Here is a 57671-nt window from a genome sequence, read left to right as displayed (position 1 = left end):
TGAAAAATACTATTCTCGATATTTACCGATTTTATACAAAAGCGTGATGGAACAAACGCAGAGAATTATTGACGATTCTACTGCAACGGATGACATGTATAAAATTATGAAAATGAGAATGAGACCAAAGATTTTATTAGCAACGGATTATGATGATGCAATCAATATTTATGACACCTATAAAGACTATATTTTAAGTGTTATTTCTGATGTAAAATTTAAAAAAAACAACAGAACTAATAAAAAAGCCGGATTTATATTGATAAAGCATATAAAAAAAATAACTCCTCGAATTCCTACTGCAATTCAGTCGTCAGATATAGCAAATAAAATTACGGCAGAAACTGAATGTCAATCAAGATTTATTGATAAGAACTCTAACAGCTTAATTCATGATATTAAAGATTTTATTAAGTATAACTTAGGCTTCGGTGATTTTATTTTCAGAGCAAATGACGGTGAAATTGTTGACAGAGCAAAAGACATGGATGAGTTTTACAGAAAACTCCATACAATAAGTGATGAAAGTTTAGGTTATCATGCAGGAAAAAATCATTTCTCTTTATGGTTGCGAGCAAGAGGCGAAATTACTTTGGCAGAAAAAATTGCTCCTTATAAAATTTCTGATTTTGACGGAATACAAGGAATAAGAAAAGTATTAATACAATCTTTTTACGATAATAAGGTTGAACAGAATAGAGGGCAAATAATAAGTGTAAATGATTACACTGTTTTGCATGAAAGCAACATAGGCAAATTAGCAACAGGAGCTCTCGGAGGAAAGGGCAGGGGAGTTGCATTTATGAATAGCTTGATTTATAAGTTTAACATAAATAAGTTTGTTCCCGGTATTAAATTAAAAATGCCGAAAACATTTATTATAGGAACGGATGAATATGATAACTTCTTGTCACAGAATGATTTATTTAATAAAGCAAGAAATGAAACTAACTTCTCAGATTTGTCGGATTTATTTGTTGACCAAGAAATTAGTTCAGATTTAAAAGATAAATTACTAAAGGTATTATCAATAATCAAAAAACCGATTGCCGTAAGATCTTCCGGATTATTTGAGGATTCATTAATGCAACCTTTTGCAGGAATTTTTTCAACATATATTTTGCCGAATAATCATAATGATATTAATCATCGATTAAAACAAGTTTGTACTGCGGTAAAGTTAGTTTTTGCATCAGTTTTTTCCGAAACTTCTAAAAATTATATAAATGCCGTAAATTACAAAATCGAAGAAGAGAAAATGGCTATTGTTCTGCAAGAACTTGTAGGAAATAAATATGAAAATGTATATTATCCTCATATCAGCGGTACGGCTCAATCATATAATTATTATCCTTTCGGGAAAATAAAACCCCATGACGGAGCTGCAGTTGCAGCCGTAGGTTTAGGCATTTATGTCGTTGAAGGAGAAAAGGCTTATCGATTTTCACCCAATCATCCTACATTACAAAATAATTCAAATAAAGATTTATTTAAAAATTCACAAACAGAGCTTTTTGCAGTAAACCTTGAAAGGGATACTATTGATTTCAAAACCGGCGAAACTGCAGGATTAATTCGCTTAAATATAAGTGAACCGGAACGCCTTAACTTTGACAGATTTAAACATTGTGTTTCGGTATATAACCCTGATAATGATATGGTTTACCCCGGACTTGATAAATACGGTCCCAGAATTGTAAATTTTGCTAATATCTTAAAGTATAACTATATTCCTTTGGCTAAAACAATTAAAACCATGCTCAATATTTTAAAGGAAGCAATGGGTGCTCCTGTTGAAATTGAATATGCAGTAGATTTGAACTTAGACGAAGACAGGGAAGCATCTTTTTATTTATTACAGGTAAAACCTTTAATAGGGAATTCACAAGATTATAATATTAACTTTAAAACAATTGATATTAAAAATGCAGTTTTGTTTTCAAAAAATGCAATGGGTAACGGTGTAATCGAAGATGTGAGAGATGTAATTTATGTTAATCCCGAAACCTTTGATAAATCAAAAACCGAACAGATTGCAAAAGAAATAGATGTTTTTAATAAAAAAATGATAAGTGAAGGTAAATCTTATGTTTTAATCGGACCCGGAAGATGGGGTACGAGAGATAAATGGATTGGCATTCCTGTTAATTGGACGCAAATTTCAAAAGCAAAAGTAATTGTTGAAACCAGTTTGCATGATTTCCCGTTAGAAGCTTCCTCGGGTTCTCATTTTTTCCATAATGTTACATCAATGAATGTAGGTTATTTTTCAATACAACATACAGATGCAGAAGGATATATAAATTGGAAAGAACTTGCCGAACAAGAATTGGTAGAAGAAACAGATTTTATAAAACACGTAAGATTTAGTGATAATTTGAGAATACAAACCGACGGTAAAAAAAGAATTGCTGTTATTGAAAAATGTCAGAAATAATTATATCGAATCTCTAATTTCAAGCAACATTTTTTTTACTTCTTTTAACTTCTTAACTGCCTCAAAATTTTGCATAGTAGATTCTTTATTCTCCTTTAACTTAAGTTTTGCTCCTTCTAAAGTAAGTCTTTTTTCTTTAACCAAATGATAAATTAAATGAAGATTATCAATATCGGCAGGAGTAAAAAGACGATTGCCCTTTTTGTTTTTCTTAGGTTTTAAAATACTGAATTGATTTTCCCAATATCTTATTAATGAAACATTAACATCAAACATTTCGGCGACCTCTCCAATTGTATAATATAATTTTTCAAGCTTCATTTTTAAATAATTTAAGGCAATATACAAATTAATTTTTCAAAGATAACTCTATTCGTCAAATAATTCGTCATACAAATCGGGTCTTAATTTTTTTGTTCTGCTTATTGATTGTTCAAATTTCCATTTGTCAATCTCTTTAAAATTACCGGAAAGCAACACATCCGGAACTTTCATTCCTTTATATTCAGCCGGTCTGGTGTAAACCGGCGGAGCTAATAAATTATCTTGAAACGAATCAGATAAAGCAGAAGTTTCATCAGAAATAGCACCCGGGATTAATCTGACTATACTGTCAACTATCACGGCGGCTGCAAGTTCACCGCCTGTAAGAACATAATCTCCTATTGAGATTTCTTTTGTAATATACTTATCTCTTATCCGTTGATCAATTCCTTTATAATGTCCGCAAAGAATTAAAATGTTTTTATAACGAGAAAAAGAATTTGCTGTTTTCTGGTTAAACTTTTCACCGTCCGGCGAAGTATATATTATTTCATCATAAGTTCTTTCGGAAGTTAAAAAAGAAACAGCATTATCTACCGGTTCAATCATCATTACCATACCGGCTTCTCCTCCGAAAGGAGCATCATCAACTCTTTTATGCTTGTCAGTTGAAAAATCTCTTAAGTTATGGGTATAAATTTCTGCAAGCCCTTTTTCTTGAACTCTTTTTACAATTGAGTGGTTAAGAGGACTTTCCAGTAGTTGAGGAAGAACTGTAAGTATATCTATTCTCATAGTTTATGATGTTTTTATTTGTAAAGATGTTGCAAAACTGCCGCAATTTCCATAAAATAAGCAATTCCGACATGAATTATTATTCCCCCGAAAATATTTTTCTTTGCAAGGGAATGAACTCCCAAAATAAAGCCTCCGAAGAATGAACTTATTGCTTCTCCGGCAGGTTTGCCGAAATGAATTATAACATATGCCGCAGCCATAGGCAAAACAGCTTCTCTGCCTAATATCTTAGCCATTCCTATAACCAAAGCTCCTCTGAACATTAGTTCGACACTTATAAAATCCAGTCCGTATGCTATTTCAAAAACCCCCATTGTTTGTTCTTGCGACATACCGAAAGCCCCTTTATAAAACCAATATTTATATTGAGGGTATGTATGCTGAAATGACGGCTGAAAAGATGCAAGCGTAATTAAAGGAATCATTAATGCCAACATTAAAAAGAAAGGTCTGTAATTCATACCTTTATACCTTAGACCTAATAAATGATTATCTTTTTTATCATAATAAGATTTTACGGCAAAAAATATTATCAAAAAAGGAATTATTCGTTTAATTTCATCAAAAACTCTGAATATAAAAAACCTGTCTCCTGCTTCTAAATGTGAGAAATCAAATAAAGTGCGATGTTGCCAAACAGCAATCATAACTCCGAATGTTCCGAAATATATAAGGCTTTTAACCCAGAATTCTGATTGCAATAATTTGTACTGTTGCTTTTTTATAAAAAGGATAGGAATTAAAGTAAGGTAATAAGGAGCAATATAATAAAGAGGATAAACCCAAAATCCCCTTAATTTGCCGTAATTTTTGTCAATATAACCGTCTTCAAAATTATATGTGAAGTTTAAATATAAAGCTATTGCAAGAAATAAAACAGTATAACCGTAAGCGAATATATTAAAATCTTTTTTTATAAAATCACGTATTTCAAGTATAATTTCTTTCATTCGATTTGCTTACAGTAATAAAGTTGCCAAAATTATTAAAAAAAACATTAATAAATAATTTACTTGAATAATGCAAATAAGTGTCAGATTATTAGGTGTTTGGGTTTTTGTTTTTAATGCAGAAATTATGTTGACGAAGATTTATTTTAAATTATAACAATAAAAAAACATAAATTCTTTTTCATTCCAAACTTTATGATTATTATTGCATTAAATTAATCCGAAAGTTAAAAACAACAGTAAACGATTAATTTTCAATATTTTCTCTATAATTCATTCTCCAAAATATTCTGTTTTATCATCTTAGCCGGATATTAAAAATGTAATTCTTCTTGAACAGATAAACCTCAAAATATTAATTAATAATTTAAAAAACATATTAAATGTACGACATTCTCGAACTTCAAAAAATGAAGGTAATTGATTTGCGTGAACTTGCCAAAGACTATGGCATCAAGCGAATTGAGAAATTTAAAAAACAAGATTTGATTTATGAAATATTGGATCAAGCTGCAATAAAAGGAACAAAATCACAGACTGAAAAGTCTGATAAAACAGAGCAAAAACCCAAAAGTGTTGTAAAACAAAAAACTGTTTTAAAAACGGATAACAAAACAAATAAGGTAGTTGAAAAGAAACAAGCTTTCCGAAAAAAAGAAAAAAAGATTGAAAAAACTGAAGAGGTTAAATCTTTTAAAAGAAAACCAACTGACGGTAAAATAAAAGATAAAAAGTCTTTTGAGAAAAAGCCTTTTGAGAAAAAAACTTTTGAGAAGGATAAAGAAGATAAACCTGTAAAAGAGAGAACCGATGATAAAAAGGTGTTTGAATCTAAACAAAAAGATAAAAAACCCATTGAAAGAAAATACCAAAATAATCTCCAAAAAAACAATCCTAAGAAACAAGGAAAAGATGAAGGACAAGACAGAAATAAAAGCTTTAACCCTAAACATGAATTTGATGCAATCATCCAAAGTTCAGGTGTTTTAGAAATTATGCCTGACGGATATGGTTTTTTAAGGTCGGCAGATTATAACTATTTTAATTCCCCTGACGATATTTATGTATCTCAATCTCAAATTAAACTTTTCGGTTTAAAAACCGGCGATACTGTTAAAGGGCAAATAAGACCCCCGAAAGACAGTGAAAAATATTTTCCTTTAATAAAAGTAGAAGGCATAAACGGAAGAAAACCGGAACATATAAGAGACAGAATTCATTTCGAGCATTTAACCCCTTTATTTCCTGATGAAAAATTTAATATTACAGGAAAAGATGCTTCTGCATCAGCAAGAATTATTGATTTATTTTCACCGATAGGAAAAGGACAAAGAGGTCTTATAGTAGCCCAGCCTAAAACAGGTAAAACAGTGTTACTTAAAGATATAGCTAATGCAATTGCAGCTAACCATCCGGAAGTTTATATGATTATTCTGTTAATTGATGAGCGACCGGAAGAAGTTACAGATATGGAAAGAAGCGTAAATGCCGAAGTTGTTGCATCAACATTTGATGAGCCTGCCGATAAGCATGTAAAAGTATCCGAAATAGTAATCCAAAAAGCAAAACGATTAGTAGAATCAGGACATGATGTTGTTATACTCCTTGACTCAATTACAAGATTAGCAAGAGCTTACAACACAGTTTCTCCGTCTTCCGGGAAAGTGCTTTCCGGCGGTGTTGAAGCAAGTGCTTTACATAAACCGAAAAGATTTTTCGGTGCAGCCAGAAATATTGAAAACGGAGGCTCGTTAACCATTATAGCTACTGCATTAATAGATACCGGCTCAAAAATGGATGAAGTGATTTTTGAAGAATTTAAAGGAACCGGTAATATGGAATTGCAGTTAGACAGAAATCTTTCCAACAAAAGAATTTATCCTGCAGTTAATATTAATGCGTCCGGAACCAGAAGAGAAGATTTGTTATTCGGGAAAGATATGCTTAATAGAATGTGGATATTAAGAAAGTATTTATCTGATATGAACCCTGTTGAAGCAATGGAATTTTTAAAAGACAGATTGCTGAGAACAAGAAGTAATGAAGAATTTATTATTTCAATGAATTCAGGCGAATAAAAGGCTTAATTTTTGTATTCATAAGTGCGTTTTAAAAAAATTAAACGCACTTTTTTTATGTCAATACAATCTGAAATGAGAACAGTATCAATATTTTTATTTATTTTACTTTTTGCTTCTGCAACATTTTCACAAAAAGTAAAAGTAATAGATGAAACAAATTCGCAACCAATTGAAAATGTGTTGATATTTAATAATTCGAAAACAGTTTTTACAAATTCTGAAGGTGTCGCAGATTTAAGCGAATTTAAGAAAGATGAGAAAATTCTTTTTAAACATGATTTCTATGAAGAAAAATACCTGACATTCAAAAACTTAAAAGAAACAGATTATATGGTTGTTTTAGAACAGAGTGTCTTAAATATTAATGAAGTAGTAATTTCTGCAAGTCATTGGGAACAAAATAAGAATGAAGTTCCGAATCGAATAAATATAATTTCAAAAAATAAAATAGCACTGAATAATGCCCAAACATCTGCTGATTTACTAAAATTATCAGGTGAAGTATTTATTCAAAAAAGCCAACTCGGAGGAGGAAGCCCTATGATAAGAGGTTTTTCTGCAAACCGAGTTTTAATAGTAGTTGACGGCGTAAGAATGAACAATGCAATTTTCAGAAGCGGAAATTTGCAAAATGTAATATCAATTGATGCAAACAGCATTGAAAACTCGGAAATTATTTTTGGTCCCGGTTCAGTTGTGTACGGAAGTGATGCATTAGGAGGAGTCATGGATTTTCATAGTTTGAGGGCTAAATATACAACCTCAGAAAAAACGAAATTTGCAGGAAATACAATGTTTCGTTTTTCTTCGGCAAATACAGAAAAAACAGGTCATTTAGATTTTTCCGTAAGTAAAAAAAGATTTTCATCCGTTACGTCTCTTTCATACAGTGATTTTGATGACTTAATAATGGGCAATATCGGAAATGAGTCATATACAAGACCTGAATATGTTGATATTATTAACGGACAGGATATAGTTATAACAAATTCAAATAAGAATATTCAAAAATATTCCGGATATAAGCAATTAAATGTTCTGCAAAAGTTGCGATTTAAACCTAATAAATATTTGGACATTAATTACGGGTTTTACTATTCAAAAACTTCCGATATCCCTCGTTATGACAGGCTTATTCAATACAGCGGCAATCAATTGAAATATGCACAATGGTATTACGGTCCGCAAGAATGGATGATGAATAATATCTCTTTTTTTCATTCTCGAGAAACAAAACTTTTTTCGGAATCTAAACTAATTTTTGCATATCAAGATTTTAAAGAAAGTCGGCATGACAGAAAATTCGGAAAAGATGAAATACGAAAAAGATATGAAAATGTAAAAGCATATTCGGTAAATTTGGATTTTGAAAAAGAAATAAAGCAAAATTCTTTCCTGTTTTACGGAGCAGAAGCCGTAACTAATAAAATTTATTCATCAGGTATTAAGTTGAATGTTAATGATTTATCAGAGAGATTAACTTCGAGCAGATATCCGGATAATTCAGATTATTCAACTTTTGCCGCATATATTTCATACAAAAATAATTTATCGGATATTTTTACATTGAATACAGGATTAAGATATAACAGAGTTTATGCTTTTGCCGAATTAGATACAATGTTTTTTGATTTTCCCTTTCAAAATATAGATTTCAATACGGGAGCATTAAACGGAAGCTTCGGTTTGGTTTACAGACCTGAAACATGGCAGTTCAGCTTTAATGTGTCAAGCGGTTTCAGAGCACCGAATATTGATGATATGGCAAAAGTATTCGATTCGGAACCCGGAAGTGTAGTAGTTCCTAATTCAGAATTAACTCCTGAGTTTGCTTATAACACAGATATCGGAATTGTAAAATTAATTAATAAAAAGATTAAAGTTGATGCAGCTGTTTTTTATACATTTTTGGATGATGCTCTGATTAGAAAAGATTTTACTTTTAACGGTGCTGATTCTATAATGTATGACGGAGAATTAAGTAAGGTGCAAGCAATTGTAAATGCAGATAATGCCGTGATTTACGGATTTCAAATTGCATTTTTTGCCGAATTGCTTGACAAACTGAGCGTAAGTTCAAATTATAATTATACACGAGGTTATGATTCTGAAAATATGCCTTTAAGGCATGTAGCTCCTTCTTTCGGAACAACTCATCTGTTATTTAAAACAGAAAAGTTTAAGGCTGATTTATTTGCAGAATACAATGCCGAGATTTCTTTTGAAAACTTAGCAGAATCAGAAGTTGATAAACCGCATATTTATGCATCCGATTTAAACGGAAACCCCTTTTCTCCTTCTTGGTACACAATTAATTTAAATACACTCTTTAAAATTAACAAAGTATTCAGTTTAAAAGCAGGAGTAGAAAATATATTTAATATGCGTTACCGCCCTTATTCATCAGGAATTGTTGCACCCGGGCGAAATTTTATTTTTTCGTTGAAAGCAAGTTTTTAGTATAAGTTTTAACAATACTGAAATACAATTTTGAAATTTGTTGTAAAAGTTCATTTTCTTTTGAGAAAATATGATTATCAATTTGATTAACTGTCAAAACACCTACAGAAGTCCCCGTAATAAATACAGAATCATATTTTTTAATATCATTTTGATATAAATCGGTTTCAATAATTTTAATATTATTTTCTTTGCAAATATTAAAAATGTGTTCTCGTGTAATTCCTTTTAAAATATCTTTTGATTTTGGCGTGTATAAATAGTTATCCTTTATAAAAAAGATATTTGATTTACTACATTCTGTAATTTTGCCGGATTTTGAAATAAGAAGCGTTTCAAAAGCATTTTCTTTTTTCATTCGGGATTTTACTGACTTCCTCAATTTATAGTTAATTACTTTTGCATTCGGATTTTCTCTTTCTGCCTTTTTCGAAATAAGTTTTACACCTTTTTTATAAGTTATATTATCAGGTTCAATATCTTGCAAAAAAAAGCAGATAAGAATATTTTCTGATTCATGAAACCGTAAGGCAAATTTTAAACGTCCCCTTTTAATTTTATTAATTTCAATTAATTTAAGAACTTGTTTAATTATATTTTCTTTTTTTAACCAAATTTTAAGTTTTTTAATTTTTGCAGATTCAAATAGTCTGATAATATGATCTTCTATAAATAACGGAGTTGCCTCAATAATTTTAACAACTTCGTAAATAGTAATCCCTTTTTCCAGTTCTGAAATGTTAAACTTCTTTGTCGGGAAAACCATATCATTAATAATAAAAAAATCAGCTGTGCATGCCATAATTTCAATAAAATGTTTTGCAAAATAAGATATTTAAATCGTAAAAATTGTTAAAAACAGCAGTAAAAATTGCAGTTAATTAAATGTTTGATAATTTTATGCTTCGGAAACAAATAACTAACAGAACCGGAATGAAACTATATACAGATAAAGTAATTAAAAAATACGGAAGCAGAACAGTTGTAAAAGGAATTTCGGTAGAAGTTAATAAAGGTGAAATTGTCGGATTATTAGGACCTAACGGTGCCGGGAAAACAACTACTTTTTATATGATTGTCGGTTTTATAAGACCAAACGGAGGCAGTGTTTATCTTGACAATAATGATATAACAAAATTGCCTATGTATAAACGTGCAAAAATGGGAATAGGTTATTTGCCGCAAGAAGCATCTGTTTTTAGGAAATTATCTGTAGAAAATAATATTAAAAGTGTTCTTGAAATGACGAATATGTCTAAAAAAGAACAATATATGAAAACTGAGAAATTAATTGAAGAATTCGGATTATCACATATACGAAAAAGTAAAGGCATTCAACTTTCGGGCGGAGAAAGAAGACGAACAGAAATAGCAAGAGCATTGGCAATAGATCCTGCATTTATTCTTTTGGATGAGCCTTTTGCCGGTGTTGACCCGATAGCTGTTGAAGATATTCAAAGTATCATAAAAAAACTGAAAGAAAAGAACATCGGGGTTTTAATAACTGACCATAATGTTCATGAAACTTTAAATATTACCGACAGAGCCTATTTATTATACGAAGGGCGTATTTTAGAATCAGGAACAGCCTATGATTTGGCTTCAAACCCGGAAGTTCGCGAAAAATACCTCGGCAAAAATTTTAAACTCAGATAAAGCATCAACCAATAATATCCAATGTTTCTGTCTATGTAAAGTAAAGTTGATATTTCTCAGATTTTTAATTCCTTTTTTGAGAATTTTTCCACTTTTGAAATATTTATATTCTTGTCTGTATCAGCACCCGGTTTTTTATAAATATATTTTATCAGTATCTCATTATCAAAATAAAAACGCTTCTGATAACTTTCGTTTTCGGACCGACAAGCCGGAAGCATATAATTCAATTCAACTTTATGTACATTAAAATCTTCTTTATTTTCTTCAATTTGATAATAACGCTTTCTTATTTCCTTAGTTTTATTTTCTTGTCCTTGTGAAATCAAGTTTAAAATTAAGAATGTAACAGAAAAATATTAGTTTTCACGATGAATAAGTTATTAAATATTTATTGTTGTAAATATAAATAGGAATTATTAAATAAAATAATCTATTTTTGCAAGCCTTAAAATGTAAAAAATATAGGATGAAAAGACTGCTGTACTTTACGATTATTATTTTATTAAGTTTAGAAATTATGATGACAAGTTCGTGTAAAGTTAACGAAGAAATTATTGCACCCGTTGCTGAAAAAATAAAAAAAGAATTAAGCATTCACGGAGATACCAGAATTGATAATTATTATTGGTTAAATGAAAGAGAAAACCCGAAAGTTATAGAATATCTTAAAGCAGAAAATAATTATTTAAAATATAAATTAGAACATACCGATTCTTTACAAGAAGTTATTTTTGACGAAATTGTCAGCAGAATAAAAGCAAAAGACAGTTCTGTTCCTTATTTTGATAATGCTTATTTTTATTACGTAAGATACGAAGCTCAGAAAGAACACCCCATTTATTGCAGAAAAAAAAAGAATCTTGATAATGATGAAGAAATTTTGCTGGACGTAAATAAATTATCATTAGGTTTTCCGTATTACTATGTTACTGATTATGCCGTAAGCCAAAATAATAAAATATTAGCATACAGTGTTGATACGGTCGGGCGGCGAAAATACGAAATCAGGTTTAAAAATTTGGAAACCGGCGAAGATTACAAAGACATTATTAAAAATACTGACGGAGAAGCCGAATGGGCATCCGACAATAAAACTGTTTTCTATATTAAGAAAGATGAAGAAACTTTAAGAGAATTTCAACTTTGGAAACATGTTTTGGGAACTTCGGAAGAAGATGATGTCCTAATTTACGAGGAAGAAGATGATTCATTTTATATATCTGTATCTAAAAGTAAATCAGATGAATACATATTGCTTGAAGCCGGCAGTACAATTTCTTCCGAATGCAGATATATTAATGCCGATAACCCGAATGATGAATTTAAAGTAATTACTCCCAGAGAAGATAAGCATGAATACTCTGTTGAAACACATGAAAATGAATTGTATATTTTAACGAATTTCGGAGGAGCAACAAATTTTAAAATTGTAAAAACAAACTTTGAAAATCCTGAGCCTGAAAATTGGAAAGAAGTTGTACCTTACAACCCTGATGTTTTTATTGAAGATTTTGAAGTTTTTAAAAACTATATTGTAATTAACGAAAGGAAAAACGGTCTTATATATTTAAGAATTATTGACTTGAAAAACAAAACTGACCATATTCTTGATTGCGGAGAAGAAGTTTATGAAATTTGGATTTCTGATAATGCCGAGTATGATACCGAAATATTAAGATACGGATACAGTTCATTAACAACACCTAATTCTTATTTTGATTATAATATGAAAACAAAACAAAAAACTTTGCTTAAAGAAAAGTTTGCAGGTAAAAAGTTTTCAAAGGATAATTATGAAGCAAAAAGATTGTTTGCAAAAGCAAATGACGGAAAGAAAATTCCTTTGTCTGTTGTTTATAAAAAGGGCATTAAATTAAACGGGGGAAATCCGTTGCTTATATATGCTTACGGTTCTTATGGTTACAGTATGGATGCAAGTTTTCACTCATCAGTTTTGAGTTTGTTAGACCGAGGTTTTATTTTTGCAATTGCACATGTAAGGGGAGGGCAGGAGCTCGGCAGAAAATGGTATGAAGACGGGAAATTGCTTCATAAAAAAAATACATTTACCGATTTTATTACTTGCACCGAATTTTTACATAAAGAAGGATATTCAAAACCGGAAAATACTTTTGCAATGGGCGGAAGTGCCGGAGGTTTATTAACCGGTGCAGTTTCAAATATGCGACCTGATTTATATGCAGGAATTATTTCGGAAGTTCCTTTTGTTGATGTAATTACTACTATGCTTGATGAATCAATTCCTTTAACAACAGGGGAATATGACGAATGGGGAAACCCTGACGAAAAAGAATATTATGATTATATGTTGTCGTATTCGCCCTATGACCAAGTTGCAAAACAAAATTATCCTGCAATGTTTGTTACGGCAGGATTGCACGATTCGCAGGTTCAATATTGGGAACCTGCAAAATGGGTTGCAAAATTAAGAGAATATAACACAAGCGATAATCCTATTTACCTTTTTACTAATATGGAAGCCGGGCACAGCGGAATGTCCGGAAGATTTAAAACATATAAAGAAACAGCATTAATTTATTCTTTTATTTTTGATGTGTTGAATGAGGAATAGTTGAGGTATAAACCCAACTTTTAGTAATGCTTAATAATTACTACAATGTTTATCGCAGTAAAGTAACACTGCCGGCAAAAATGAACGGTGTTCCGTTTAAATAAATGCCTTCGGCACGCCAAACATAAACATCTTGCAGGCTTAGTTTGCCGTCAAAATAACCTGTCCAGCCGGTTTCAATATCTTCGGTATAAAAAACAAGTTCTCCCCAACGATTATATATTTCCATTTTAAAACTTTCTACCGAACGGTATAATGCCGGTTTAAATACATCATTTATACCGTCGCCGTTAGGTGTAAAAGCATTAGGGAAGAGAGCTTTGCCTTCGGGTAAAACAACAACTTCTGTTAAAAGGGTTAAGGAATCAGTACATTTATTAACGGAAATAACTGTTAATTTAATAGAATATGAACCTTCGTTTGTGTATTGATAAATCGGATTTTCATCTGTTGATGTTCCTCCGTCACCAAATTCCCAAAAGAATGAGTCGCTGTCATCAGAGCTGTGATTAAAGCATCTTATAGGTTGGTCGGGTAACATTACCGTATCCGGAATTACTTCAAAATCAACTTCGGGTGATTGGAAAACAGTTATTGTAGTATCGTAAGAATCATAAGTATTACAATATCCCAATGTGTTTAATTGAATTGTATATGTTCCGGGTTCTTCAAAAAATAAACTGAAATCATTTTCGTATCTTATTGTTCCGTCATGTAATAACCATTCAAAAGTATCAATAAAAGTAGATTGATTTTCAAAATAAAAGGTAAAAGGTGTACAATGTTGTGTTGTATCTACCTGAAAAAATGCTTGCGGTTGATGTGCCGTAATTAATATTGTATCTTGAAAAGTATTTTGACAAGTATAAGCATTTTCAGCAAACATACTGATAATGTATTCTCCGCAGTCATCATAAGTATGCGAACCCGGATTTTCGTCTGTTGAAGTGTTGCCGTCACCGAAGTTCCAAAGGTAAGTTGACATTCCCGGACTGTTGTTTGTAATATTAATAGTTGTTTCGGGATAATACGCAATCATCGGGTCAGCCGTAAAACTTAATTGAGGTTGCGGATTTACGGTAATATCCATTTGAGCAGTATCTAAACAATTATTAGGAGAAACGGAATATGCCGTTACCGTGTAAATAACAGGTGCTCCGCTGATATTATAAAAGGTGTGAGAAGGCTCATTAAAACTTGAAACTTCACCGTCACCAAATTCCCAAAGATAAGTTGTGCCTGCGTTTAGTCTTTGAAATTGTACGTTCAGAGGGCTGCAACCTTCGGAAACATCAGAAGTAAACAGTGAAGCATCATTAGGAGAGCCTACCTCAACTGTGAAATTTGCAGTTGCAGGACACATATTCTTATCACGAATTACTGCTGTGTAAATTCCGGGCGGTAAATTCTCAATATTTCGGTTTGTTTGGTAATTAATTCCGTCTATTGAGTATTCATAGGGCCAAGAGCCGCCTGTTGCATAAATTGTAACTATGCCGTCGTTTGCCCATAAGCAAGATTCATCTTGTGCTGTAACATTTTCAATATATAAAGAATCCGGTTCGTATATACCTACCGGATATGTAATTGTGGGACAATTATTTGCATCAACTACTTTAACAATATAGTTTGCTGCCGGTAAATTAATAAAGTTGCCTGTTGTATTAGGATATGTTGTACCGTTATCAATAGAATAACTCAATGTTCCTGTTCCTCCCGAGGCATAAATATCAATTGTTCCGTTATTGTCACCGTAACATAATATATCAGTTTTATTAATGCTGTCCAATTGTATTTTCGAAGGTTCTGTAATATGAATTGTATCAATATCCATATTAACATCAACAAAACTTGCTTCACAAAAATTTGTATCGTATATCTTTACAAAATAATCACCGGGGGAAAGGTTTGTAAAAACTCCTCCGTTAGCATACCAACTGCTTCCCATATCAATTGTGTACATATAGCCGGGAACACCGCCTGTTGCACTTACAGTAATTGTTCCGTTATTATTACCGTTGCATCCGATAACATCCGTATATGTTACAGAGGTTATTTCTAATGTGTCGGGTTGTGTAAGTATAACTTCTGGACCTATTCTGACACAATTATAAGCATCTTTCACATAGGTTTGATATGTACCTGCCGTTAAGCCTGAGAAAAATGAATTGTTTTGGTATGTAATACCGTTATCAGAAGAGTATTGATACGGAAACTGTCCGCCTGATGCCGAAATGCTTATATTTCCGGTTGCATCACCGTAGCAATTAATATTTTGCTGAGAAACAAATGCAGGTATTAATTCTTCCGGTTCATTTATGGTTATTGTATTAACATTAACAGGGCAATCATATTCATCAGTAACAATAATGTTATAATCACCTGCAAGCAAATTAATAAAATTACCTGTTCCGTAGGCGGCAACACTACCGTTTATTGAATATTTATATCCGTTTGTTGCATGAGGCGTTCCACCTGTCATCGTAATGTGAATTGCTCCGTTATTATTGCCTCTGCATCCGGTAACATCTTCGTGTGTTTCCGAAACAAAAAGCAAAGGTTCGGGTTGTAAAATCTCAATTGTTCCGCCGTCTGTTTTGCAGTTGTTATTATCTTTTACTACTACATGGTATGAGCCTGCAATTAAACCGTTAAATGTATTTGATAATTGGTATGTAATTTCATTATCAACAGAATAATTAATCGGAACAGTTCCTCCGACAGCATTAATGATTATTGAGCCGTTTGTTCCTCCGTAACATTCTGATACATCTTGTTTTACAATAGAATTGATAATAAGTTCGGAAGGTTGCCCCAAAACATAAGAACCTCCTATAGTTGTACATCCGTGGTCATCCATTACTACAATATCGTAAGTAATGCCGGCAGATAAGCCGAACAGAGTATTTCCGTAGTAAAAATTTGCTCCTCCGTTGGGAGAATATTGTAATTGTCCTGTTCCCCCGCTTGCAGTAACTTCAATGCTTCCGTTATTGCCTCCGAAACAAGTAGGATCAGTCAGAACTTCATTTGTAATAACTACCGGGGTCGGTTCTGATATTTCAACAATATTGGTTGTAAATGTATCCGTACAATTGTGTGAATCTATTACAACTATGTCGTAAATTCCTGCTGATAAATTTATAATATCATTTCCGTGAGGATAAGTAGCCCCTCCGTCTGTTGAAAATTGGTATGCAGGTGTTCCTCCTCCGTTTGTAGTAATATGAATTGTTCCGTCATTACCTCCGAAACAAGTTGAGACATCTGTTGTTGAAACTTCTGTTATTAATAATTCAAGAGGTTGTAAAACTGTATGAGATTGTCCTGTGACTTGACAAGTGGTTTCAACGGCATCTCTGACCATTGTAGTATATAAACCTGCCGTAAGTGTGTTGAATACATTACTTGCCTGCCAAGTTGTTCCTAAGTCAACTGAATATTCTAATGTGCTGCTTCCTCCGTGTGCGTTAATTGTTATTCCTCCGGTTGCATCTCCGAAACAAGTTGTAATATCAGTAGCCGATTCTGAGTCAATAATAATTTCATCGGGTTCGGTAATAATAATTTCACTTCCGGCAACAGAACAGCCGTTTTCGTCTTTTACAACAACATTATAAGTTCCGGCATATAAATTTGAGAAATTACCGTTATTCTGAAAAACAACCCCGCCATCTATTGCGTAGTATAACAGCCCTGTTCCTCCTGATGCCGTAATAGTTATTGTTCCTGTATGTTCTCCGAAGCAACCTGTTATATTTGTATGTGATTCAGAATCTATACTTACTACTGCAGGCTCATTTACAGTAAGGGTACTTCCGTTTGTCGTGCAATTATTAGCGTCTTCTACAACAACCGAATAGCTGCCTGCCGGCAGAGGCGAAAAATAATGACCGGCTTGAAAAGTTGTTCCGCCGTCAATAGAGTACTGTATAGGAGAAGTTCCGCCGGTAACGAGAATGTCAATTGAGCCGTTATCTGCACCGTTACATCCTAAAACATCAACAACGGTTTCGGTTGTTATTTGTAATTCGGCAGGTTGCCCTACAATAATTGCAGAACCGGTTTTTACACATAAACTATCGTCAATAATTTCTATGTTGTATGTTCCGGCAGATAAACCTGTAAAGTTACCTCCGTTGTTTAGGTACGTTGTTCCGTTGTCTATTGAGTATTGAAGAGCTCCTGTTCCTCCTGTGGCATTTATTGTTATTGTACCGTTTATATCTCCGAAGCATCCCGTAACATCTGTTTTTGTTTCATTAATAATTTGTATCTCAACAGGTTCGTCAATATATACAACGTCTGAAACAATTTGGTTGAAAAAATCTTTTGAATAAACCGAATATGCACCTGAAACTAATCCTGTAAAATTATTGCTTAATTGATATGTGACGCCTCCGTCAATTGAATATTCATAGGGTGTTTGTCCTTCTGAAACATATACGGTAATTGTTCCCGAAGCATCTCCGAAACATCTTACTACATCCGTTTTGACAATACTGTCTAATTTAAATTGTGCATTTCCTTGAAAAAAGGAAAATATAAAAAGGGAAAATATGAAAGTTTTTAAAAGGCGTTTCATCAGCTATTCAAATTTAAGTATAAAGATACAACTATATAACTAATGACGTAAAAATACATAAAAAAGTTGCATTTACTAACTAATTGATATTATTTACTTTTATAAAATAATTCTGTTAATTCCTGTTTTATAGTCGTTGTTGAAAATAACATTTTTAACTTGCTCGTAATGAGGCTGTTCCCTGACAAAATCAATTCTGTTAGTGTCAATCACTAAGAATTTATATTCATCTCTGTGTTGTTTCATATATTCAAAATATCCTTTTTGAATTTTGTCGAGATATTCGGGTTTAATGTTTCTTTCATAGTCTCGTCCTCTTCGTTTAATATTTTTAATTAAATTTTTTACGTCAAGATATAAGTAAACATATAAATCAGGTTTCGGCAAGTTCGTGTAAATTATGTTAAAAATTCTTCGGTATAATCCGTATTCGTCATCGGACAAAGTATTTCTTGCAAAGATTAAAGATTTTGTAAAGTAGTAATCAGAAACTACAAATGATTTGAATAAATCTCTGTTTCTTATTTCTTTATTTAATTGATAAAACCTGTCGGCAAGAAAAGATAATTCCAGAGGGAATGAATATTTATCGGGGTTTTTATAGAACTTAGGAAGAAAAGGATTTTCTGCAAAATCTTCCGGAATTAATTTAGCATTATAATCTTTTGCAATTTTTTTGGCTAATGTTGTTTTTCCTGCCCCTATGTTTCCTTCTATTACTATGAAACTGTGATTCATTTTTTTACTTTAAAATCTGATAAATTCAGAAATTCTAACCAAGCGTTACTTTTACTTTAATAAATTATTTATTGTTTTCAAACGGGTTAATTCCCATGTTATACCAAGTAAATGCAAACCTGTCCACTACCTGTTCTATTAATTTAGATATCGGAGTTCCGCTGCCGTGTCCGGAATTTGTTTCAATTCTTATTAACACAGGATTATTGCTGTTTGTATTTGCTTGTAATGTTGCTGCAAATTTAAAAGAATGTGCAGGAACTACTCTGTCATCGTGGTCTGCGGTTGCAATTAAAGTTGCAGGATATTTTATTCCTTTTTTTACCGAATGAACGGGAGAATAATTATAAAGGTATTTGAACATTTCTTCTGATTCTTCCGAAGTTCCGTAATCGCTTACCCATGCTGCACCTGATGTAAATTTGTGATATTTAAGCATATCCATAACACCTACGGTGGGAAGAGCAACCTTAAATAAGTCAGGGCGTTGTGTCATTACTGCACCTATTAATAAACCTCCGTTTGACGTTCCTGAAATTGCAAGATAATCGCTTGATGTATATTTTTCTTTGATTAAATACTCTGCCGCTGCAATAAAATCGTCAAATACATTTTGTTTTTGCATTTTAGTTCCGGCTTTATGCCATTTTTCACCGTATTCTCCTCCTCCTCTTAAATTTGCATGAACGTATATTCCTCCGTTTTCTATCCAAATTAAATTTTCAAGATAAAATAAAGGTTTTAAACTTCTGTTAAATCCTCCGTAGCCGTATAAATATGTAGGATTTTTGCCGTTTAATTCTATATCTTTTTTATGAACGATAAACATTGGTATTTTTGTTCCGTCTTTACTTTCGTAAAAAACTTGTTTTGTTACATAATCTTCCGGATTAAAAGAAATATTAGGTTTCCAGAATAATTCGGAAGTTCCTTTTTTGATATTAAACTTAAATATTGTTGAAGGATATGTAAAAGATTTAAAAGTATAAAACAGTACAGTATCTTCTTTTTTTGCCTTAAAATCAACTGTTGTGCCGATTGCAGGTAATTTAATTTTTCTGATTTTATTTCCGCTGTAATCGTATTGAATAATTTGTGATTTAACATCAACCATTCGCGAAGCAAATAAATATCCGCCTCCTGTTGTTACTGATAAAACATTTTCGGTTTCAGGAATCAGGTCAGTCCAGTTTTTAGGTTGCGGATTTGATGCATCAACTTTAATTAACCGATTATTGGGAGCATTAAGGTTTGTTAAAATCAATAGTTCGGAATCATTGTTATCAATAATCGTATTTTTATTATCGAATGATTTTACTATTGTGTCAATTATGCTGTTTTTCTTTATTAAATCCTTGATATACAGCCCATTTCCTCTAAAACTTTCTGCAGCTTTTATATAAAGGAATTTTTCGTCTTCGGTAACAAATGCTTTTAAATATCTTATTTTGTGCTCTTCTCCGTTAAAAATTAATTTGTCATTTTTTTGAGCATCATTTAATTTGTGAAAATATAATTTATCATATTGTGTTGAAACGGAAAGTTTTTTTTCGCCTTTAGGTTTATCGAATGTGCTGTAATAAAAACCTGTATTTCCGACCCAAGAAATTCTGCTGTCATAAATATTAAATAAAGTATCTCCGATTTGCTTTTTGGTTTTTGTATCAATTACAACGATTTTTTTCCAGTCGGAACCTTTTTCGGAAATTTGATATGCCAATAAAGAACCGTCTTTAGAAAAGCTTTCTTTACTCATTGAGATTGTACCGTCTTTTGAGAAGTTATTCGGATTTATAAATACTTCTTCATTTTTTTCGAGTTCTTTTGTTCTGTAAAAAACCCATTGATTTTGTAATCCGTTATTTTTATAAAAGTAATAATATTCTCCGTTTTTCTTAGGAATATCATATCTTTCATATTTTAAAATTTCTTTTAATCTGGCTCTGATATTATCTCTGAAAGGAATTTCGTTTAAATATGTAAATGTAAAGTTATTTTGAGCTTTAACCCAAGCCTTAGTTTTATCATAGTTATTATCCTCAAGCCATCTGTACGGGTCAGATATTTTCGTGTTAAAATATTTATCAGTAGTTGTGTCTTTGAATGTTAAGGGATACCGGAAGTTATTATTTTGAGCCTTATTTATTTTAAAGGAAAACAATACAAATAACAGAATAGTATAGAATATTGTCGATTTTCTCATAAAAGGAGATAAGAAAGTTTAACTTTTTTTCAATGTGTAAATTTATAATTAAATTCTTATAATAATGAATGATAATCATAAAATCAGATTGTTTCTGTTGATTTTAATAACGAAATTAATTGTTTTTATTGTATTTCTTTAATAATATGTTATTTTTTATACTGATTCATCTGGTTTTTTTATGAAAAAATTCTTCATAAAAAAAAGCGTAGTTTAAAAAACTACGCTTAACAATCTTGTTTATAGGTTTTTAGTTTTTAAAAGGATTAATTCCCATATTATACCAAGCAAATGCAAATTTATCGGCAACTTGTTCTATTTGTTTTGATGTAGGTGTTCCTGCTCCGTGTCCGGCATTTGTTTCAATTCTTATTAATAAAGGGTTATTGCTTTTTGCTTTTGCCTGCAATGTTGCCGCAAATTTGAATGAATGAGCCGGAACTACTCTGTCGTCATGATCGGCTGTTGTTACCATTGTTGCAGGATAATTAACCCCTTCTTTAATTGCATGAACCGGAGAATAATTCAAAAGGTATTTAAACATTTCTTCTGATTCTTCCGAAGTTCCGTAATCGCTTGCCCATCCTGCTCCTGATGTGAATTTGTGATATTTAAGCATATCCATAACACCAACTGCGGGGAATGCAACTTTTGCCAAATCGGGTCGTTGCGTTATTGTTGCACCTATTAATAAACCTCCGTTTGAGCCTCCTGCAATTGCAAGATAATCGCTTGATGTATATTTTTCTTTAAAAAGATATTCGGCAGCAGCAATAAAATCGTCAAATACATTTTGTTTGTTCATTTTTGTTCCGGCTTTATGCCATTTTTCTCCGTATTCTCCTCCGCCTCTAATATTGGGTTGTGCGTAAATTCCGCCGTTTTCCAGCCAAACTAATTTTCGCAAGTCAAACCCCGGTTTTAAACTAATGTTAAAACCTCCGTATGCATAAAGATATGTTGGATTTTTTCCGTTCAGTTCAAGTCCTTTTTTATAAACAATAAACATCGGGATTTTTGTTCCGTCTTTACTTTTGTAGAATACTTGTTTTGTTTCAAAATCATCAGGATTAAAAGAAATATTAGGTTTCCAGTATAATTCTGATGTTCCTTTTTCAATATCGTATTTAAAGATTGTGGCAGGATAGGTGAAAGAAGTAAAAGTATAGTAGAGTTCTTTTTCGTCTTTTTTTTCTGAGAAACCGTATGTTGTTCCGATTGCAGGTAATTCTACTTCTCTTATTTTTTTTCCGCTGTAATCGAATTGTATAACTTGCGATTTTACGTCAACCATGTATGATGCAAATAAATACCCACCTCCTGTATTAACGGACATAACATTTTCGGTTTCGGGAATAAGATCTTTCCAGTTTTCGGATTTAGGGTTTGAAGCATCAACTTCTACTAACCTATTATTAGGTGCTTTGTAATTTGTGTGAATTAGCAATCTTGTTCCTTGATTGTCAACAACATATAAATCACTATCGAAGCCTTCCATTACGGGAACAATATTGCTGTCGTCTGTTGTTAAGTCTTTAACGTACAGCTCATTACCACTTGTACTTTCTGATGCCGTGATTACTAAAAATCTTTGATCTTCGGTTAAATAAGCTCCTAAATATCTTCTTTTTTGTTTTTCTCCTCCGAAAATTAATCTGTCATCTTTTTGGGAAGTTCCTATTGTGTGAAAAAATAATTTATGGTATTGTGTTAAGCCTGATAATTTACTGCCTTCTTTCGGTTTGTCGTAGCTGCTGTAATAAAAGCCTTCATTTCCTTTCCAAGCCAAACCGCTGAATTTTATATCAACCAATGTGTCTTCAAGTTGTTTTTTGTTTTCTGTATCAATTATAATTACTTTTCTCCAATCAGAACCTCCTTCCGATATTTGATAAGCTGCTAATGAGCCGTCTTTTGTATAACTTATTGAACTCATTGATACTGTTCCGTCTTCAGAAAATGTATTCGGGTCGAGAAAAATTTCGGCATTTTTTCCGAGTTCTTTTGTACGGTATAAAACATATTGGTTTTGTAAGCCGTCATTTTTATAGAAATAATAGTAATTACCTTTTTTGAACGGGGCACCTTTTTTTTCGTAATTCCATATTTCTTCTAATCTGTTTTTAATTTTATCTTTAAAAGGAATTTTATTTAAATACGAAAACGTAAATTCATTTTGTGCTTTAACCCAGGCTTTTGTAGCTTCTGAATTATCATCTTCGAGCCAACTGTACGGGTCGGGAACTTTTGTTCCGAAATATTCATCAACTGTTGAATCTTTCATTGTTTCGGGATAATTATACTCTGTATTTTCTTTTTTGTTCGTTTTGCAAGAAAAAATTAATAGTAATAAAACTGCAAAGAGCGTTGCCGTCTGTTTCATAATTATGGTTTTTGTTTATAGATTAAATACTTAGAACTGTAAATTTACAATATTATTGATAAAAAAATGAATAAAATCACAAAATTAAGTTGTTTTGTTCTTGTTCTCTATCTTTTTTCTTACCTATAATTCTTCCGATAATAATTCCGAAAGTAAACCCGAATAATGAAGCAGGCAACAGAAAATTAGAATTAATAAACCAAAATATTGCCGTAAATAATATAGTTCCTGTTGCAAAACCTATAAAAGAGTATGAAGAAGCATAATATTCTTTATATGATAAATTATGAACTTTTTTTAAATGGTTTACAATTTTTTCGTTTCTTTTTTCGTATTCGGAACGAAGTTTCGGAGAACCTGATTTTAAACTTTTTGTAAGATTTGCAACAATATCTTCTACCTCATTTTTCAGGCTTTCACATTCTGAACAATTATCCGAAAAGGCATCAATTTTTTCGGCAATTCTTTCTAATCGGTCAATTTTATAAAATTTATAATCTCTTTTAAAAATATCATCAATTTGAGAATCAATTTCAGTTTTTATTTTTTTTGACCATACATTCAGTTTTATATTGTCCATTTGTTATATTTTAAGTAATTGTGTACGGCAGATTAAAAAACTACTCCTAATATTTCTTTTTCTCTTTACCTGTTCGAGTTACTTTTCATCCATTTCTACCACCCAAATACCTCTGAGTTGGTTTTCGGCATAGCCTGTTGCCATATCTTTGGGGTACAGTAAATCTATTTTCTCTAAAACTCCTGAATTTATTTGCACATCAGGTATTCCATGACATTGTAAGCAGAATTTACCGGTAATGATAGGGTAATATCCGACTATTTTCTCTCCTATCTTTTGTATTTGAGGCTTTATTATCTCTTTTTCGGAGAGACTTTTTTGACTTGCAAGAATATATTGCAACTCTGATTTATTTGCTGTATTAAGCAAATTTCTGGGTTTATCGGAAACCCTTTTTATTTTAACACTTAAAGCAACTGCCATACTGTCTGTCAACGGGTAAGCTCTCTCTTGACAGAATTCTACAGCATTTGCAGTTCCTTTGTTTTTTATTGCAAATTTAAGGTTAGTACCTAATACCGATTTTGTTGACAATACAAACTGCTTTCCCATATCAATGTAAGGCAAATCTTTTAAACCTACACCGTATTTTATTTTTTCTTTTTCAAAGTGTTTTGCAAACCAATCTGTGTTTTCAAGTTTAGTGTGATAAATATAGTTTGCAATATTAGTTAAGTCTGTTTCATTAAATTCAAATTTAGGCATTACCCCAAATTTTTCTATAGCATCCGGTATTTTGGTTTTTTCTTCAACAGGATTTTTTATAAATTCAATTAAATTTTCGGTAAAATCTTTTTTTGTTATTCCTTCCGTAATGTAATGTTTTTTTATTGTCCCCATTGCAGGAGCAATCTTTTTTTGAATATCTAAATCCGGACTATGGCATGAGAAACAGTTTGACACCAGCAATCGGAAGCCTTTTTGCAGGCTATCTTCAGAAATGTTTTCAACAATAGGTTTCTTACTTTCGTCATTTTGGTTGTTTTTTTCTGTTACGCTTTGATTACAGCTAATCAAAACACTTGCAGTCAAAAAGACAGGTATTATTATTTTTTTCATCAAAGGTGCTTTTCTAATATTTAACTGATTGTAAAATATGCTTAATAATAAAATAAATAAACTTCTAATGTGTTGTTAAGGGATAGTTTTCCATTAGATTATTAACTTTTTTTCTTACATTCAAAATAATGTCTTCGTTTTCGGGATTTAAGATAACTTCGTCAATCATATCAACAATAACAGGCATTAAATCTTCTTTTACGCCTCTTGTAGTAATTGCAGGAGTTCCTACTCTGATACCCGATGTTTGGAAAGGAGAACGAGAATCAAAAGGAACCATGTTTTTATTTAAAGTAATGTCAGCTTTTTCCAGAGCTTTTTCAACAATTTTACCTGATGTTTCGGGAACTTTTGTTCTTAGGTCAATTAACATCGAATGATTATCTGTTCCGCCGGAAATTACTTTGTAACCTTTTTCAACGAATGCATCTGCTAATGCTTTTGCATTTTTAATTACTTGTTTTTGATAATCTTTAAATTCATCGGTTAAAGCTTCTCGGAATGCAACTGCTTTTGCTGCTATAATATGTTCAAGCGGCCCGCCTTGTGTTCCGGGGAATACTCCTGAGTCGAGTACAGATGACATCATTCTGGTTTTTCCTTTTGGTGTTTTCTTGCCCATAGGATTTTCAAAATCTTTTCCCATCATAATCATTCCGCCTCTGGGGCCTCTTAATGTTTTATGTGTGGTTGTTGTAAGGATATGGCAATGAGGGATAGGGTTATTTAAAAGCCCTACAGCAATTAAACCGGCAGGATGTGCAATATCGAACATTAACAGAGCACCGACTTTGTCAGCAATTTCTCTCATTCGTTTATAATCCCAATCACGAGAATATGCAGAAGCACCGCCAACAATTAATTTAGGGTTTTCTTTAATTGCAAGTTCTTCCATTTCGTCATAATCTACCGTTCCGGTTTCTTCACCTACATTGTATGAAACGGCATTATAAAGAATGCCGGAATAATTAACAAATGAACCGTGGGTTAAATGTCCTCCGTGTGAAAGGTTTAGTCCCATAAAAGTATCGCCGGGTTTTAATACGGCTAACATAACGGCAGCATTTGCCTGTGCACCGGAATGAGGTTGAACATTAACCCATTCGGCACCGAATAATTCTTTTGCTCTGTCTATTGCAAGTTGCTCTGTTTGGTCAACAATTTGGCAACCTCCGTAATACCTTTTTCCGGGGTACCCTTCGGCATATTTATTAGTTAAAGGAGAACCCATTGCTTCCATAACTTGTTTGCTTACAAAGTTTTCTGAAGCAATTAATTCAATACCTCTTTTTTGTCTGTTAAGTTCTTGATTAATCAAGTCAAATATTTTATTATCTCTTTCCATCGATTATTTTTTAATAATTAATTTTCGCAAAAATAAATAATCTAAACTAAAATGTATTATACATTTAGAATTTAATTTGTATTAAAATTCATTACATTTTTAATAATTTTTCTCTATTCTTTTTCGTCATTTTAGAAACGACTGAATTGTATGAATCATCAATCCATTTTTTTAATTTTGAATCGGGTATTGAGCCGTCTATTATAATTGTATTCCAATGTTTTTTATTCATGTGATATCCTTCTTTTACCGCATTATATTTTTCTCTTACTAAAATTGCTTTTTCGGGCTCGCATTTTAAATTTATGCTGAAATCATCTTCTAAATCGGTAAGTGCAAACATTTTGTCAAGAACTTTTAAAACAAGTGTTGTTTTGTCAAAAGGAAAAGATTCGCTTACAGCTTTTTTAGATAAGCAATATTCTCTGAAATTTTCAATATTCATATTCTTTTTGTAAAATGATTAATAAAATACAATGCAATATACAATAAATGGCTATAATTGTATGTTAAAGGATACATATAATTATGTTTAAATTGATTTAATCAGTAAAAAAATTCATTATTAAATAAAAATCTTTTAACTTTGCATATACATAGAATGAAATTTGTTAATAAATTAATATAATATACAATGAAAAAGTTACTTTCTATTTTTGGAATTCTTTTATTTTTCGGAAGTTTTATGATTTCGTCATGCAATTCAAGTGCAAGATTATGTCCTGCTTATCCGCCATCTGTTTATTCGGGAGACGTGCAAGAACAAGGTTCGCAAGATGTGATTGAAACTGTTGATTTTCAAAACAGCGAAAACTTATAAAAAAAATATTATTTTTTAATAAATAAAGTTTGTAATTTATTTTACAAACTTTATTTGTTTAAACTTTTATGAAGAAGTTAATTTTTATATTATTCCTATCTTTTAGTTTTTCAATTGTTTTTTCACAAGGTGAAGTTGATACTGAGCATAAAATTTTGTTCAGAAATGAAAAAAGTTTTGCTTTTGTATTGAATTCAAATGGTTACGGTTTAGGGTATCGCTACGGGAAAAGAATTAATGTTCATAAAAAGTTTTTGTACGAAGGCGATTTTAATATTGTAAAGCATAATAAGGAAAAAAAAATCAGTAATCCGCTTACCTATAATATTTTTAATTTTGTTTACGGAAAAACAAACGTTGCTTTTAATTTACGATTTGCTGTAGGAAGACATCATGAGATATTTAAGAAGTTTGATCGCAACAGTGTGTCAGTCAGGTGGTTTTATGTGGGCGGTATTAGTGCAATGTTTCTGAAACCTATTTATTATGACGTTTGGAGTGACTCTATAAATGCAACAACTGTACAATTGTTTACAGAAAATACTCCTTGGTGGTTTATTCACGGCAAAAAATCATTTTCATACGGTTTTAACGAAATAAAAGTTATACCGGGGATTTATGCAAAAACAGGTTTTTCTTTTGAATTCAGCAAAACGGACAAAAAATTAAGTATGCTCGAAACCGGTATTTCATTTGAGGCTTATCCTAAACCGATAAAAATTATGGAAACAGAAAATAATCCGATGTTTTTTCCGACTATTTATTTAGCTTACCGATTCGGAAAAGTTGAAAGCGGTTATTATTTGAAAGAACAAGATGAAGGAACCAAATAATTTTCTTTACAGTTAAAAATTAATTTCAGCTTTTTTTGTTTTTGATTGATTTATTATTATCATCCGGATTTTTCTTTTTCTTTAATTGGTTTATAATCAGAAAAATAAAAACACCTATCATAATAAACAGTGTGAAGAGCTTTAAAGTTGCTATTATTTCAAACATCTGTTTTCTTGTTTTAATTGTTAATTATAAAAACCGCTGTCAGGCTTTTAAAGCACTGACAGGGAGGATTATTGTATTTTCTTATACTGGGTTTTATCCAGAATAAACTTCGTCTTGTGTAATAATTGAAAGTACCCATGAAAAATCTCCGTTACTTATTTTTGTTCCGCAATATTCACAAACACCGGCTTGTCCCATTTTATCGGCAGGGGCACCGCAATTAGGACATGTTGAAATGTCAAATTCATCTTTTTCGACACCGTTTTTTCTTATAAATGTCCAATATTCGCTGAAAGAACGAGGTCTTTTATCTGAACCGCCTCTTACTTTACCTTGTTTGTCAACTACATAGTCAAGCGAAGAAGCATAAATTCTTACTGTTATTGCTTCATAAAATTTGTCTGTATCTATTCTTACAAATTGTACATTTGTGATTTTAATATCTTCTAATTTATTAGTCAAACCTGCACTTTTGTATGCATCAATCCAAAACATAAATGACTCATAAGTTCTGTCTGTTAACAAGTTTCTTACTTTATCTAATTTATTTTTGCTCCATGCAGTATAAATTGCCATGAAATATTTTGAAGCAACATTATATTTGAATTGTTCGCTGTATGTTTTCCAGTCAATATTATGTTGTGCTGCAAAGCTTGAAGTGTATGAACTCAATCCGCTTTGATAAATTGTTTGTAAGCCGGTTCCTCTTTCGGGAGCATAATGAGCTAAACCTTTTGTGCTGAAAACTTCTTGACTTAAAACTTTATGTTTTTTTACAAACCACTGCATTTCGCCGTTATTAATTTTTGTTCCGCAACTTTCACAAACTCCGTTATCAGTAAAATTTGCGGGAGCAGCACAATTCGGGCAAACCAACTTTCTCATTTTATCGGGTTCGGGAGATAAAATTCCGGCTTTTCTGTTAAAATACCATCTTTCAACAACCGAGTATCTGGTTTTTTTGCCGTGTTGATTTAATGTGTAGTTTGCTTCAATATCAACAGCAATACCCGTAACGTGTTGGAGGTTATTTACTTCGCTTATTCTTAAACTTCCGATAACTATTTCATTTACAGTACGTTTATTTTGTAAATTTGCAGATTTTTTAATTTCAGATTCATCAAAATAAGGAGATAAATTTTTAAACTCTTTGCTTCCGTACCATGAATAATATTTATTATATATTGAAGATGCAAAATCAATAAATAAAACTTTTGAGAAGTTAATGTCAGTTGCTTTAAGCATTGAAATATCTCTTTCGATATCTGCATTTCTGTTTTTAACGGCTTGGATGCCCGGTGCAGAGGATACTGTTCTGCTTTCTCCTTTATTTCGTCTTTTAATAATTAATCTGATAACGATTATTGCAATTATTAAAGGAATTGAAATGTAAGGCGGTAACTCTGAAAGAATTAAATAAATTAAAAAACCGATACCGTCTCCTCCGCCACCTCCGCCACCGGAACCTCCACCGCCTGAAAATGAATGACCGCCTCCGGGTCTTGCACTTAGAATTTCTATTGCGAAAGGGCTTATGAGTAAAAACAGTGTAAATATGATTGCTAAAGTGAAAAATATATTAAGTTTTTTGTTATCCATAACTTTTTGCTTTTAATTGTAATTTATTTTCGTTTGTTCGATAATGTTTTATAATTCTACTTCTAAATCATCAGGCAGTTCGTTAATGTCATTTTCAACAGGTAAAATGTATTTTGCAAAAATTTCTTTTGTTTTTTGTAACTCGGAAATAAATGCATCAGTTATATTATTACTTTCAAAAATTGTATTAAAGTCAGTTTTCATTTTCTTCCAAAGTTCATCGGGAACTAATGTAAAAGCACCTCTGTCTGCCAAAATTTTAACTCTTTTTTCGAATAATGAAACATAAATTAACACACCTATTTTTTCATTAGTAAACCTTATGCCGCCTTTCTGAAATACAGCTCTTGTATATATATCCGTGTTTCTTTTCATTCTGGCTTTCTTAATAAAAAGTCTTTTGAAGCCTTTAATCAGTTCGGAACTAAGATATGCAAAAATAAAGGAGAGAAATGTAAAAAAATACATTAAATAAGGGTCAAATTCAATCGGAGAAAACATAAAAAAAGTAGAAACTAAAAACATGAATGCAAATGCAATCCATAGTGATATGTCTCTGTAATTTCCTGATTTTGCTTTTATTACGGCAACAACTTCAACAAGAGAATTGTTCTCAATGTCTTCGATTGTTTCGTAAAGTTTAGTTTTGAAATTTTCGTTAAATTGCTTCATCTTTTTCTTTAATTTAATAGTTTAACAGTTTCTAAATTTAAATATTTTCTGTAAACCAAAAAAATTTGTTTTATAGAATGATTGTTTACAATTTTGAGAAATAATCAATAATTTAAAAAAGATGACCGGAAAATTAGTCGTTTTTTCAGCACCTTCGGGTTCGGGAAAAACTACGATTGTAAGAAGAATTTTATCTGAAAATGTATTTAATTTTGAATTTTCTGTTTCTGCAACCAGCAGAGAAAAGAGAGATAAGGAAATTCAGGGAAAAGATTATTATTTTTTATCAGTTGATGAATTTAAAGATAAAATAGCAAATAGTGAGTTTGTTGAATGGGAGGAAGTATATAAAAATCAATTTTACGGAACATTAAAATCGGAAGTTGAAAGAATCCGGAATAAAGGGAGTAATGTTATTTTTGATGTTGATGTTGTCGGCGGAATTAATATAAAAAAACAGTATGAAGAAGAATGTTTGACTGTTTTTATTATGCCGCCCTCAATAAAAGAACTTGAAAAAAGGTTAAGAAACAGAGAAACCGAAACGGAAGAAAGTCTTAAAAAGAGGCTTGCAAAAGCTGAACATGAAATGACTTTTTTAAAATATTTTGACGTGGTTGTTGTTAATGATGTTCTTGAAGTTGCTGTTGAGGAAGTAAAAACACATTTAAGTGTTTTTATTGAAAAATAAAGATTATATAGAGTTCTTTACGGCTTTTGACCGAGAATGTTAATTTATTACCCTAATGCCATAATCTCATCTTTAGACATTGAGTTAATCTTGTCTATTATTGAATCAATTGCTTTTATCATATTTCCGGATATTGAATTTAATACTTTAAAGTTTTTTTCTAAGGATTCTTTTTTCTTTTTTTCAACTCTTGCTTTATTGAAAAAGTTTGAACTGCTGTTGTCATGCATCAATTTGTATATTTCCATATATACTCTGTGAAGAGATTTATGATCTTCTAATAATGTTTTAGGTGCTTCAACAAAATATAAAAGTTGCCCGTTGTCGGCACACCATTTTCCGAATTCACACTCTGTATGTAATAATGGTGTATGCTCTTCTCCAAAATTAATACCGTTATAAATTGCTTCTGCATAAGTCATCCATCTTTCATGAGCTGTTTTCGCACAAATCAGCTTATTAATTATTTCACTTTTATTATACTTTATCATTATTTCTTACCGAATAAATCAATTATTTTTCTGAATATGTTAAAAATTAGCATTAAATAAATAATTAAAGATGTGAACCAAATAAAAATAACATTAAACCAAAGTGTATCAATGGTTTTATTTCCTATTTTTTTAACAGGAGAATAAAAGTGGGCTCTTCCGTTTTTTGAAACAGGCATTTTGAAGATAGGATCGATAACTTGTACCATTCGACTGTCTTCTTCTTTTATGGCATCAAATTCGCCTTTATTTCTTAGTATTTCTGCAACTTGTTTATTGTGATTTTTAATTTTTAATTTGTAAACATCTTCTTTGTTTTTGAACTTCTTTATTAAAGAATGAGAAACAGAGTCTGATTTTAGATTAAGTTTGTATTGTTTTGCGTTAAATTTTCTTTTTAATTTATCGTAATATTTTTGCAATTCTGTTTGTGTATTTTTATTAAAATTATTTATTGTTAATTCATTTAAATTCTCAAATTTTATTTCCGACGTTTTATTAAGTTCTTTAATCTCATTTGTCAGAATTTTTAAATACCTTTCGGTTTGCTCAATACTTGTACTTGCTTCAATATTATTAACACAGGTATTTGTATATTTTTCAAATTCGGGAATTAAGTATGAAAGTTTATAATTATTTTGACTTTTTTCTTTATCAACTTCAAAATAATATTTTTCGTATTTATTATTTTTAAATTGAGCAACTGCAAGAGCCTCATAAGCCCAGCGTGATGTCATTAAATCTCCGATTATAGGAACTTCTTTATATGATGTGAAGTTCTTGTGTAATTTTGTAAAGTCAACTATAACGCCGCTGAATAAAAGTTGAGGAACTAAAATAAACGGTATTGTTATGTATATTGTTACGACAGAATCAAATGCAGAGGAAATATTTAAACCGAGAATATTTGCAAATGCGGCAGTTGAAAAAAGTATTAACCAATAAGTTAGAGTAAGTCCGTGTATTTCTAAAATCCAATTTCCGACAAGGATAAACGATAATGTTTGAATTGCAGAAATAACAAAAAGAACAAAGATTTTAGAATTTAAATAACTGAATTTGCTTAAATGAAGAAATTTTTCTCTTTTTAATATTTTTCTGTCTTTAATAATCTCTTCGGCACTTAACGTCATACCGAAAAATAATGCAACCGTTACAGCCATAAATAAATAAGCTACAATATTAACATTTTCGGCAAAGATATATGCATCCGGGTCAGCATCGGTTCCGCTTATGTATTTTGTAAAATATCCGAGTATTACTGCTAAAACAGGAGCTTCTAAGAAAGTAATCAATAAATTTTGCTTATTTGTTAATTTTGCCTTAATATTTCTTATTGTAAAAATTAAAAATTGCTTAAATCTTGAAGGTGTTTTAAAATAATTTTCAGGGAGTTTTGATTTTTCTCCGGTTTCTGCTGTATCTTTTTGCTTGGTTTCAATTTCTTTTTTATATTTAGAATACCATTCTTGCGGGCTTATTTTTCTTTCTTTGGTAAACTTTCCGAATTCATCAACTATTTTAGCTTCAAGTATTTGTAGTGGTTGCTCGGCGTTAACGTTTCCGCATTCGGAACAACCGCTTTCTTCCGGATTTACATAATTAGCTGATTGTTTAAAATAAGTTATTGCATCAACAGGGTTTCCGAAGTAAACCGGATGTCCGCCTTTATCCATCATCAATAAACTGTCGAATAGTTTATATATATCCGATGAAGGTTGGTGAATATTTACAAGCACCAATTTACCTTTCAAGGCTTGTTCTTTAAGCAAATTCATAACCATATCGGAATCCATTGAAGATAGCCCGGAAGTAGGCTCATCAACTATAAGAATTGACGGCTCCCTTATTAATTCAAGTGCAATATTTAATCTTTTTCTTTGCCCGCCGCTGATAAATTTATTAACAGGACTGCCGACAGTTAAATCTTTTGTGGCTGTTAAATCTAAATCATTTAATACCTTATCAACAGCATCTTTTATTTGATTCTCGGAGAAGTTGCTGAAGCATAACTTAGCATTGTAATAAAGGTTTTGGTAAACAGTTAATTCTTCAATCAGTAAGTCATCTTGCGGAACAAAACCAATTACACCGTTTAGTTTTTCCTTGTCTTTATGAATGTCGTAACCGTTAATTGTAATTTTACCTCCGTGAAGCGGATAGCTTCCGTTAAAAACATTAAGCAAAGTTGATTTCCCTACACCACTTCCGCCCATAATTCCGATCATTCTGCCGGATTGTTCGGTAAAATTGAAATTTTGTATTCCGTTTTTAGAATTTTTGTAATAAAATTCAATATTTTCTGCTTTGAAAATTACTTTTGCACTATCGTCCGAATGAATAAACCTTCCTGCAATATCACTGTAATATAAAGGGTTTATTTTTGAACTTTTAATTACTGCTCCGTTATCAAAAATATATAAACGTTCGGGTGAAATATTTTGACTGTTTAAGAATAAACTTTCTGTTCCTATATATTTTATAACAAATGTGTTAGTAGTTTCAATATGTAAAATATAAATTTCTCCCGATAAGTTTTTTGAATTAATATGTTTTTGTACATTATCATCTTCTTTATTATTAATGATAAGAAGTTTTGGGTTGTTTTCGGAAGAGTCTATTTTATTTATAGCTAAATTAAATAAGTTGCTGAATTCATTTTCCGGAATATTAAAAATATCGGAAACTGTTTTTACAAAATCAAGTTCTTTTTCAGTAATAATATTATTTTCATTAACAAATTCCAAAAGTCTTATAAGAACGACAATTTTCTCTTTTTGGTGAAGTTGTTCATTTATTTCACTGCATATTTTAAGAACTTTAACAGAATTAAGAGATGTTTGTTTTCTGACTTTTCTGTTATCATCTTTTTTTGCATGATGGTGCTGTTTTACAAACTTATCAAATAAATTTAAATAAATATCAACGTGGTGTTTATTCAGCATTACATCAAGGTAAGTTCTTACAACTCTTCTTGCTTCATCGGAAACTACATTGCTGTCGGCATTTGCAATTATTGCAAATAATTTCATTAATGCTTTTAATATTGATTCGTTCATAATTTAATTCAAAATTAATACTCCAAAAATAGGCAAAAATAAATAATTATTACACTTTTAATTTTTCTCCTTCCGATTTTGCAACTATTACGGCACCGCAACTGTCACTCCATACATTAACTGATGTTCTGAACATATCTAAAATTCTGTCAACAGGCAGAATTAAAGCAACGCCTGCCAATGGTAAATCTACGGCAGTTAATATAATTGTAATCATAAACAAGCCTGCCATCGGAATTCCGGCAGCACCTATTGAAACTAATAAGCCTGTAACTACAATTATTATTTGTTCGGTAAGTCCTAAATCAAAGCCGTATGCTTGTGCAATAAATAATGCCGCAACTGCTTCATAAAGAGCGGTTCCGTCCATATTAATTGTTGCTCCCAAGGGCAGAGTGAACCCGGATATTTTTCTGGAAACTCCTGATTTGTGTTCAACAGATTCCATTGTTAAAGATAAAGTTGCTCCTGACGAGGATGTTGAAAATGCTGTAAGTAAAGCAGCTCTCATTGCTTTAAAATGTGCCCAGGGACTGACTTTTGCAATAAATTTTAAAAGAATCGGTAAAATTATTAAAGCATGAAATAATAATGCTGCTAATACTGTTATTGTGTACATCCCCAATATGCTGAAAAATTTCATTAATTGCCCTGATTGATCTGCTACGGCTTCTGCAACAAGTCCGAATACACCGAAAGGAGTAAATAAGATAATGAACATTGTTATTTTCATCATTACTTCAAAACCGGCATTAAAAAAATCGGTTAAAAATATTCTTGATTTTGTATTAATTCGGGTTACAAAAAAGCCGAATAATATTGCAAAGAATATTATTGAAAGCATTTGATTGTTGACAAAGGCTTCAAAAATGTTTTCCGGAATAATGTTTAATAATGTGTCTGATAAAGAATGGGATGTTTGCTCCGGAATTTCAATATTGCTGCCGTAGCTTTTATCAATTCCTATTCCGGGTTTAATTGCGTTGACAAAAATTAATCCTACAATTATTGCAGCCGTACTTGTCATTAAATAATATAAAAATGTTTTTAGCCCTAAACGACCAAGGTTTCCGGCAGAACCGATATTTGCAATTCCTGATATTATTGACATTAAAATAAGAGGAATAATAATCATTTTAAGAGCTTTTAAAAATATTATTCCCATCCAACTTATGTATTTTATCGAAGGATTATATTTTGCATATTTCAGAATTATTTGTTTTTGTGTATCAGTTAATTTAATGCTGTTGTTAATTTCTATATTCTGTATTAATTCAGTTTTGTCGGTTGCAGCAGAGCCTATAAGGTTTTCAATGTTAATTAAAGTTTCATCAGAAAATAAAAATTTATCTTTTTCTTTGCTTATTTTTTCGTATGCAGAAAGTTTAATATGATATTTATTCGGGAAAGATATACCGTATAAAACAGCAATTATTAAAGCAATTAATATTTGCCAGTGTAATGCAAATTTTGTTTTCTTCATATTATTAATATCCTGATTATGCTTGTAAAAATAGTAATTATATTCCTTATTTATAATTTTATTCTGCTAAAAATACAAATTATATAGTTTTATTGCTTGTATGTTTAATAAATCGGTATATTTATTTTTGTTATTTGTTAAAAAACATTAATTTTACGTCTTTCAATAAAAAATACTTAGTTTATTTTAATTGTTATAATGAGATTGTTAAGATTTATTTTATATAGCTTTATAGTGTTTTCATTCGGAATTATCGGTTGCCGGAAAGGCGAAATTAGTCCTGATAATTTCTTTGAAACAAAGATTAATAATTCAGAAAAAGTATTTAAACCTGAATCGGCAACTATTTTGAAAGGTATAACAATTATTGCTGCACATGATTCTAAAGTGAATTCAAAAAAAGCAATAATCATAACAGTTAACGGAGATAAAGTAGGAAAATATAAGCAAACATTTGATTATAAAACAGGTGTTTCAGTTTCTCAATGCAGCCTCAGTTATAAGATTATATCGAAAGAAGAAGAGTCTTCGCCTACATTTTTTACCTCATACGAAGGGAAGGTTGAAATTACCGGTCTTGACAGAAAAAATAAATTAATTTCGGGAGAATATAATTTTAAACTTTATTCTGTTCCTGACGATAACAAGCCTTATGTAATTAAAGGTAAATTTATTAATTTAAGTTATCGTTAAGTTTTTTGCTGTTTTTTTGCTTTATAATAAATTGTATTGCTGTTTTCGGGAATTAGAATTTTTTGTGCAATTTCCGAAATATCGCTTTTGTTTATATTTTGGTATTTATTAATTTCAGTATTATAATCTTCGGCTTTCCCGATTAGTTCATAATAGGCTAAATTCATTGTTTTTTGGAGAGTATCTGTTTCTCCGAAAATCAGTTTTGATTCTAATTTATTTTTAATTTTTTGAAGTTCTCTTTCCGAAACTTTTTCTTTTTTAATTTTCTCTATTTCAATATTTAGTTGGTTTTCGGCAGTTTCAAATGAAACACCATTATTAAGTTTGCCGTTAAAAACAAATAAGCCTTTTTCAATATTTCCTGAAATATATGCATCAATATTTGAAAATACTTTTTTCTCTTTTACTAATTTTTGGTAAAGTCGGGAAGAATCTCCGTTCGATAATATGTCTGATAATAAATCTGTTGCGAAATATTCTTTATTTCTTCTTTCACACATGTGGTAAGTTTTAAAAAAAGCATTGACAGGGACATCTTTTTCAACTTCAGAGAAACGAGCTTTGGTTTGGACAGGCTCAACAGGCAATGAACGTTTTTTAATATTTCGTTTTTCAATATCTCCGAACCATTTATTTACCGAATCAAAAATATAGTTTTTTTCAAAATTACCGGTAATACACATTATTGCATTATTAGGTGCGTAATGTTTATAAAAAAAGTCTTTAACATCTTGAATATTTGCATTTTCAATGTGAGATATTTCTTTTCCTATTGTTGCCCAAGCATACGGATGTATTTTGTATGCCATAGTTCTCATTAGTAACCACATATCTCCGTACGGTCGATTTAAATAGTTTTGCTTAAATTCTTCAATTACAACTTTTTTCTGAACTTCAAGGCTTTTTTCTGTGAATGCAAGACTTAACATTCTGTCGGATTCTAACCAAAATGCAGTTTCTATATTATCTTTCGGCAGAGTTTCATAATAATTAGTAATGTCGTTGTTTGTGAAAGCATTACTGCTGCCTCCTGCTTCTTGCAAAGGTTTATCGTAATCCGGGATATTTGCAGAGCCGCCGAACATTAAATGTTCAAACAAATGTGCAAAGCCGGTTTTGTCGAGATGTTCATCTTTTGCACCTACATCATACAACACATTTACTGCAGCAATCGGTGTGTTTTTATCTTGATGAAAAATGACTCTTAATCCGTTATCTAATGTAATTTTCTCAAATTTTATCATATTTTTTAAAAATCAAATCTTGCGTGATTAATTTGTTGTTTTACGGTTTTGTATTCTAAAATAATATCGCTGATTATATTTTTTACAGGCTTTATTTCTTTGATGATTGCAGATATTTGACCGATTTCTAATTCTCCGTTTTCTGTATCACCTTCAAACATTCCGAGTTTTGCTCTTCCTCTGCCGAGAAGTTCTGAAAGTTGTTCTCTGTTTGCTCCTTCATTTTCGGCTTTTTCAACATCAAGAGCAAATTGATTTTTGATTAATCTTACGGGAACTAACTTTTTAAAATACAGCCCGGTATAGCCTTCGGCAGCTTTTACTATTTCGTTTTTAAAGTTAATATGTGCCGAGGCTTCTTTTGAAGCAACAAAACGACTTCCTATTTGAACTGCATCTGCACCCAGCACCATTGCTGCAAGCATTGTTCTTCCTGTTCCGATACCTCCGGCAGCAATTATCGGTTTTGCGGTTACGGAACGAATCGAAGGAATGAGAACTAAAGTTGTTGTTTCTTCACGTCCGTTGTGCCCGCCTGCTTCAAAACCTTCTGCTACAATTGCATCAACACCTGCTTCATCTGCTTTTTGTGCAAATTTTGAATTAGCAACAACATGGGCTACTTTTATTCCGTAGTCTTGCAAATGTTTTGTCCAAGTTTTTGGATTTCCGGCAGAAGTAAATACAATTTTAACACCTTCATCGATAATAATCTGCATTATTTCTTCTGTTTGCGGGTAAAGTAAAGGTACATTTACACCGAAGGGTTTATTTGTTGCTTTTTTTGTTTTTTGAATGTGTTCTCTGAGAACATCCGGATACATAGACCCTGCTCCGATTAAGCCGAGACCACCGGCATTGCTTACGGCAGACACTAACTCCCAGCCGGAACACCAAATCATACCACCTTGAATAATAGGGTGTTGTATGTTAAATAAATTGCAAATTCTGTTCATATTATTTCAAAATTTAATTGTGCAATATGCAAAAAAGAATTTTAGTTAATCAACCGGAGGCCAAATAGCACTAATTTTGGGATTTATGGATAAATATACAACCCATAATCTGTCGCCGGCTTTTCTGTATCTGTTGTTGCTGTTCCAAGCTCCTGTTTTTTTTGCAGAAATTAATTTTCCGGATTTTGTCGTAAACTCATATTCTAATTTCCAAGGATGTCTTCCGTTTACGGTTTGAGATGCATCTTTATAAATATCAATTAATACGCCTTCTGCTTTAATTCCTTTTTCTAGTGCTGCTAATTTATTATTTGCGTTTTTAAGTCCGTATCTCATCATAAAGATACCGATTATCGGAAAAATAATTGTCCAAAAAAAAGGAACAGTAAAAAAGAACCCGATTATAAAATGAACATTTCGATATTTAAGTTTTTTAATATATACTTTCGGTATTTTTCTCGGAGCATTTCCGGGAGGTGTTCCAATATCTAATCCGTCATTGTTTTTAGATATTTCCGGTAAAGGACCGCCGCAGTTTTTACAATTTGTTTCATCAATAACTTTATTTACCGTGCCGCACCAAGGACATTTTAATTGTGCTTTTTCTTGACTGAAAACAGGTGATTCTTTTGTTTCTGTATTTGTAATGAGTTTTGTATTACAGTTCGAACAAGTTTTTCTGTTTATATTTTTTGTTCCGCATTTGTGGCAAAATATTGTCATATCAAAATGTCTGTAAAGTTAAAAATAACAACTTGAAAATTACCAATTGATTTCATAAATTCCTTTAGATTTTAAAAACGCATTTGTTTTACTGAAATGTTTATTTCCGAGAAAACCGGTATGTGCAGAAAAAGGTGAAGGGTGAGGCGATTTCAGGATATAATGTTTATCTGTATCAATTACTTGTCCTTTTTTTTGTGCGTATGCTCCCCAAAGTAAAAATACAAGGTTTTCTTTTTCTTTTGATATTTTTTTAATTACCGCATCGGTAAATATTTCCCAACCTTTGTTTTGGTGTGAACCTGCATTTCCTGCTCTCACGGTTAAAGTTGCATTAAGCATCAAAACACCTTGCTCCGCCCAATGAGATATATTGCCTGTTTCGGGGATTTCTTTGCCTAAATCGTCATATAGTTCTTTATAAATATTTTTTAATGACGGCGGTGTTTTTACTCCGTCTTTTACCGAAAAACATAAACCGTGTGCTTGTCCTTTTCCGTGATACGGATCTTGTCCGATTATAACAACCTTTACATTTTCAACAGGACACAAATCAAAAGCATTGAAAATTTCTTTTCCGGGCGGATATATGTTGTGTGTTTTATATTCTTGTTTTACAAAATTGACGAGATTAATGAAGTATTCTTTTTCAAATTCATCTTGTAAAAGTTCTTTCCAAGATTGGTGTATTTTTATGTTCATTTCTTTTTAAATAGTTTCAGTAAAGGTTTTATATAATCTTCTCCGGTTTTTATTTTTTGACTTCGAACGCCGGTTTTATCAAATATTTCTTTTATTTCATGGTAATTTTTATTTCTGTCGGTTTCATATTTTTTTCTGAATGATTTACTTGCTGTATCAATCCAGTATTCTTTTTCGGTTTCGGCATCTTTAATTTTTAATAATCCGACATTCGGAAGTTTATATTCTTTTTCATCATAAATGTGAAGTGCCGAGATATCATGTTTATGGCTTGCAATTCTTAATGCTTTTTTGAAATCGGCATCAAAAAAATCTGAAATAATAAATGCCGTACTTCTTTTTTTAACTGTATTTGTAAAATATCTTAAAGCTTCTGATATATCTGTTCCTTTACCTTTTGGTTTACAATCAAGCAATTCTCTTATTATTCTTAATATATGAGATTTTCCTTTTTTAGGAGGAATAAATTTTTCTATTCTGTCGCTGAAAAAAATAACGCCTACTTTATCATTATTTTGAATTGCAGAAAAGGAAAGTACTGCGGAAAGTTCTGTGATAAGGTCTTTTTTGAACATTCGGTCTGTACCGAAATATTGTGAACCGCTGGTATCTATGAGTAACATAACCGTAAGTTCTCGTTCTTCTTCAAAGGTTTTTATATATGCTTTGTCGTATCTTGCCGTTACATTCCAGTCAATATTTCGAACATCGTCACCATATTGATATTCACGTACTTCGCTGAATGTCATTCCTCTGCCTTTGAATGCACTGTGGTATTCGCCTGCAAAAATTTGTTTGGATAAACCTCTGGTTTTTATCTCAATTTTTCGTACTTTTTTTAACAGCTCTTTTGTTTCGGTGTTTGCCATTTTATATTGAATTAATATTTTGAAATACTAAACAAAGATATTAATTCTTTCAAATTTGAATAGTTTTATATTCTTTTTCCTAACTAAGTTTCAGAAAAAAAGATAATAATTTGAGAACTATTATCTTTTAAATTAAAGGTTTGTTTTAACACTACCATCTGATTAAGGCAGAAGCCCAAGTAAAACCGCTTCCGAAAGCTGCTAACACGAATAATTGACCTTTCTTTATTCTTCCTTGTTCCCAAAGTTCACTTAATAAAATAGGTATAGTTGCGGCTGTTGTGTTACCGTATTTTTGAATGTTATTATAAACTTTTTCATCAGGAAGCCTTAAAAACTTCTGTACCATTTGTGAAATTCTGAGATTTGCTTGATGCGGTAAGAACATATCAATATCATCAGCAGTCAAATTGTTTGCTGCTAATGCTTCCATTGTAACTTCGGGCATTCTTTTGATAGCATTTTTAAATACTAACTGACCGTCCATTTGCGGACTGTTATTCTTATAATCTTCGTGCATTCCGGGATAATTAACCTTTTCTCTGCCTGTGCCGGGATCTCTTCTGCATAACGCTTCTGCAAATTCTCCTTGTGCATGTAAGTGTGTTGACAAAATTCCTGTACCTTCTTCTTCTGTTGCTTCCAAAACAGCTGCACCGGCACCGTCACCGAATAATACACTCATATCTCTTCCCCTTGTTGATAAATCAATACCCATACTTTGTGTTTCGGCTCCTACAACAAGAACTTTTTTATACATTCCTGTTTTTACATATTGATCAGCAACAGATAATGCATAAATAAAACCTGAACATTGTGCTCTTACGTCAATTGCCGGTTTTGTTCCCATTTCAAGCATATTTTGTAATAAAACACCGCTTCCCGGAAAATAAAAATCAGAACTTAAAGTGGCAAAAATAATTGCATCAATATCATTAGCTGTTACTCCTGCACGCTCCATTGCTATTTTAGAAGCTTTAAATGCCATTATAGCAGTAGAAGGTCTTTCTGCCGGTCTATAGAATCTCCTTTCTTTAATTCCTGTTCTTTCTTGTATCCATTCATCAGAAGTATCCATTATTTTTTCCAAGTCATGGTTTGTAACAATATTTTCAGGAACATAATGTCCTACTCCTGTCATTTTTGAATTAAACATATTTTTTTTTTAGATTATAATTTTGAATTAAAAAAACGGTCGAATATATTATATTTTTGATTAACAGCAAAATTAAATATTTCAGAGGATGTTAAATTCGACCCTATAAAATAGTCGATAAAATTCAATGTAAGACATTGATAAATAACAATCAAGTTTTATTGTCGATTTAAAAAATAATGTTTATCTATGCACGTTTTTAAAAACCAAAAAATATATTTATTATGATTAAAAAGATTTTATTTGTAAGTTTTATTGCAATTATTTTTACTGCATGTAATGATGATGAATCAAATGTGCAAAATGCTGATACTACTATTATTGAAGATTTTTTAATGCCTGAGGTTGCTGTTGCCGATTTTGAATCAAAAGCAGGTGAATTTGTAGGAAAAGAAATTGAAGTATCGGGAATAGTTGACCATGTTTGTAAACACGGCGGAAAAAAAATACTTCTTGTTGACGGAGATTTTAGTTTACATGTTTTTAATGATGAGCGTTATGACGAAGATTTGTCCGGAAGCAAAGTTGCTGTTATCGGTGTTGTTGAAGAAGAAAAAATTGATGATGACTATTTAAATAAATGGTGGGAACATGCTCAGGGCAGTCACAGCGAAGGAACAGATGCTGATAAAGAGTATTTAGCACAAGTTGAAGCTGAGATACAACAAATCAGAGATTCTTTACAAGAGGCCGGAGTAGATCATTTTTCAGAATATTCTTTGAAATATGTTTCCCACAAAGAAAAAAAGTAAATTAAGAAATAAATTTATAATTTTAATTTCCAAGTCTTAAAAAAAGTGGCTTGGAAGTTTTTTTTAGTTTATAATTTGATGAAAAAGTTAAGAAAGTGGAGTAGAATACTTCACAGAGATATAGGTTTCTTTTTTGTGGGTGCAACAATTATTTACGGTATTTCAGGTATTGCATTGAACCACATGAAAGATTGGGATCCAAATTATATTGTTGATATTAAGAGAATTAATACTGATATTGATTTGTCAAAAGAACATATTTCAGAAGCAAAAATATTAACTCTTTTAAAAGAATTTGATTCGGAAGATGAATATAAAAGTTATAATTTTGTAGAAAGAGGTGGTATTTTAAGAATTTACCTCAGCGGTCGTTCTTCTGTTACGGTAAAACCGTCAACAGGAGAAGTTATGGCTGAGTTTGTAAGCAAAAGGCCTGTTTTTTATCAATCAAATTATTTGCATTATAATCCGAATAAATGGTGGACATGGTTTTCGGATATTTTTGCAGGAGCCTTGATATTGTTTGCAGTAACTTCGTTATTTATGGTCAGAGGCAAAAAAGGTGCATGGGGCAGAGGTGGTATTTATATTACTTTAGGTATAGTTATTCCAATTTTGTTTTTGATTTTTTAAGTTAAGTATTTAGTTAAAACTCAACTTTTAAATTAAAAACAGGAATTAACGGCAAAGCATAACGATATGCAAGTTCCTCTGTATCCGGGTTGTAATATTCTGAATAGATATTTTTTCGATTCAGAATATTTTGTATGTCTAATGAAAAAATCCAAGAATATTTCTTTTTATTTTGTCTGAAACTTATGCCTGCATCCCAGCGAATAAAATCAGACATTCTGTTTTGATAGGATTCTTCATAAATATAAACTGTTTGCCCTGCTTGTTTTGACAATTCAATATTTATCGGTGTTAGTCTGTTTCCTTTTTTATAAAATATTTTAGTGTTAATACCCAAAATACTGTTTCTTTTTTTGCCTGCCATGAATTCTTTTCCGGCAAGAAAATTAAACATAAAATTGCTGTTGTAAAGAGTATTATATATTTTTTCGTCAGGTGCTTTATATTTTGAATCAAATAATGATATTGTGCTTAAAAAATAAAGGTTTTTATATAAAAATCTTTCAAGAGTTAATTCAATACCGTAATTATATCCTTTCCCTTTGTTATTAAGTTCGAAACTATTTAATCCGCCTCTGCTGTTAATTGTTGAAAATGTGCTGTTTGTATCCGTACTGACAGGAATGTCAAATAAATATTGTTGATACATTTCAATTTTCAAACGATGATATTTATTTAATGAAAAATCGTATGCAATTACATTATGTATTGATTTTGCAAGTTTTAAGTTTTGATTTGATTCAACATAGTTTCCAAATTCATCATAAATTTTAGTAAAATATGTAGAAATAGCCTCTGTTTGACTATGTAATCCGAAACCGTAACTTAAAGCATGTTTTTTTGCAAAGTTCCAACGTATTCCTAACCGAGGTTCAAATGTTATTTCTTTATTCAAAAAGAAATTCATACTATGAATGCCTGTATTTACAGTAATGTTTTCATTTATTCTGTGTTTATGATTTATATACATTTGTATTAGTGTCGAATTTCCCGTATTATCAATAAATTGTGTTAAACTTCCTGTTGAATTAATTTGATTTGCAGATAAATTAAATCCCATGAAATTGTAAATAAATCCGGTTCTTAAAGTATTCTTTACATTGAATTTATGATTAAATTTCATTGAAAAACGAGCAAATTGATATTTTATATCTTCGTCATATAACCTGTTTGCTTGATAATTATAATCAAGAGAATCGAGATATACAGAACTTTGTTCAAGGTTCATTGATAATATTGTGTGCAAATAGCTTTTATGATTCGGAAAAACAAACATATTTTTAATACCTGCAACTCCGGTTTTATGAATTTCAAATTCATTCCGGTTATCACTTGCGTTAACCCAAAGACTTGTATCAATAATTGCTTTCTCTCCGGCATCACTTATACCGCCAAAGCCGAATAAATTAAATGTTCCCGCATTTTTAGTTTGAAGCGTAAAATTAAAGGCAATATCTTGAAAAGTCGGGATAACTGTATTGTCAATAACATTAAAGCCAAGCTTTTCAATCATTGCAAGAGTTGAATATCTGTAATTTACCAAATAAGAGCTTGTACTTTTCTTAAAGAGCGGACCTTCTGCCGTAGCTTCGACACCTACTGCACCCGGTTTAAGTGCAAATTCATGTTTGTTGCTGTTTCCTTCTCTTAAATTAATATCAAAAACACCTGATAAAGCATTTCCGTATTCTGCAGGAAATGCACCTGTGAAAAAATCAGAATTTGAAATAATATCGGAAGTAATTATACTTATCCCCCCTCCCGAAGAGCCGTCGCCACGAGGAAAATGATTGGGGTTAGAAACTTCAATACCGTTAATACGCCACAATAATCCTCTCGGTGAGTTTCCGCGAATTACTATTTCATTTGTCTCTCCATTTAAAGATGCTACTCCTGCAAATGCAGTAGCCATTCTGGAAAGGTCATTAAATCCGCCGGCATATCGATTACTTTCTTCAATCGAAAATGTTCTTGCACTGACAATGGCAATATCACTTATTGCTTTGTCTTTTTCACTGTTTCCGTGTATAATTATTTCTTCATTTTGAAAATATTTTTCTTGAAGTTGAATGTTTAAGATAGTTTCTTTTCCCGAATTTATCATCTTATCATTAATCAAAATATCTTCGTAACCAAGATATGATATTTTAAATGAACATCTTCCTATCGGAACTTTTTTTAATTCAAAATTTCCGTTGTTATCTGTAATAACAGCAATTACAGGATTTGAGTTAAGGATAATTACAACAGCACCGGGTAAAGGATTTTTTGTGTCAATATCTACAATTCTGCCTCTTACAATTTGAGTGAGATTTTGTGAATAAGAAATACCGGAAAGTATAATAAGGGAGAATATAATAAATATTAAGCGAAAATTTGATTTTTTCATTTTCTATTTCAAAGTAATTTTTGAAAATACAATTTACAATTAATTATTAAAAAATAAAACTGAAGGTTTCAGAATTATTCAAATATTTTAGTTTCTGTAAATTTTGCAAATTCTTTTAATGAAATATCTCTTGCTCCGGTTAGAAGAATTATATCGCCACTTTTCAATTTGCTTTTGATTTTTACAGGAAAATCTTTTCTGTTTTTTACATAAAATGCTTTTTTTTCGTTATTATTAATGTCATTAATCAAATCTTCCGATGAAATATCTTTGCTTACTGTTCCGCCGGCATAATATATTTCTGACATCCAAATTTCATCATCTTTCCTTAATGCATTTGAAATTTCTTTTACAAATTCAGAACGTAAAAATTTTGTAGGGGTAAAGCCGTGCGGTTGAAACCATACAAATAAACGACTTTCAGGAAATTGGCAAGCATTAATTGATGCTGCTAATTTTGCCGGATTATGTGCATAATCATCAATAATTGTAATTCCGTTTTCTTGTGCTATGATTTGATGTCGTCGGTAAATGCCTTTATATGATTTAATTGCATTTGCACACTTTTTAACTGAAATTCCGGCTAACGTACAAGCTGCAACAGCTGCCGCAACATTTTCAGCATTATGTTTGCCAATTTGATGAACTAAGAACGGCACATTATTAATAGTAAAATCAATTTGAAATCCGTTTTGTTTGAAATTATTAATTTGATATCCTGTGTTTTCGGAATATCCGAAATCTTGTTTGATGTTTTCAGAAAATTTCTTCGTTCTGGTTTGAGCGTTATTTACAATTAATGTTTTACTGTTTTGCTTAAAAATCGAAAAAAGCTCTTCAAGTTCATTTAACTCTTTATGGTCTTTATCAATATTTAAAACAATACCGATTTCGGGTTTATATTTTATTAAAGAACCGTCAGATTCATCTGCCTCAATAATCAAATATTCTCCCTTCCCGGCAACGGCATTACCTATTTTCCCTGTCTCTTGAATACTGACTAAACCGGCTCCGGTAATTAAGGACGGTTTGTATCCGGTTTCATTCATAATATGATAAATCATAGCAGAAACTGTTGATTTGCCTGATGTTCCGCTGACGGCAATTGTTTTTTTAGTTTTGCTGATTGCAGCTAAAATATCGGAACGCATAACAACCGGAATATTTCTTTCTGTTGCTTTTTTATATTCAGGAACGGTGGGTTCTATTGCTGTTGATATAATTACAAACTCAATATTATCAGTTAAACCTGATGCATCTTGCGGAAAACATTTAATTCCTTCCGTTTCTAATTGTTTTTGGCGTTGTATTTTGTTATTTGAAGAAAATTGTCTGTCGGAACCGGAAACATTTTTACCCGTTCCTGATAAATATTGTGCAATAGCACTCATGCCGTCTCCGGCAATTCCTATAAAAAAGTAGTTATTTATTTTGTTAATATTTATTTCTGCCATTTACTTTAAATTTAATTTTCTGTAAAAGTCCCAAAGAACAACACCTGCACTAACAGAAATGTTTAATGAATGTTTTGTTCCTTCCTGCGGAATTTCAATGCAATAATCACTCATATCAACAATTTTTTGTTGCACACCTTTAACTTCATTCCCGAAAATTACTGCATATTTTTTACTATTTTCAATACTAAAATGTTGCAACATTACGCTTCCCTCGGTTTGCTCAACAGATAGTATTGTATAATTGTCTGATTTTAACTTGTTTATTGCACATTCTGTTTTTTTGAAATATTCCCAATTAATACTTTCAGTTGCACCCAGTGCTGTTTTTCGAATATCATTATGAGGCGGTTTTGCAGTAATTCCGCAAAGTATGATTTTTTCTATAAGAAAAGCATCAGAGGTTCTGAAGACCGAACCGATATTATTCATACTTCTGATATTATCCAAAATAACAGTTACGGGAATTTTGTCAGTTTTTTTAAATTCTTCAATTGATTTTCTTCCTAATTCGCTGTTTAAAAGTTTTCGCATTTATTTTCGTTATTAAATCATTTATAGCTTTAAATAAAATTTAATATGCTATAAAATATATATCCGGTTTTTTTAATTTATAATAAAAAACTAAATTTGGAACTTTAAAAAATAAAGGTTTTCAATAAAATATAAAACAAAAGTAATGAATTTACACGAATATCAAGGTAAAGAACTTCTTAAAAGTTTTGGTGTCAAAATTCAAGAAGGAATTGTTGCGGATACACCTGAGGAAGCTGTTGAAGCAGCAAAAAAATTAACAGAGCAAACAGGAACAAGCTGGTGGGTTGTTAAAGCTCAAATACATGCAGGCGGAAGAGGAAAAGGCGGCGGAGTAAAGCTTGCAAAATCTTTGGATGAAATTAAAGAAATTGCCGGTAATATAATAGGAATGCAATTAGTTACGCATCAAACAGGACCGGAAGGAAAAAAGGTTAATAAAGTTTTAATTGCACAAGATGTATATTATCCGGGTGAAAGCGAAACAAACGAATATTATATGAGTGTTTTATTAAACCGTGCAACCGGACGAAATATTGTTATGTATTCAACCGAAGGAGGCATGGATATTGAAACAGTTGCCGAAAACACTCCGCATCTTATTCATAAAGAAGAAATTGACCCAAAAATAGGATTATTGCCGTTTCAAGCAAGAAGAATTGCGTTTAACTTGGGTTTGGAAGGAAATGCTTTTAAAGATATGACGAAATTCGTAAGTTCATTATACAAAGCTTATGATAAAAGTGATGCTTCAATGTTTGAAATAAATCCTGTATTAAAAACTTCGGATAATCAAATATTAGCAGTTGATTCAAAAGTTAATATTGACGATAATGCTTTATTCAGACAAAAAGATTTAGCAGCAATGAGAGATTTAACGGAAGAAGATCCGGCAGAAGTTGAAGCAGGCAAATATAATTTGAATTTTATTAAACTTGACGGTAATGTAGGTTGTATGGTAAACGGAGCAGGGCTCGCTATGGCAACTATGGATATTATTAAAATGTCAGGAGGTTCGCCTGCAAACTTTCTAGATGTAGGAGGAACCGCAAATGCCGAAACTGTTGAAGCCGGTTTCAGAATTATTTTAAAAGATGAAAATGTAAAGGCTATTTTACTTAATATTTTCGGAGGCATTGTTCGTTGCGACCGTGTTGCTCAGGGAGTAGTTGATGCATATAAATCAATAGGAAATATCAGTATTCCCGTTATTGTAAGGTTGCAAGGTACAAATGCAATTGAAGGGAAAGAGCTTATAGATAAATCGGGTTTAAAAGTTCATTCTGCTATTACTTTACAAGAAGCAGCAGATATAGTAAAAAAATTAGTATAAAAATATATTATAATCTATTTTTAAAAGATGCGGTATGTTAAAACTGCGTCTTTTTTATTAAGCAAATGTTAAATATTATTAAATTATGTAATAAATATTATTTTAATTACGTTTGCAGACTAATAATAAATTTAAACTAAAATTAGATGACGAAAAGTTTTTTTGTTAGTACGATAATTATAATACTTTTTACCGGTAATGTTTTTGCACAACAAAGTTCAACGATAATCGGACAAGAATTAAATGCAATCACAACCGGAGTACCTTTCTTAACAATATCACCTGATGCACGCTCAGGTGCTATGGGTGATGCCGGAGTTGCTTCAAGCCCTGATGCAAATTCAATTCATTGGAATCCTGCAAAATATGCGTTTATTGAGCAAGATATTTCATTGAATTTATCATATATACCCTGGTTAAGAAATTTAGTTTCTGATATTAATTTTCAAAATATTTCAGGTTCATATAGGTTAAATAAAAACCAAACAATTGCCGCATCTTTAATGTATTTTTCATTAGGGAGTATTGATTTCACGAATAGTGTAGGAACAGTAATCGTTCCCGGCTTTAGGCCGAATGAATTTTCCTTTGATGCCGCTTATGCATTAAAGTTATCAAAAAATATGTCCGGCGGTATTGCTTTCAGGTATGTTCATTCAAATTTAACCGGAGGAATTCCGGCAGGAGGTTCCGGTTCTCCCACAAAACCGGGGAATGCAGTTGCAGGAGATATATCTTTTTTCTATACAAAAGATATGAGGCTTGAAGATAAGACAGGAACTTTTAATTTCGGAGTAAATATTTCAAATTTAGGAAGTAAAATCTCATACAGCGATGATACTTATTATGATGATTTTTTACCTGCAAATTTAAGAATCGGAGCTTCCTATAAATTGGATTTAGATGATTATAATTCTATTACGGCAATGATTGATATTAATAAGTTGCTGGTTCCTACACCGCAGTTTATTGTAAAAGATTCACTCGGTGTTGTTGTTGATACATTAGGTATTTCGAATGATGTTTCAGTTCCGGTAGGAATTTTTCAATCTTTTTATGATGCCCCGGGAGGTTTTGCAGAAGAAATGCATGAGTTAATGTATTCTGTAGGGATTGAATATTGGTATATTAATCAATTTGCAATCAGAGCCGGTTATTTTGATGAGCACGGTACAAAAGGAAACAGAAAATATTTTACCATGGGAATCGGTGTTAAATTAAATGTTCTTAATTTTGATTTTGCTTATGTTGTACCGACTGCAGGTCGTTCTAATCCGTTGGCTAATACCTTGCGTTTTACACTCGGTTTAAATTTAGAAAACTTAAAGTAGGCTAACTAAATAAAGATATTTTAAAAAAGCCCCTTGAAATCTCAAGGGGCTTTTTTTGTTTTAGATATTTCTGAAAATTATTTTTTCCTTATCGGCATCAATTAAAATATTTGAACTGCTTTCAACATTATTTGATAATACAGATTTTGCAAGTTCATTAATTATCTCTTTTTGCAAAATTCGTTTAACGGGTCTTGCTCCGTATTGCGGTTCGTATGCTTTATCTGATAAGTATTTTATTGCTTTTTCAGAAATTTCTGCATTAATATTATTCTCTTTTAACATCTTTGAAAGACTTTTAAATTGCAATTTTACAATTTGTTCAATTTCATCTTTTGTAAGAGGAGTGAACATAATAACTTCATCAATTCTGTTCAAAAGTTCGGGACGCATTTTCTTTTTCAATAAATCAAGAACTTGAATTTTTGTTTTTTCACTTATCTCGTCATAATTCTTTTCTTTAATATTTTCAAAGTTGTTATAAATAAGATGCGAACCGATATTTGACGTCATAATAATAATCGTATTTTTAAAATTTACTGTTCTGCCTTTATTGTCGGTTAATATTCCGTCATCTAAAACTTGCAGCAGAATATTAAAAACATCGGGATGAGCTTTTTCAATTTCATCCAATAAAATAACGGAATACGGTTTTCTGCGAACTGCTTCAGTTAATTGACCTCCTTCATCGTAACCTACATATCCGGGAGGAGCTCCGAGAAGTCTTGAAATTGAATGTCTTTCTTGATATTCACTCATATCAATTCTTGTCATCATGTGTTCGTCATCAAATAAAAACTCGGCCAAAGCTTTTGCAAGTTCTGTTTTTCCTACTCCGGTTGTTCCCATAAAAATAAATGAACCTATCGGTTTCTTAGGGTCTTGCATTCCCGCCCTGCTTCTTCTTACTGCATCTGAAACCGCTTTTATTGCTTCATCTTGTCCTATAACTCTTTTATGAAGTTCATCTTCCAATGATAAAAGCTTTTCTCTTTCGCTTTTGACCATTTTTTTAACAGGAATATGTGTCCAGTTTGAAACAACTTCCGCAATATCATCGTAATCAACCTCTTCTTTTAACAACAAACCGTTTGCCTGCATTTCAGAAAGTTGAGTTTTTAATTCTTCAATTTTATTTTCTTCTTCTTTTAATCGTCCGTATCTTAACTCGGCAACTCTTTCGTAGTTTCCGTCTCTTTCGGCTTGTTTTGCTTCAAATTTTATATCTTCAATTGCTTTTTTTCCGGTTTGTATCTTTTCAATAACTTCTTTTTCCGATTTCCATTTTGCGGTTAGAGAATCCAAAGTTTCTTGGTTATCCGAAATCAATTTATCTAATCTGTCCAATTTATGTTTAGTACCTTCTCTTTTAATTGCTTCTCGCTCAATTTCAAGCTGTTGTACGCGTCTTCTTATCTCGTCAATTTCACCGGGAACTGAATTCATTTCTAACCGAAGTTTTGCAGCGGCTTCATCAATTAAATCAATTGCTTTGTCGGGTAATTGCCTGTCATTTATATATCTTTGCGAAAGTTTAACAGCTGCAATAATTGCATCATCTTTAATTCTTACTTTATGATGGGTTTCGTAGCGTTCTTTTAAACCTCTTAGTATTGAAATTGCGTCTTCTGTATCGGGTTCGTCAATTATTACTTTTTGAAAACGTCTTTCAAGAGCTTTATCTTTTTCAAAATATTTTTGATATTCATTTAAAGTTGTTGCTCCTACGGCTTTTAATTCTCCTCTTGCAAGTGCAGGTTTTAAAATGTTTGCAGCATCCATTGCTCCTTCTCCTTTACCTGCACCTACCAATGTGTGAATTTCATCAATAAAAAGAATAATTTCTCCGTTTGATGCAATTACCTCTTTTACAACGGATTTTAGGCGTTCTTCAAATTCTCCTTTATATTTTGCACCGGCAATTAATGCTCCCATATCTAATGAGTAAAATTGTTTTGATTTTAAATTCTCAGGAACATCTCCGTTTACAATTCTGTGGGCAATACCTTCTGCAATAGCGGTTTTACCTACACCCGGTTCTCCGATTAAAATAGGATTATTTTTTGTTCGTCTTGAAAGAATTTGCAAGACCCTTCTTATTTCCTCGTCTCTTCCTATTACGGGGTCTAATTTTCCGCTTCTTGCCCTTTCATTTAGGTTTACGGCAAATCTGTTTAAAGAATTAAAAGTATCTTCGGCACTTTGGCTGTTTACTTTTTCTCCTTTGCGAAGTTCTTCAATTGCTTTAAGCAAATCTTTCTCGTTTACCCCGGCATCTTTTAAAATTTGTGAAACTTTATCTCCGTGTTTAAGAATTGCAATTAAAATACTTTCAACAGAAACATATTTATCTCCTCTTTTTTCAGAAATATTTATTGCTTTTTGCAATACTGAATGAGCATCTGATGAAAGGTAAGAGTCAACTCCTCCTGAAACTTTTGAGTAAGATTCTATCACAGAGTTTATTACAGAAATTAAGTTTGAAGTGTTAATACTTAATTTATTAAAGATGAATGTAGTAACATTTTCAGCTTCTTCAATTAAGCCTTTTATAAGGTGTGCTGTTTCAATTGCCTGATGATTTTTAGATTTAGCAATTTGTGATGCTTTTTGAACAGCTTCTTGTGATTTTATTGTGAAATTATTTAAGTTCATTTTTGTATTATTTAAAAGATTAATTGTTTTTATTTTTTACGTTACAAAATTCATATCATAATTTATTTTGTGTACTTTTGACATGAAATTAATTGCTTTTACGACAAAATGTCAGCTTTCAGTCAAAAGTAGTTACAATTTTTGACAGAATTAATATTTTTTGTAAAAATGTATCTATATTTAAAGCCTCATTTAATTTTATATGAAGAATTTGAAGATAAACGAATTAATTGAAAATAATAATCTTTGGATTAATGAAAAATTAAAAAAAGATAAGAATTATTTTTCAAAGCTTTCTAAAGGGCAATCCCCGAGATATTTAATGATTAGTTGTTCTGACAGCAGGGTTCCGCTGAATTCTTTACTTAAAGCAGAGCCGGGTGAAATTTTTATTCATAGAAATATTGCTAATCAAGTAAATCTTACTGATATTAATTTCTTATCAGTTTTAGAGTATTCGATTGAACATTTATTAATTAAACATATAATTGTTGTAGGGCATTATAGTTGCGGAGGAATTGCAGCAGCAGTTGACGGTGTAGATCAAGGACTTGTTGAAAATTGGATTTCACCGGTTAATGATTTATATAATAAAAATTCTGAAGAATTATCAAAAATTTCTGATAACTCTGCTAAAATGGATCGTTTATCTGAAATAAATACTATTGAACAAGCAAAAAATATTCTTAAAACACCGGTTTATCAACGTGCGTTAAGAAATAAAAAGTATCCTATGATACACGCTTGGATTTTTGATATTTATACAGGAAAAATTATAAAAAAAGACTTAAATATAGAAATGTTAATTGATGCAGGCTTACTGCCTGAGTACTATTTAACACATATAGAAACCAATAAAACTTACTATGAATAAATTTAGATTATTTGCTTTAAGCATCATTTTCTTATCTTCTTCTGTTTTATTCGGCCAAGAAAAAGCAGGCTTTGATTTTAACGAACTTGATAAATATCTTGAAAAAGCATTAAATGATTGGAAAATTCCCGGGATGGCAGTTGCAATTGTTCAAGGTGATTCTATTGTATTTGCAAAAGGCTACGGAATTAAAGAATTCGGAAAAGAGGACAAAGTTGATTCAAAAACTTTATTTTCAGTTGCTTCAAATACAAAAGCATTTACATCAGGAGCATTATCGCAATTAGTTGACGAAGGAAAATTAAGTTGGGATGATAAAGTTACGGATTACTTGCCTTGGTTTAAAATGTATAATAACTACGTTACGGGAGAAATGACCGTAAGAGACTTGCTTTGTCACAGAAGCGGACTGAAAACTTTCAGCGGAGATTTACTGTGGTATGAAAGCAAATACACAAGAAAAGAAGTTATTGAAAGAGCCAGATTCTTAAAACCGGAATATGGTTTCAGAGCACATTTCGGATATTCTAATATTATGTTTTCGGCAGCAGGAGAAATCATATCTGCAATAACCGGTCAGTCTTGGGAAGATTATATAAGAAGCCACTTTTTGAATAAGTTAGAAATGAAAAATTCTTTGCTTTCAGTTTCCGAAATAAAAAGCAATTCAAATATTGCGATGCCGCACCATACGGCAGAAGATATTAACCCTTTACCTATAAAATATATGAACTGGGATAATGTTGCACCTGCTGCTGCTGTTATTTCAAATGTTGAAGATATGGGCAATTGGTTGATAATGCAAATGAACGAAGGTGTTTTTAAAGGAGATACAATTCTTAGCGAAGAACAAATTTGGGAAATGCAGTCGCCTCAAACACCCGACAACTCGAGTAAAGGATGGTTGAGTTATTTCCCCACAAAACATTTTGATGCTTACGGTTTAGGTTGGTCAATTTTTGATTATCAGGGAGTTAAGGTAATAAATCACGGAGGCGGTGCTGACGGAATGATTTCGCAAACCATGTATGTTCCCGAAAAAGATTTCGGTATGGTTGTTTTAACTAACAGTATCAATTATTTGCCAAGTGCAATGATGTATTATGTAATTGATGATTATTTCGGAGACGTAACGAATGATTGGAGCGGTTTCTTTTTAAAAGTATATGCTTACGGCAAAAGAATGGAAAAGAAAGAAAATGAAGATAAAATAAAAAGCAGAGTGAAAGATACAAAGCCTTCATTAAAACTTGAAGATTATACAGGTATTTACGGAGGAGATTTATACGGAAACGCTGAAGTCAGAATAAAAAACGGAAAATTAGTTCTTGATTTTCTTCCTTCCGAAACTTTAATCGGCGATTTAACTCATTGGCATTATGACACTTTTGAAATAAAATTAAGAAACTCACCGACTTTGCCGAAAGGACTTGTTCAATTTATTATAGGGACAGACGGAAAAGTTGAAGAATTAAAAGTTGATATTCCTAATCCTGATTTTCACTTTACCGAATTAGAATTTAAAAAGAGATAGAATAAAAGGATGACTACAGAAATTATCGTACGAGCTTTTTTATTAACTCTTTTTGCCGGATTATCAACAGGCATCGGAAGTGCTTTGGCATTTTTCACAAAAAAAACAAATACAAAATTTTTATCGGTATCATTAGGCTTTTCAGCCGGTGTAATGATTTATGTTTCAATGATTGAGATTTTCGGAAAAGCAAGAGACAGCTTAACGGGAGTTTATGGTGATAAAATAGGTAATTGGTACACAATTTTAGGGTTTTTCGGCGGAATATTTTTAATTGCAATTATTGATAAATTAATTCCTGAATTTGAAAATCCGCATGAGATACACAAAGTTGAAGATGTTGAAAGTGAAGTTGAATCTGCAAAAAAGAAAAAACTTCTTAAAATGGGTATGTTATCTGCAATTGCAATTGCTATCCATAACTTCCCCGAAGGCTTGGCAACTTTTACGGCTGCAATAACCGACCCTGCTCTCGGAATTGCTATTGCTGTTGCCATTGCCATACATAACATTCCGGAAGGTATTGCGGTTTCTATACCTTTATATTATGCAACAGGAAGTAAGAAAAAAGCATTTTGGTATTCTTTTGTATCCGGTTTGGCTGAGCCGGTAGGTGCAATAATCGGTTTTGCTGTTTTAATGCCTTTTTTAAATGATACAGTTTTCGGTTTATTATTTGCTGCCGTTGCCGGAATTATGGTTTTTATTTCATTAGACGAATTGTTACCGACTGCAAGAGAATACGGACAACCTCATTCGGCAATATACGGATTAATTGCAGGAATGCTTGTAATGGCTGTAAGTTTAATATTATTTATGTAAAAAAGTGAGATTATGTTTTCAATGTATATAGATTTAGGCTTTGAACATATTACCGATTTAAACGGGTACGATCATATTTTATTCCTTATTGCTTTGGCAGCTGTTTATTTATTAAAAGATTGGAAGAAAGTGCTGATTTTAATAACGGCTTTTACAATTGGTCATACTGTTACATTAGCACTGGCAACATTAAAATTAATTAAAGTTCCGATTAATCTTATTGAGTTTTTGATACCCGTAACAATCTTTATATCAGCATTTTCAGATTTTTTCTATAAGAAAAATATAAATGATAAAAGATTGCATCATTTTAAATATGTTTTGGCTATGTTTTTCGGGCTGATTCACGGAATGGGATTCTCAAATTACTTAATTAATCTTCTCGGAACAGAAAGTAATATAGTTATGCCTTTATTTGCATTTAATGTGGGATTAGAATTAGGGCAAATTATAATAATTATTGCATATTTAGTTATTGCAAGTATTTTTGTTAAATACCTTAAAGTTTTGAGAAGAGATTTATCTTTAATTGTTGCAGGTGCAGCATTCGGAATTTCAATTATTTTAATGATTGAACGTTTCCCTTTTTAAATTAGAAAAGTCCTGCAAAAGCAAGACTTTGTGCCCGTAGCAATAATATCTGCACTATACTACTTTCATTTTATGATGTTTCTTTAAACTACTATTTCCATAATTGATGCAGAAATTAGTTTTTTGAATTAGGCATTTAAGTGAGAACTATTTGTTTGTAAGGCAATGGTGCTGCTATCATCATCCTGTTCATAAGGTTTTCAAATAGCCCGTCTTTCATGTTGCTTCTGTTAAACCTATAACAATATTCATCTATATATGCCTGCAAATGCTTTACTCTGTGATGTACTCCTCTTAACCATCCTTTGAAACCCATAATGGTTCTGTGAATTTCCGGAAAATTATTACCTTTTTTGCCGGAAGGAACTTGCACAAGGTTCTCAAAATCCTTTTTTAACGGAACGTATCCATTCCATAGGTCTGTTTTAATATGTGCTTCCAAACTTATGTTTTGTCTCATAAACAGTCCTAATT

The 57671-nt window shown here is 31.4% G+C and carries 46 protein-coding genes (1 of these 46 running past the window's edge); 17 read left to right on the top strand and 29 right to left on the bottom strand.

The window, feature by feature from the left end; genetic code table 11:
- Positions 1-2437 carry the 3' portion of a pyruvate, phosphate dikinase gene (locus tag L3J35_07705; protein MCF6366072.1) on the top strand. 554 nt of this gene lie to the left of the window's left edge, so 2437 of the gene's 2991 nt are visible here — the last part of the coding sequence; its start codon lies off the left edge, out of view; its stop codon occupies positions 2435-2437.
- On the opposite strand, the gene L3J35_07700 is transcribed toward L3J35_07705, so the two are convergent.
- Genes L3J35_07700 through L3J35_07690 form a run of 3 tightly spaced genes read right to left on the bottom strand, consistent with a single transcriptional unit; the run spans position 2438 to position 4449 of the window.
- The gene (locus L3J35_07700; protein MCF6366071.1) at positions 2438-2758 is read right to left on the bottom strand and encodes a MerR family transcriptional regulator; all 321 of its coding nucleotides are present in this window, start codon (positions 2756-2758) and stop codon (positions 2438-2440) included.
- 48 nt (positions 2759-2806) lie between these two features.
- Positions 2807-3496, bottom strand: coding sequence for a tRNA (guanosine(37)-N1)-methyltransferase TrmD (gene trmD / locus L3J35_07695; GenBank protein MCF6366070.1), 690 nt, complete (start codon positions 3494-3496; stop codon positions 2807-2809).
- 14 nt (positions 3497-3510) lie between these two features.
- Positions 3511-4449: a hypothetical protein gene (locus L3J35_07690; protein MCF6366069.1), complete on the bottom strand. Its 939-nt coding sequence runs from the start codon at positions 4447-4449 to the stop codon at positions 3511-3513.
- Between the two features lie 383 nt (positions 4450-4832).
- On the opposite strand from L3J35_07690, the gene rho reads away from it, so the two are divergent.
- Both rho and L3J35_07680 read left to right on the top strand, forming a co-directional pair.
- Complete coding sequence (gene rho / locus L3J35_07685; GenBank protein ID MCF6366068.1) at positions 4833-6527, top strand: transcription termination factor Rho; 1695 nt, start codon at positions 4833-4835, stop codon at positions 6525-6527.
- Between the two features lie 57 nt (positions 6528-6584).
- Positions 6585-8990 carry a TonB-dependent receptor gene (locus L3J35_07680; GenBank protein MCF6366067.1) on the top strand — a complete coding sequence of 802 codons (2406 nt, stop codon included), beginning with the start codon at positions 6585-6587 and terminating at the stop codon, positions 8988-8990.
- Here the strand turns inward: L3J35_07680 and L3J35_07675 are convergent.
- Entirely contained in the window at positions 8962-9792 is an 831-nt protein-coding gene (locus tag L3J35_07675) for an aminotransferase class IV (GenBank protein MCF6366066.1), read from the bottom strand. The genes L3J35_07680 and L3J35_07675 overlap by 29 nt on opposite strands.
- A gap of 131 nt (positions 9793-9923) precedes the next feature.
- Here L3J35_07675 and lptB point away from each other — a divergent pair, with 131 nt between their 5' ends.
- Positions 9924-10646 (top strand): LPS export ABC transporter ATP-binding protein, encoded by a 723-nt coding sequence (gene lptB / locus L3J35_07670; GenBank protein ID MCF6366065.1) that lies wholly within the window; start codon positions 9924-9926, stop codon positions 10644-10646.
- A gap of 56 nt (positions 10647-10702) precedes the next feature.
- Here lptB and L3J35_07665 read toward each other — a convergent pair whose 3' ends face one another.
- Complete coding sequence (locus tag L3J35_07665) at positions 10703-10975, bottom strand: hypothetical protein (protein ID MCF6366064.1); 273 nt, start codon at positions 10973-10975, stop codon at positions 10703-10705.
- A 140-nt stretch (positions 10976-11115) separates the two neighbouring features.
- Between L3J35_07665 and L3J35_07660 the strand changes: the two genes are divergently transcribed.
- Positions 11116-13242: a S9 family peptidase gene (locus L3J35_07660; protein MCF6366063.1), complete on the top strand. Its 2127-nt coding sequence runs from the start codon at positions 11116-11118 to the stop codon at positions 13240-13242.
- Positions 13243-13291: 49 nt separating this feature from the next.
- On the opposite strand, the gene L3J35_07655 is transcribed toward L3J35_07660, so the two are convergent.
- From L3J35_07655 to L3J35_07620, 8 genes are all read right to left on the bottom strand, one after another.
- Positions 13292-17827, bottom strand: a complete 4536-nt coding sequence (locus tag L3J35_07655) for a PKD domain-containing protein (protein ID MCF6366062.1) — start codon at positions 17825-17827, stop codon at positions 13292-13294.
- A 99-nt stretch (positions 17828-17926) separates the two neighbouring features.
- Positions 17927-18565: a deoxynucleoside kinase gene (locus tag L3J35_07650; protein MCF6366061.1), complete on the bottom strand. Its 639-nt coding sequence runs from the start codon at positions 18563-18565 to the stop codon at positions 17927-17929.
- 64 nt (positions 18566-18629) lie between these two features.
- Entirely contained in the window at positions 18630-20768 is a 2139-nt protein-coding gene (locus L3J35_07645; GenBank protein ID MCF6366060.1) for a prolyl oligopeptidase family serine peptidase, read from the bottom strand.
- A gap of 250 nt (positions 20769-21018) precedes the next feature.
- Complete coding sequence (locus L3J35_07640) at positions 21019-23151, bottom strand: prolyl oligopeptidase family serine peptidase (protein ID MCF6366059.1); 2133 nt, start codon at positions 23149-23151, stop codon at positions 21019-21021.
- Positions 23152-23227: 76 nt separating this feature from the next.
- Positions 23228-23731 (bottom strand): hypothetical protein, encoded by a 504-nt coding sequence (locus L3J35_07635; protein MCF6366058.1) that lies wholly within the window; start codon positions 23729-23731, stop codon positions 23228-23230.
- Between the two features lie 78 nt (positions 23732-23809).
- The gene (locus L3J35_07630; GenBank protein ID MCF6366057.1) at positions 23810-24790 is read right to left on the bottom strand and encodes a DUF3365 domain-containing protein; all 981 of its coding nucleotides are present in this window, start codon (positions 24788-24790) and stop codon (positions 23810-23812) included.
- Between the two features lie 64 nt (positions 24791-24854).
- Complete coding sequence (locus L3J35_07625) at positions 24855-26135, bottom strand: serine hydroxymethyltransferase (protein ID MCF6366056.1); 1281 nt, start codon at positions 26133-26135, stop codon at positions 24855-24857.
- 91 nt (positions 26136-26226) lie between these two features.
- On the bottom strand, positions 26227-26580 hold the full coding sequence (locus L3J35_07620) for an MmcQ/YjbR family DNA-binding protein (protein ID MCF6366055.1): 354 nt from the start codon (positions 26578-26580) through the stop codon (positions 26227-26229).
- A gap of 189 nt (positions 26581-26769) precedes the next feature.
- On the opposite strand from L3J35_07620, the gene L3J35_07615 reads away from it, so the two are divergent.
- Together L3J35_07615 and L3J35_07610 are read left to right on the top strand one after the other, a co-directional pair.
- Positions 26770-26955: a hypothetical protein gene (locus L3J35_07615; protein MCF6366054.1), complete on the top strand. Its 186-nt coding sequence runs from the start codon at positions 26770-26772 to the stop codon at positions 26953-26955.
- 68 nt (positions 26956-27023) lie between these two features.
- Positions 27024-27788 carry a hypothetical protein gene (locus tag L3J35_07610; protein ID MCF6366053.1) on the top strand — a complete coding sequence of 255 codons (765 nt, stop codon included), beginning with the start codon at positions 27024-27026 and terminating at the stop codon, positions 27786-27788.
- Between the two features lie 259 nt (positions 27789-28047).
- On the opposite strand, the gene L3J35_07605 is transcribed toward L3J35_07610, so the two are convergent.
- The gene (locus L3J35_07605; protein MCF6366052.1) at positions 28048-29553 is read right to left on the bottom strand and encodes a TIM44-like domain-containing protein; all 1506 of its coding nucleotides are present in this window, start codon (positions 29551-29553) and stop codon (positions 28048-28050) included.
- A 48-nt stretch (positions 29554-29601) separates the two neighbouring features.
- Entirely contained in the window at positions 29602-30225 is a 624-nt protein-coding gene (locus L3J35_07600; GenBank protein ID MCF6366051.1) for a hypothetical protein, read from the bottom strand.
- Between the two features lie 121 nt (positions 30226-30346).
- Here L3J35_07600 and gmk point away from each other — a divergent pair, with 121 nt between their 5' ends.
- A complete protein-coding gene (gene gmk, locus L3J35_07595; GenBank protein MCF6366050.1) occupies positions 30347-30916 on the top strand; it encodes a guanylate kinase in 570 nt (189 codons plus the stop codon).
- 47 nt (positions 30917-30963) lie between these two features.
- Here the strand turns inward: gmk and L3J35_07590 are convergent, their stop codons facing one another.
- The 3 genes from L3J35_07590 to L3J35_07580 are packed head-to-tail and all read right to left on the bottom strand — an operon-like array spanning position 30964 to position 35949.
- Positions 30964-31407, bottom strand: coding sequence for a CZB domain-containing protein (locus L3J35_07590; GenBank protein MCF6366049.1), 444 nt, complete (start codon positions 31405-31407; stop codon positions 30964-30966).
- On the bottom strand, positions 31407-34466 hold the full coding sequence (locus tag L3J35_07585; protein MCF6366048.1) for an ATP-binding cassette domain-containing protein: 3060 nt from the start codon (positions 34464-34466) through the stop codon (positions 31407-31409). Before L3J35_07585 ends, L3J35_07590 begins: the two co-directional genes overlap by 1 nt.
- Before the next feature lie 49 nt (positions 34467-34515).
- Positions 34516-35949, bottom strand: coding sequence for a dicarboxylate/amino acid:cation symporter (locus tag L3J35_07580; GenBank protein ID MCF6366047.1), 1434 nt, complete (start codon positions 35947-35949; stop codon positions 34516-34518).
- Between the two features lie 198 nt (positions 35950-36147).
- Here L3J35_07580 and L3J35_07575 point away from each other — a divergent pair, with 198 nt between their 5' ends.
- Positions 36148-36642 carry a DUF6252 family protein gene (locus L3J35_07575; protein MCF6366046.1) on the top strand — a complete coding sequence of 165 codons (495 nt, stop codon included), beginning with the start codon at positions 36148-36150 and terminating at the stop codon, positions 36640-36642.
- Here L3J35_07575 and L3J35_07570 read toward each other — a convergent pair.
- From L3J35_07570 to L3J35_07545, 6 genes are all read right to left on the bottom strand, one after another.
- Entirely contained in the window at positions 36639-37889 is a 1251-nt protein-coding gene (locus L3J35_07570; GenBank protein ID MCF6366045.1) for an insulinase family protein, read from the bottom strand. The two genes, L3J35_07575 and L3J35_07570, sit on opposite strands and share 4 nt — an antisense overlap.
- A gap of 5 nt (positions 37890-37894) precedes the next feature.
- On the bottom strand, positions 37895-38845 hold the full coding sequence (locus tag L3J35_07565) for a nitronate monooxygenase (GenBank protein ID MCF6366044.1): 951 nt from the start codon (positions 38843-38845) through the stop codon (positions 37895-37897).
- Positions 38846-38890: 45 nt separating this feature from the next.
- A complete protein-coding gene (locus L3J35_07560) occupies positions 38891-39568 on the bottom strand; it encodes a hypothetical protein (protein MCF6366043.1) in 678 nt (225 codons plus the stop codon).
- Between the two features lie 39 nt (positions 39569-39607).
- Positions 39608-40270, bottom strand: a complete 663-nt coding sequence (gene ung, locus L3J35_07555) for a uracil-DNA glycosylase (GenBank protein ID MCF6366042.1) — start codon at positions 40268-40270, stop codon at positions 39608-39610.
- On the bottom strand, positions 40267-41139 hold the full coding sequence (locus L3J35_07550; GenBank protein ID MCF6366041.1) for a DUF58 domain-containing protein: 873 nt from the start codon (positions 41137-41139) through the stop codon (positions 40267-40269). The genes ung and L3J35_07550 overlap by 4 nt, the downstream gene beginning before the upstream one ends.
- 151 nt (positions 41140-41290) lie before the next feature.
- Entirely contained in the window at positions 41291-42295 is a 1005-nt protein-coding gene (locus L3J35_07545) for a ketoacyl-ACP synthase III (GenBank protein ID MCF6366040.1), read from the bottom strand.
- Between the two features lie 224 nt (positions 42296-42519).
- On the opposite strand from L3J35_07545, the gene L3J35_07540 reads away from it, so the two are divergent.
- Together L3J35_07540 and L3J35_07535 are read left to right on the top strand one after the other, a co-directional pair.
- Entirely contained in the window at positions 42520-43047 is a 528-nt protein-coding gene (locus tag L3J35_07540; GenBank protein MCF6366039.1) for a hypothetical protein, read from the top strand.
- A 78-nt stretch (positions 43048-43125) separates the two neighbouring features.
- Complete coding sequence (locus L3J35_07535) at positions 43126-43680, top strand: PepSY-associated TM helix domain-containing protein (GenBank protein ID MCF6366038.1); 555 nt, start codon at positions 43126-43128, stop codon at positions 43678-43680.
- 13 nt (positions 43681-43693) lie between these two features.
- On the opposite strand, the gene L3J35_07530 is transcribed toward L3J35_07535, so the two are convergent.
- The 3 genes from L3J35_07530 to L3J35_07520 form a co-directional block, all read right to left on the bottom strand.
- Complete coding sequence (locus L3J35_07530) at positions 43694-46069, bottom strand: TonB-dependent receptor (GenBank protein ID MCF6366037.1); 2376 nt, start codon at positions 46067-46069, stop codon at positions 43694-43696.
- 74 nt (positions 46070-46143) lie between these two features.
- Entirely contained in the window at positions 46144-47523 is a 1380-nt protein-coding gene (gene murC / locus L3J35_07525) for a UDP-N-acetylmuramate--L-alanine ligase (GenBank protein MCF6366036.1), read from the bottom strand.
- Positions 47524-48057, bottom strand: coding sequence for an RNA methyltransferase (locus tag L3J35_07520; GenBank protein MCF6366035.1), 534 nt, complete (start codon positions 48055-48057; stop codon positions 47524-47526).
- Positions 48058-48202: 145 nt separating this feature from the next.
- Here L3J35_07520 and sucC point away from each other — a divergent pair, with 145 nt between their 5' ends.
- Positions 48203-49390, top strand: coding sequence for an ADP-forming succinate--CoA ligase subunit beta (gene sucC, locus L3J35_07515; protein ID MCF6366034.1), 1188 nt, complete (start codon positions 48203-48205; stop codon positions 49388-49390).
- 146 nt (positions 49391-49536) lie between these two features.
- Complete coding sequence (porV, locus tag L3J35_07510) at positions 49537-50721, top strand: type IX secretion system outer membrane channel protein PorV (protein ID MCF6366033.1); 1185 nt, start codon at positions 49537-49539, stop codon at positions 50719-50721.
- A 60-nt stretch (positions 50722-50781) separates the two neighbouring features.
- Here the strand turns inward: porV and clpB are convergent, their stop codons facing one another.
- Positions 50782-53376, bottom strand: a complete 2595-nt coding sequence (gene clpB / locus L3J35_07505; GenBank protein ID MCF6366032.1) for an ATP-dependent chaperone ClpB — start codon at positions 53374-53376, stop codon at positions 50782-50784.
- 202 nt (positions 53377-53578) lie between these two features.
- Between clpB and L3J35_07500 the strand changes: the two genes are divergently transcribed.
- The 4 genes from L3J35_07500 to L3J35_07485 are packed head-to-tail and all read left to right on the top strand — an operon-like array spanning position 53579 to position 57197.
- Positions 53579-54250, top strand: a complete 672-nt coding sequence (locus L3J35_07500; protein MCF6366031.1) for a carbonic anhydrase — start codon at positions 53579-53581, stop codon at positions 54248-54250.
- Positions 54243-55784, top strand: a complete 1542-nt coding sequence (locus L3J35_07495; GenBank protein ID MCF6366030.1) for a serine hydrolase — start codon at positions 54243-54245, stop codon at positions 55782-55784. The genes L3J35_07500 and L3J35_07495 overlap by 8 nt, the downstream gene beginning before the upstream one ends.
- 9 nt (positions 55785-55793) lie before the next feature.
- Positions 55794-56606, top strand: coding sequence for a zinc transporter ZupT (gene zupT, locus L3J35_07490; GenBank protein MCF6366029.1), 813 nt, complete (start codon positions 55794-55796; stop codon positions 56604-56606).
- Positions 56607-56618: 12 nt separating this feature from the next.
- A complete protein-coding gene (locus L3J35_07485) occupies positions 56619-57197 on the top strand; it encodes a HupE/UreJ family protein (GenBank protein ID MCF6366028.1) in 579 nt (192 codons plus the stop codon).
- A gap of 136 nt (positions 57198-57333) precedes the next feature.
- On the opposite strand, the gene L3J35_07480 is transcribed toward L3J35_07485, so the two are convergent.
- On the bottom strand, positions 57334-57671 hold a 338-nt coding region (locus L3J35_07480), incomplete at its 5' end, for a transposase (GenBank protein MCF6366027.1).

This window comes from Bacteroidales bacterium (genome assembly GCA_021648725.1).
In the GTDB taxonomy this organism is placed as follows: domain Bacteria; phylum Bacteroidota; class Bacteroidia; order Bacteroidales; family JAADGE01; genus JAADGE01.
The sequence above is the reverse complement of the archived record's forward strand: the minus strand, read 5'-3'. Positions and strand labels throughout refer to the sequence as shown.

Excerpts from the sequence above, each read along its gene's own strand:
- L3J35_07700 (MCF6366071.1), bottom strand. The coding sequence starts at position 2,758 with ATGAAGCTTGAAAAATTATATTATACAATTGGAGAGGTCGCCGAAATG.
- trmD (MCF6366070.1), bottom strand. The coding sequence starts at position 3,496 with ATGAGAATAGATATACTTACAGTTCTTCCTCAACTACTGGAAAGTCCT.
- L3J35_07690 (MCF6366069.1), bottom strand. The coding sequence starts at position 4,449 with ATGAAAGAAATTATACTTGAAATACGTGATTTTATAAAAAAAGATTTT.
- rho (MCF6366068.1), top strand. The coding sequence starts at position 4,833 with ATGTACGACATTCTCGAACTTCAAAAAATGAAGGTAATTGATTTGCGT.
- L3J35_07680 (MCF6366067.1), top strand. The coding sequence starts at position 6,585 with ATGTCAATACAATCTGAAATGAGAACAGTATCAATATTTTTATTTATT.
- L3J35_07675 (MCF6366066.1), bottom strand. The coding sequence starts at position 9,792 with ATGGCATGCACAGCTGATTTTTTTATTATTAATGATATGGTTTTCCCG.
- lptB (MCF6366065.1), top strand. The coding sequence starts at position 9,924 with ATGAAACTATATACAGATAAAGTAATTAAAAAATACGGAAGCAGAACA.
- L3J35_07660 (MCF6366063.1), top strand. The coding sequence starts at position 11,116 with ATGAAAAGACTGCTGTACTTTACGATTATTATTTTATTAAGTTTAGAA.
- L3J35_07655 (MCF6366062.1), bottom strand. The coding sequence starts at position 17,827 with ATGAAACGCCTTTTAAAAACTTTCATATTTTCCCTTTTTATATTTTCC.
- L3J35_07650 (MCF6366061.1), bottom strand. The coding sequence starts at position 18,565 with ATGAATCACAGTTTCATAGTAATAGAAGGAAACATAGGGGCAGGAAAA.
- L3J35_07645 (MCF6366060.1), bottom strand. The coding sequence starts at position 20,768 with ATGAGAAAATCGACAATATTCTATACTATTCTGTTATTTGTATTGTTT.
- L3J35_07640 (MCF6366059.1), bottom strand. The coding sequence starts at position 23,151 with ATGAAACAGACGGCAACGCTCTTTGCAGTTTTATTACTATTAATTTTT.
- L3J35_07635 (MCF6366058.1), bottom strand. The coding sequence starts at position 23,731 with ATGGACAATATAAAACTGAATGTATGGTCAAAAAAAATAAAAACTGAA.
- L3J35_07630 (MCF6366057.1), bottom strand. The coding sequence starts at position 24,790 with ATGAAAAAAATAATAATACCTGTCTTTTTGACTGCAAGTGTTTTGATT.
- L3J35_07625 (MCF6366056.1), bottom strand. The coding sequence starts at position 26,135 with ATGGAAAGAGATAATAAAATATTTGACTTGATTAATCAAGAACTTAAC.
- L3J35_07620 (MCF6366055.1), bottom strand. The coding sequence starts at position 26,580 with ATGAATATTGAAAATTTCAGAGAATATTGCTTATCTAAAAAAGCTGTA.
- L3J35_07615 (MCF6366054.1), top strand. The coding sequence starts at position 26,770 with ATGAAAAAGTTACTTTCTATTTTTGGAATTCTTTTATTTTTCGGAAGT.
- L3J35_07610 (MCF6366053.1), top strand. The coding sequence starts at position 27,024 with ATGAAGAAGTTAATTTTTATATTATTCCTATCTTTTAGTTTTTCAATT.
- L3J35_07605 (MCF6366052.1), bottom strand. The coding sequence starts at position 29,553 with ATGGATAACAAAAAACTTAATATATTTTTCACTTTAGCAATCATATTT.
- L3J35_07600 (MCF6366051.1), bottom strand. The coding sequence starts at position 30,225 with ATGAAGCAATTTAACGAAAATTTCAAAACTAAACTTTACGAAACAATC.
- gmk (MCF6366050.1), top strand. The coding sequence starts at position 30,347 with ATGACCGGAAAATTAGTCGTTTTTTCAGCACCTTCGGGTTCGGGAAAA.
- L3J35_07590 (MCF6366049.1), bottom strand. The coding sequence starts at position 31,407 with ATGATAAAGTATAATAAAAGTGAAATAATTAATAAGCTGATTTGTGCG.
- L3J35_07585 (MCF6366048.1), bottom strand. The coding sequence starts at position 34,466 with ATGAACGAATCAATATTAAAAGCATTAATGAAATTATTTGCAATAATT.
- L3J35_07580 (MCF6366047.1), bottom strand. The coding sequence starts at position 35,949 with ATGAAGAAAACAAAATTTGCATTACACTGGCAAATATTAATTGCTTTA.
- L3J35_07575 (MCF6366046.1), top strand. The coding sequence starts at position 36,148 with ATGAGATTGTTAAGATTTATTTTATATAGCTTTATAGTGTTTTCATTC.
- L3J35_07570 (MCF6366045.1), bottom strand. The coding sequence starts at position 37,889 with ATGATAAAATTTGAGAAAATTACATTAGATAACGGATTAAGAGTCATT.
- L3J35_07565 (MCF6366044.1), bottom strand. The coding sequence starts at position 38,845 with ATGAACAGAATTTGCAATTTATTTAACATACAACACCCTATTATTCAA.
- L3J35_07560 (MCF6366043.1), bottom strand. The coding sequence starts at position 39,568 with ATGACAATATTTTGCCACAAATGCGGAACAAAAAATATAAACAGAAAA.
- ung (MCF6366042.1), bottom strand. The coding sequence starts at position 40,270 with ATGAACATAAAAATACACCAATCTTGGAAAGAACTTTTACAAGATGAA.
- L3J35_07550 (MCF6366041.1), bottom strand. The coding sequence starts at position 41,139 with ATGGCAAACACCGAAACAAAAGAGCTGTTAAAAAAAGTACGAAAAATT.
- L3J35_07545 (MCF6366040.1), bottom strand. The coding sequence starts at position 42,295 with ATGTTTAATTCAAAAATGACAGGAGTAGGACATTATGTTCCTGAAAAT.
- L3J35_07540 (MCF6366039.1), top strand. The coding sequence starts at position 42,520 with ATGATTAAAAAGATTTTATTTGTAAGTTTTATTGCAATTATTTTTACT.
- L3J35_07535 (MCF6366038.1), top strand. The coding sequence starts at position 43,126 with ATGAAAAAGTTAAGAAAGTGGAGTAGAATACTTCACAGAGATATAGGT.
- L3J35_07530 (MCF6366037.1), bottom strand. The coding sequence starts at position 46,069 with ATGAAAAAATCAAATTTTCGCTTAATATTTATTATATTCTCCCTTATT.
- murC (MCF6366036.1), bottom strand. The coding sequence starts at position 47,523 with ATGGCAGAAATAAATATTAACAAAATAAATAACTACTTTTTTATAGGA.
- L3J35_07520 (MCF6366035.1), bottom strand. The coding sequence starts at position 48,057 with ATGCGAAAACTTTTAAACAGCGAATTAGGAAGAAAATCAATTGAAGAA.
- sucC (MCF6366034.1), top strand. The coding sequence starts at position 48,203 with ATGAATTTACACGAATATCAAGGTAAAGAACTTCTTAAAAGTTTTGGT.
- porV (MCF6366033.1), top strand. The coding sequence starts at position 49,537 with ATGACGAAAAGTTTTTTTGTTAGTACGATAATTATAATACTTTTTACC.
- clpB (MCF6366032.1), bottom strand. The coding sequence starts at position 53,376 with ATGAACTTAAATAATTTCACAATAAAATCACAAGAAGCTGTTCAAAAA.
- L3J35_07500 (MCF6366031.1), top strand. The coding sequence starts at position 53,579 with ATGAAGAATTTGAAGATAAACGAATTAATTGAAAATAATAATCTTTGG.
- L3J35_07495 (MCF6366030.1), top strand. The coding sequence starts at position 54,243 with ATGAATAAATTTAGATTATTTGCTTTAAGCATCATTTTCTTATCTTCT.
- zupT (MCF6366029.1), top strand. The coding sequence starts at position 55,794 with ATGACTACAGAAATTATCGTACGAGCTTTTTTATTAACTCTTTTTGCC.
- L3J35_07485 (MCF6366028.1), top strand. The coding sequence starts at position 56,619 with ATGTTTTCAATGTATATAGATTTAGGCTTTGAACATATTACCGATTTA.